The organism is Ruegeria sp. AM7, assembly GCF_056535965.1.
Genome location: NZ_JBQFJE010000003.1, coordinates 2645975 through 2701774, shown reverse-complemented (window position 1 = coordinate 2701774; position 55800 = coordinate 2645975). Strand labels below are relative to the sequence as shown.

57 protein-coding genes (2 of these 57 only partly in view) are annotated in these 55800 nt (G+C 60.3%); 33 read left to right on the top strand and 24 right to left on the bottom strand.

Annotated elements, in window-relative coordinates; all coding sequences use genetic code 11:
• The 4 genes from ACR3EG_RS17480 to ACR3EG_RS17465 all read left to right on the top strand — a co-directional run.
• Window positions 1-350, top strand: the 3' portion of a protein-coding gene (locus ACR3EG_RS17480) for an exodeoxyribonuclease III (protein WP_480497700.1). It extends 439 nt beyond the left edge of the window; 350 of the gene's 789 nt are visible here — the last part of the coding sequence; its start codon lies beyond the left edge, outside the window; its stop codon occupies window positions 348-350.
• A gap of 76 nt (window positions 351-426) precedes the next feature.
• Window positions 427-1344 carry a thioredoxin gene (gene trxA / locus ACR3EG_RS17475; protein WP_480497702.1) on the top strand — a complete coding sequence of 306 codons (918 nt, stop codon included), beginning with the start codon at window positions 427-429 and terminating at the stop codon, window positions 1342-1344.
• A 27-nt stretch (window positions 1345-1371) separates the two neighbouring features.
• Window positions 1372-2013: an LON peptidase substrate-binding domain-containing protein gene (locus ACR3EG_RS17470; protein WP_170355382.1), complete on the top strand. Its 642-nt coding sequence runs from the start codon at window positions 1372-1374 to the stop codon at window positions 2011-2013.
• On the top strand, window positions 2010-2189 hold the full coding sequence (locus ACR3EG_RS17465; RefSeq protein WP_170355381.1) for a Trm112 family protein: 180 nt from the start codon (window positions 2010-2012) through the stop codon (window positions 2187-2189). Before ACR3EG_RS17470 ends, ACR3EG_RS17465 begins: the two co-directional genes overlap by 4 nt.
• On the opposite strand, the gene ACR3EG_RS17460 is transcribed toward ACR3EG_RS17465, so the two are convergent.
• Window positions 2186-3412, bottom strand: a complete 1227-nt coding sequence (locus tag ACR3EG_RS17460; protein WP_480497705.1) for an FAD-dependent monooxygenase — start codon at window positions 3410-3412, stop codon at window positions 2186-2188. The two genes, ACR3EG_RS17465 and ACR3EG_RS17460, sit on opposite strands and share 4 nt — an antisense overlap.
• Before the next feature lie 88 nt (window positions 3413-3500).
• Between ACR3EG_RS17460 and ACR3EG_RS17455 the strand changes: the two genes are divergently transcribed.
• From ACR3EG_RS17455 to ACR3EG_RS17440, 4 genes are all read left to right on the top strand, one after another.
• Window positions 3501-4829, top strand: coding sequence for an amidase (locus tag ACR3EG_RS17455; RefSeq protein WP_480497707.1), 1329 nt, complete (start codon window positions 3501-3503; stop codon window positions 4827-4829).
• A 108-nt stretch (window positions 4830-4937) separates the two neighbouring features.
• On the top strand, window positions 4938-6119 hold the full coding sequence (locus ACR3EG_RS17450) for an aminotransferase class I/II-fold pyridoxal phosphate-dependent enzyme (RefSeq protein WP_480497709.1): 1182 nt from the start codon (window positions 4938-4940) through the stop codon (window positions 6117-6119).
• Window positions 6120-6133: 14 nt separating this feature from the next.
• Window positions 6134-9031 (top strand): DNA translocase FtsK, encoded by a 2898-nt coding sequence (locus ACR3EG_RS17445; protein ID WP_480497711.1) that lies wholly within the window; start codon window positions 6134-6136, stop codon window positions 9029-9031.
• 39 nt (window positions 9032-9070) lie between these two features.
• Window positions 9071-9667, top strand: a complete 597-nt coding sequence (locus ACR3EG_RS17440) for an outer membrane lipoprotein carrier protein LolA (protein ID WP_170355377.1) — start codon at window positions 9071-9073, stop codon at window positions 9665-9667.
• Between the two features lie 12 nt (window positions 9668-9679).
• Here the strand turns inward: ACR3EG_RS17440 and ACR3EG_RS17435 are convergent, their stop codons facing one another.
• Entirely contained in the window at window positions 9680-10261 is a 582-nt protein-coding gene (locus ACR3EG_RS17435; protein ID WP_353394036.1) for a transglycosylase SLT domain-containing protein, read from the bottom strand.
• Window positions 10262-10321: 60 nt separating this feature from the next.
• Window positions 10322-11203, bottom strand: coding sequence for an AEC family transporter (locus ACR3EG_RS17430; RefSeq protein WP_480497713.1), 882 nt, complete (start codon window positions 11201-11203; stop codon window positions 10322-10324).
• Between the two features lie 80 nt (window positions 11204-11283).
• On the opposite strand from ACR3EG_RS17430, the gene hspQ reads away from it, so the two are divergent.
• On the top strand, window positions 11284-11610 hold the full coding sequence (hspQ, locus tag ACR3EG_RS17425; RefSeq protein WP_170355374.1) for a heat shock protein HspQ: 327 nt from the start codon (window positions 11284-11286) through the stop codon (window positions 11608-11610).
• 22 nt (window positions 11611-11632) lie between these two features.
• Here the strand turns inward: hspQ and ACR3EG_RS17420 are convergent, their stop codons facing one another.
• The 3 genes from ACR3EG_RS17420 to ACR3EG_RS17410 all read right to left on the bottom strand — a co-directional run bounded on the left by ACR3EG_RS17420 (window position 11633) and on the right by ACR3EG_RS17410 (window position 14223).
• A complete protein-coding gene (locus ACR3EG_RS17420; RefSeq protein WP_480497715.1) occupies window positions 11633-13210 on the bottom strand; it encodes a gamma-glutamyltransferase family protein in 1578 nt (525 codons plus the stop codon).
• A gap of 209 nt (window positions 13211-13419) precedes the next feature.
• Window positions 13420-13842, bottom strand: a complete 423-nt coding sequence (locus ACR3EG_RS17415; RefSeq protein WP_247742605.1) for an ATP-binding protein — start codon at window positions 13840-13842, stop codon at window positions 13420-13422.
• A 42-nt stretch (window positions 13843-13884) separates the two neighbouring features.
• Window positions 13885-14223, bottom strand: a complete 339-nt coding sequence (locus ACR3EG_RS17410; protein WP_170527408.1) for an STAS domain-containing protein — start codon at window positions 14221-14223, stop codon at window positions 13885-13887.
• A 102-nt stretch (window positions 14224-14325) separates the two neighbouring features.
• On the opposite strand from ACR3EG_RS17410, the gene ACR3EG_RS17405 reads away from it, so the two are divergent.
• Both ACR3EG_RS17405 and ACR3EG_RS17400 read left to right on the top strand, forming a co-directional pair.
• On the top strand, window positions 14326-15498 hold the full coding sequence (locus ACR3EG_RS17405) for a thiolase family protein (protein WP_480497717.1): 1173 nt from the start codon (window positions 14326-14328) through the stop codon (window positions 15496-15498).
• A gap of 59 nt (window positions 15499-15557) precedes the next feature.
• Window positions 15558-16010 carry a GAF domain-containing protein gene (locus tag ACR3EG_RS17400; protein ID WP_170754546.1) on the top strand — a complete coding sequence of 151 codons (453 nt, stop codon included), beginning with the start codon at window positions 15558-15560 and terminating at the stop codon, window positions 16008-16010.
• A gap of 6 nt (window positions 16011-16016) precedes the next feature.
• Here ACR3EG_RS17400 and ACR3EG_RS17395 read toward each other — a convergent pair whose 3' ends face one another.
• The gene (locus ACR3EG_RS17395; RefSeq protein ID WP_247742604.1) at window positions 16017-16358 is read right to left on the bottom strand and encodes a DUF1294 domain-containing protein; all 342 of its coding nucleotides are present in this window, start codon (window positions 16356-16358) and stop codon (window positions 16017-16019) included.
• Between the two features lie 57 nt (window positions 16359-16415).
• On the opposite strand from ACR3EG_RS17395, the gene ACR3EG_RS17390 reads away from it, so the two are divergent.
• From ACR3EG_RS17390 to rarD, 9 genes are all read left to right on the top strand, one after another.
• Window positions 16416-16985 carry a helix-turn-helix domain-containing protein gene (locus ACR3EG_RS17390; protein ID WP_480497720.1) on the top strand — a complete coding sequence of 190 codons (570 nt, stop codon included), beginning with the start codon at window positions 16416-16418 and terminating at the stop codon, window positions 16983-16985.
• Window positions 16986-17609 (top strand): LysE family translocator, encoded by a 624-nt coding sequence (locus ACR3EG_RS17385; RefSeq protein ID WP_480497721.1) that lies wholly within the window; start codon window positions 16986-16988, stop codon window positions 17607-17609.
• Between the two features lie 4 nt (window positions 17610-17613).
• On the top strand, window positions 17614-17994 hold the full coding sequence (locus tag ACR3EG_RS17380; RefSeq protein ID WP_480497723.1) for a GFA family protein: 381 nt from the start codon (window positions 17614-17616) through the stop codon (window positions 17992-17994).
• A 15-nt stretch (window positions 17995-18009) separates the two neighbouring features.
• Window positions 18010-20457 carry a GcvT family protein gene (locus ACR3EG_RS17375; RefSeq protein WP_480497725.1) on the top strand — a complete coding sequence of 816 codons (2448 nt, stop codon included), beginning with the start codon at window positions 18010-18012 and terminating at the stop codon, window positions 20455-20457.
• A gap of 3 nt (window positions 20458-20460) precedes the next feature.
• Complete coding sequence (locus ACR3EG_RS17370) at window positions 20461-21513, top strand: alcohol dehydrogenase family protein (RefSeq protein WP_480497727.1); 1053 nt, start codon at window positions 20461-20463, stop codon at window positions 21511-21513.
• A gap of 14 nt (window positions 21514-21527) precedes the next feature.
• Window positions 21528-22421, top strand: coding sequence for a homocysteine S-methyltransferase family protein (locus ACR3EG_RS17365; protein WP_480497729.1), 894 nt, complete (start codon window positions 21528-21530; stop codon window positions 22419-22421).
• A gap of 4 nt (window positions 22422-22425) precedes the next feature.
• A complete protein-coding gene (locus ACR3EG_RS17360) occupies window positions 22426-23370 on the top strand; it encodes a GlxA family transcriptional regulator (protein ID WP_480497731.1) in 945 nt (314 codons plus the stop codon).
• Window positions 23371-23459: 89 nt separating this feature from the next.
• Entirely contained in the window at window positions 23460-25913 is a 2454-nt protein-coding gene (locus tag ACR3EG_RS17355; protein WP_480497733.1) for a GcvT family protein, read from the top strand.
• 254 nt (window positions 25914-26167) lie between these two features.
• Window positions 26168-27073 (top strand): EamA family transporter RarD, encoded by a 906-nt coding sequence (gene rarD / locus ACR3EG_RS17350; protein ID WP_480497735.1) that lies wholly within the window; start codon window positions 26168-26170, stop codon window positions 27071-27073.
• Here the strand turns inward: rarD and ACR3EG_RS17345 are convergent.
• Window positions 27064-27768, bottom strand: a complete 705-nt coding sequence (locus ACR3EG_RS17345; RefSeq protein WP_480497737.1) for an SGNH/GDSL hydrolase family protein — start codon at window positions 27766-27768, stop codon at window positions 27064-27066. The two genes, rarD and ACR3EG_RS17345, sit on opposite strands and share 10 nt — an antisense overlap.
• A 1-nt stretch (window position 27769) precedes the next feature.
• On the bottom strand, window positions 27770-28180 hold the full coding sequence (locus ACR3EG_RS17340; RefSeq protein WP_480497739.1) for a nuclear transport factor 2 family protein: 411 nt from the start codon (window positions 28178-28180) through the stop codon (window positions 27770-27772).
• A 95-nt stretch (window positions 28181-28275) separates the two neighbouring features.
• On the opposite strand from ACR3EG_RS17340, the gene ACR3EG_RS17335 reads away from it, so the two are divergent.
• From ACR3EG_RS17335 to ACR3EG_RS17315, 5 genes are all read left to right on the top strand, one after another.
• Window positions 28276-28923: an RluA family pseudouridine synthase gene (locus ACR3EG_RS17335; protein ID WP_170355357.1), complete on the top strand. Its 648-nt coding sequence runs from the start codon at window positions 28276-28278 to the stop codon at window positions 28921-28923.
• Window positions 28924-29208: 285 nt separating this feature from the next.
• Window positions 29209-29901: a helix-turn-helix transcriptional regulator gene (locus tag ACR3EG_RS17330; protein ID WP_480497741.1), complete on the top strand. Its 693-nt coding sequence runs from the start codon at window positions 29209-29211 to the stop codon at window positions 29899-29901.
• A gap of 117 nt (window positions 29902-30018) precedes the next feature.
• Window positions 30019-30681 (top strand): YiaD family glycine zipper/OmpA-like lipoprotein, encoded by a 663-nt coding sequence (locus ACR3EG_RS17325; RefSeq protein WP_170355355.1) that lies wholly within the window; start codon window positions 30019-30021, stop codon window positions 30679-30681.
• Window positions 30682-30803: 122 nt separating this feature from the next.
• Window positions 30804-31346 carry an NADPH-dependent FMN reductase gene (locus ACR3EG_RS17320; protein ID WP_209196763.1) on the top strand — a complete coding sequence of 181 codons (543 nt, stop codon included), beginning with the start codon at window positions 30804-30806 and terminating at the stop codon, window positions 31344-31346.
• Between the two features lie 48 nt (window positions 31347-31394).
• Complete coding sequence (locus ACR3EG_RS17315; RefSeq protein ID WP_480497743.1) at window positions 31395-32192, top strand: HTD2 family dehydratase; 798 nt, start codon at window positions 31395-31397, stop codon at window positions 32190-32192.
• Here the strand turns inward: ACR3EG_RS17315 and ACR3EG_RS17310 are convergent.
• Window positions 32184-33218 (bottom strand): NAD(P)/FAD-dependent oxidoreductase, encoded by a 1035-nt coding sequence (locus tag ACR3EG_RS17310; RefSeq protein WP_480497745.1) that lies wholly within the window; start codon window positions 33216-33218, stop codon window positions 32184-32186. The two genes, ACR3EG_RS17315 and ACR3EG_RS17310, sit on opposite strands and share 9 nt — an antisense overlap.
• A 55-nt stretch (window positions 33219-33273) precedes the next feature.
• On the opposite strand from ACR3EG_RS17310, the gene mnmC2 reads away from it, so the two are divergent.
• Window positions 33274-33939, top strand: coding sequence for a tRNA (5-methylaminomethyl-2-thiouridine)(34)-methyltransferase MnmC2 (gene mnmC2 / locus ACR3EG_RS17305; RefSeq protein ID WP_480497747.1), 666 nt, complete (start codon window positions 33274-33276; stop codon window positions 33937-33939).
• The gene (locus ACR3EG_RS17300; protein ID WP_480497749.1) at window positions 33936-34805 is read left to right on the top strand and encodes a DMT family transporter; all 870 of its coding nucleotides are present in this window, start codon (window positions 33936-33938) and stop codon (window positions 34803-34805) included. Before mnmC2 ends, ACR3EG_RS17300 begins: the two co-directional genes overlap by 4 nt.
• On the opposite strand, the gene ACR3EG_RS17295 is transcribed toward ACR3EG_RS17300, so the two are convergent.
• Complete coding sequence (locus ACR3EG_RS17295; protein WP_480497751.1) at window positions 34779-36743, bottom strand: lytic transglycosylase domain-containing protein; 1965 nt, start codon at window positions 36741-36743, stop codon at window positions 34779-34781. The genes ACR3EG_RS17300 and ACR3EG_RS17295 overlap by 27 nt on opposite strands.
• Before the next feature lie 134 nt (window positions 36744-36877).
• On the opposite strand from ACR3EG_RS17295, the gene dapA reads away from it, so the two are divergent.
• On the top strand, window positions 36878-37750 hold the full coding sequence (gene dapA / locus ACR3EG_RS17290; RefSeq protein ID WP_480497752.1) for a 4-hydroxy-tetrahydrodipicolinate synthase: 873 nt from the start codon (window positions 36878-36880) through the stop codon (window positions 37748-37750).
• Between the two features lie 96 nt (window positions 37751-37846).
• On the opposite strand, the gene ACR3EG_RS17285 is transcribed toward dapA, so the two are convergent.
• The 6 genes from ACR3EG_RS17285 to pdxR all read right to left on the bottom strand — a co-directional run bounded on the left by ACR3EG_RS17285 (window position 37847) and on the right by pdxR (window position 46852).
• Window positions 37847-38719: a dimethyl sulfoxide reductase anchor subunit family protein gene (locus tag ACR3EG_RS17285; RefSeq protein WP_480497754.1), complete on the bottom strand. Its 873-nt coding sequence runs from the start codon at window positions 38717-38719 to the stop codon at window positions 37847-37849.
• Window positions 38719-39468 carry a 4Fe-4S dicluster domain-containing protein gene (locus tag ACR3EG_RS17280; protein ID WP_480497756.1) on the bottom strand — a complete coding sequence of 250 codons (750 nt, stop codon included), beginning with the start codon at window positions 39466-39468 and terminating at the stop codon, window positions 38719-38721. Before ACR3EG_RS17280 ends, ACR3EG_RS17285 begins: the two co-directional genes overlap by 1 nt.
• A 97-nt stretch (window positions 39469-39565) precedes the next feature.
• On the bottom strand, window positions 39566-42412 hold the full coding sequence (locus ACR3EG_RS17275) for a molybdopterin oxidoreductase family protein (protein WP_480497758.1): 2847 nt from the start codon (window positions 42410-42412) through the stop codon (window positions 39566-39568).
• Window positions 42413-42468: 56 nt separating this feature from the next.
• A complete protein-coding gene (pta, locus tag ACR3EG_RS17270; RefSeq protein WP_480497760.1) occupies window positions 42469-43482 on the bottom strand; it encodes a phosphate acetyltransferase in 1014 nt (337 codons plus the stop codon).
• A gap of 5 nt (window positions 43483-43487) precedes the next feature.
• Complete coding sequence (gene xsc / locus ACR3EG_RS17265) at window positions 43488-45266, bottom strand: sulfoacetaldehyde acetyltransferase (RefSeq protein ID WP_480497762.1); 1779 nt, start codon at window positions 45264-45266, stop codon at window positions 43488-43490.
• 125 nt (window positions 45267-45391) lie between these two features.
• Window positions 45392-46852: a MocR-like pyridoxine biosynthesis transcription factor PdxR gene (gene pdxR, locus ACR3EG_RS17260; protein ID WP_480497764.1), complete on the bottom strand. Its 1461-nt coding sequence runs from the start codon at window positions 46850-46852 to the stop codon at window positions 45392-45394.
• A gap of 116 nt (window positions 46853-46968) precedes the next feature.
• Here pdxR and ACR3EG_RS17255 point away from each other — a divergent pair, with 116 nt between their 5' ends.
• Entirely contained in the window at window positions 46969-47277 is a 309-nt protein-coding gene (locus tag ACR3EG_RS17255; protein ID WP_480497766.1) for an ArsR/SmtB family transcription factor, read from the top strand.
• Window positions 47270-48301 carry a permease gene (locus tag ACR3EG_RS17250; protein WP_480497768.1) on the top strand — a complete coding sequence of 344 codons (1032 nt, stop codon included), beginning with the start codon at window positions 47270-47272 and terminating at the stop codon, window positions 48299-48301. The genes ACR3EG_RS17255 and ACR3EG_RS17250 overlap by 8 nt, the downstream gene beginning before the upstream one ends.
• A gap of 38 nt (window positions 48302-48339) precedes the next feature.
• Here ACR3EG_RS17250 and ACR3EG_RS17245 read toward each other — a convergent pair whose 3' ends face one another.
• Both ACR3EG_RS17245 and ACR3EG_RS17240 read right to left on the bottom strand, forming a co-directional pair.
• The gene (locus tag ACR3EG_RS17245) at window positions 48340-48732 is read right to left on the bottom strand and encodes a hypothetical protein (RefSeq protein ID WP_480501830.1); all 393 of its coding nucleotides are present in this window, start codon (window positions 48730-48732) and stop codon (window positions 48340-48342) included.
• A 53-nt stretch (window positions 48733-48785) separates the two neighbouring features.
• Complete coding sequence (locus ACR3EG_RS17240) at window positions 48786-49547, bottom strand: DUF1013 domain-containing protein (protein ID WP_480497772.1); 762 nt, start codon at window positions 49545-49547, stop codon at window positions 48786-48788.
• 130 nt (window positions 49548-49677) lie between these two features.
• Here ACR3EG_RS17240 and ACR3EG_RS17235 point away from each other — a divergent pair, with 130 nt between their 5' ends.
• Window positions 49678-50319 (top strand): ribonuclease T2 family protein, encoded by a 642-nt coding sequence (locus tag ACR3EG_RS17235; protein ID WP_480497774.1) that lies wholly within the window; start codon window positions 49678-49680, stop codon window positions 50317-50319.
• Here the strand turns inward: ACR3EG_RS17235 and ACR3EG_RS17230 are convergent.
• On the bottom strand, window positions 50316-50804 hold the full coding sequence (locus tag ACR3EG_RS17230; protein WP_480497776.1) for a hypothetical protein: 489 nt from the start codon (window positions 50802-50804) through the stop codon (window positions 50316-50318). The two genes, ACR3EG_RS17235 and ACR3EG_RS17230, sit on opposite strands and share 4 nt — an antisense overlap.
• A 212-nt stretch (window positions 50805-51016) precedes the next feature.
• Here ACR3EG_RS17230 and ACR3EG_RS17225 point away from each other — a divergent pair, with 212 nt between their 5' ends.
• Window positions 51017-51862, top strand: a complete 846-nt coding sequence (locus ACR3EG_RS17225) for an FkbM family methyltransferase (protein WP_209196745.1) — start codon at window positions 51017-51019, stop codon at window positions 51860-51862.
• Window positions 51863-51897: 35 nt separating this feature from the next.
• Here the strand turns inward: ACR3EG_RS17225 and recR are convergent, their stop codons facing one another.
• From recR to ACR3EG_RS17210, 3 genes are all read right to left on the bottom strand, one after another.
• Complete coding sequence (gene recR, locus ACR3EG_RS17220; protein ID WP_480497778.1) at window positions 51898-52491, bottom strand: recombination mediator RecR; 594 nt, start codon at window positions 52489-52491, stop codon at window positions 51898-51900.
• Between the two features lie 64 nt (window positions 52492-52555).
• Window positions 52556-52900, bottom strand: a complete 345-nt coding sequence (locus ACR3EG_RS17215; RefSeq protein ID WP_170355334.1) for a YbaB/EbfC family nucleoid-associated protein — start codon at window positions 52898-52900, stop codon at window positions 52556-52558.
• A gap of 215 nt (window positions 52901-53115) precedes the next feature.
• On the bottom strand, window positions 53116-54867 hold the full coding sequence (locus ACR3EG_RS17210; RefSeq protein ID WP_480498556.1) for a DNA polymerase III subunit gamma/tau: 1752 nt from the start codon (window positions 54865-54867) through the stop codon (window positions 53116-53118).
• Window positions 54868-55000: 133 nt separating this feature from the next.
• On the opposite strand from ACR3EG_RS17210, the gene ACR3EG_RS17205 reads away from it, so the two are divergent.
• Window positions 55001-55489 (top strand): protein-tyrosine phosphatase family protein, encoded by a 489-nt coding sequence (locus ACR3EG_RS17205; protein WP_480498554.1) that lies wholly within the window; start codon window positions 55001-55003, stop codon window positions 55487-55489.
• Between the two features lies 1 nt (window position 55490).
• Here the strand turns inward: ACR3EG_RS17205 and ACR3EG_RS17200 are convergent, their stop codons facing one another.
• Window positions 55491-55800 carry the 3' portion of a hypothetical protein gene (locus ACR3EG_RS17200; RefSeq protein ID WP_480498551.1) on the bottom strand. Its footprint extends 98 nt past the window's final position, so the window shows 310 of its 408 coding nt (coding positions 99-408); the start codon falls outside the window, past its right edge — the gene reads right to left on this strand; its stop codon occupies window positions 55491-55493.

Below are 55800 nucleotides of genomic sequence, written 5' to 3'. Positions count from 1 at the left end.
TGGTCGGCGACCTGAACATCGCCCCGCGCGAAGATGACGTGTGGTCGCATAAACAACTGCTCAAAGTCGTCTCGCATACACCGATCGAAGTTGAGGCGCTGGCCGAGACACAGGATGCAGGTGGTTGGGTTGATGTCACCCGTCAGGATATCCCCGAAGGGCAGCTTTATAGCTGGTGGTCCTACCGCGCGCGCGATTGGGATGCGGCGGATAAGGGGCGACGTTTGGATCACGTCTGGGCGACACCCGATATCTCGAGCGCGGGGCATTCCAGCCGGGTCCTGCGCGACGCCCGCGGGTGGGAGAAACCCAGTGATCACGCCCCGGTTTTTGCCACTTTCGACCTGTAACAGCACAAATCTGCCCTTGGTTTCCGCGACGCGCGGCTGCATATAAGGCGCAAGTTTGAACCGGAGACGTATCGCCATGGACCTTCTGAACACTGCCACCGGCCCTGCCGCCACTGATCTGATCAAGGACGGGTCCGAGGCCACGTTTATGGCCGACGTCGTCGAAGCCTCGCAAGACGTGCCGGTCATTGTCGACTTTTGGGCCCCGTGGTGCGGCCCCTGCAAAACCTTGGGCCCGATGCTGGAAGAGGCCGTCACCGCCGCCAAGGGCGCGGTCAAGATGGTCAAGATCAATGTCGACGAGGCGCAGATGATCGCTGGTCAATTGCGCATTCAGTCGATCCCGACCGTCTATGCGTTTCACAAGGGCCAGCCTGTTGATGGTTTTCAGGGCGCGCTGCCGGGATCCGAGATCAAAGCGTTCATCGACCGCGTGATCGAAGCGGCGGGTGGCGAAAGCCCCGGTGGACAGTTGGACGAAGCCGTCGCCGCAGCCGAGGAAATGCTGGCCGAAGGCGCGGCCACGGATGCGGCCCAGACTTTTGCGGCCATTCTGGGCGAAGACCCCAACCACGCCGGTGCCTATGGCGGGCTGGTGCGCGCCCATATTGCTGCGGATGATCTGGAGCAGGCCGAAGCGATCCTGAACGGTGCTCCGGCCGAGATTTCCAGCGCGCCCGAATTGGAAGCTGCCCATGCGCAGTTGGAACTGGCCAAACAGGCCGCCGATGCTGGCCCCGTGGCCGAGCTGAAGGCGGCGGTTGAGGCCGACCCCGACAACCATCAGGCCCGGTTCGATCTGGCGCAGGCGCTGCATGCGAACGGCGATGTGGAAGAGGCCGTCGCGCAATTGCTGGACCTGTTCCGTCGTGATCGCGAATGGAATGAAGGCGCGGCCAAGGCGCAGCTCTTCACGATCTTTGATGCACTCAAGCCCAATGATCCGATTGTTCTGAACGGGCGGCGTAAGCTCAGCTCGATGATATTTGCCTAATTTCCGATCAGAGCTACACTCGGATACATGATGCATCCCGCCGATCTGCCGGAAACGGTTTCCGTATTCCCTCTGCCCGGGGCGCTGCTGCTGCCCCGCGCGCGCCTGCCGCTGCATATCTTCGAACCGCGCTATCTGCAGATGCTGGATGATGCGTTGAAAACACCGGAACGATTGATCGGGATGGTGCAACCCAACCCGTCTGCCAGCGACGACGCGCGTCTTCACCAGATCGGTTGCGCAGGCCGTGTGACGCAGTTTTCCGAGACCGAGGATGGGCGCTATCTGATCACGCTGTCCGGGGTCTCGCGGTTCCGCATCCGATCCGAGTTGGACGCTTTCACCCCCTATCGCCGCTGTGCCGTGTCGTGGGAGGGGTTCGACCGCGATCTGGGTAAAACCGAACAGGATGACGGGTTCAATCGTCCGCGTTTCCTGAACCTGTTGGAAAAGTTCTTTTCGTCGCAAAACCTATCGACGGATTGGGACACGTTGAAAGATGCGGATGATGAGCTGCTGGTGAATTCGCTGTCGATGCTGCTGGATTTCGACCCCGAAGAAAAACAGGCCCTGCTTGAGGCACCCTGTCTGCGCACCCGCCGCGAGACCTTGGTAACACTGATCGAATTCGCCATGCGCGGCGGATCGAACGAGGACCACTTACAATGACTGAACACGCGTTTGACCGCCACATGCTTGAGGCGCTGATCTGCCCGCAGACCCACACGACCCTGCATTATGACGCGGACAAGCAGGAACTGGTGTCGAAAGCCGCCGGCCTGGCCTTTCCGATCCGCAATGGCATTCCGGTGATGCTGGTCGATGAGGCGCGCGAGCTGGATTAAATCGCGCGGCCTTGCAGCAGTTTGGGCAGGTCTCCGGTCAACCCTGCGGCCTCGCGCACAAAGCCGCGCCGTAGGCCCGGCAGCGATCCAACAATCCCCATCCCGATATCGCGGCCCATCCGCAGCAGCGGATTATCATTGGAAAACAGCTTGTTGAACACATCCGTCGCCATTGCCAGAGAGGCCGTGTCGAACCTCCGCCATTCCTGAAAGCGCTCCAGCACCAGCACCGATCCGATATCCTCACCGCGTCGTCCGGCGAGCGTCAGAACTTCGGCCAATGCGCCCACATCGCGCAGACCAGCGTTCAGCCCTTGGCCTGCAATCGGGTGCATCCCGTGGGCGGCATCCCCGACCAGAGCCATGCGGTCACCGATGAAGGAGTTAGCGATGGTCAGGTTCAGCGGATAGGTGAACCGGTCTCCGGCGATGCGAATGTCGCCCAGAAAATCGCCGAACCGGGGGCGCAGGACTTGCAGATAGTCGGCCTCGGGCAGGGCATTGATGCGCTTGGCAGTGTCAGACCGTTCGCTCCAGACGATCGAGCTGCGATTGCCGGTCAACGGCAGGATCGCCAGCGGGCCGGGTGGCATGAAGAACTGATGCGCGATACCGTGATGGGGCAGGTCATGTTCAATCGCACAGACCAGCGCGGTTTGGCCGTAATCCCACCCCGTCCGTTTGATGCCCGCGCGCGCGGCGGTACCGCTGCGGCGGCCATCGCAGCCTACCAGCAGCCCACCCGAAACGGTCGCGCCATCATCCAGTGTCAGGGTCACACCGGTCGCGTCAGCCTCTTGCGCGACAACTGTGCGTCCGTTGATCTGCGTGATCCGGGTCTCCTCGGCCATGGCGTCCAGAAAGGCGCGGCGCAGGTGGCGGTCTTCGACCATAAAGCCCATCGGGCCCTCTTCGATCTCGGCATGGTCGAAATGCATGAAGAACGGAGAGGGACCCGCGCCCGCATGTCCATCCGTGACCTTAATCTCCAGCATGGGCTGGGCGTGATCGGCGACCTTGCCCCACATGCCCACAGCATCCAGCAGGCGTTGCGAGGCCAGCGCCAGTGCGTAGGCACGGCCGTCAAACGCCGCGTTCTTGCGGACTTTCTGGGCCAAACTGTCGATGATGGTGACGGAATGCCCCGTCTGTGCCAGCGCCAAAGCCAAAGCCGGGCCATTCAGGCCGCCGCCTACGATCAGGATATCGGTCTTGTGTTCCATGCCCCGCAATATGCGCCCCCTTTCGGGATTGTCCATGTGCGGTCCTGTCGCTACCGTCCCGTCAGCGGAATTTTCCAAGGGGGCAGGGATGCAGGACTGGTTGACCATGACGGCGTGTGATCTGGGGCGGGGGATCGGCATGGGCCAGATTGACCCGGTCGAGCTGACCGAGACCTATCTGACTGCCATCGACGCCCATCCCTACCGCGACCGCATCTATGCGCGCGTCACCCATGACCGCGCCCGGGCCGAGGCCAAGGCCGCGCAGGATCGCGCCGCGCTGGGCCTGCGCCGGTCACTGCTGGACGGGGTGCCGATCAGCTGGAAAGACCTGTTCGATACCGCGGGCACCGGGACCGAGGCCGGATCGGCCCTGCTGAAAGGCCGGGTGCCGCAGGCGGACGCGGTTGTCGTGCGCAACGCCACGGCCATGGGCACGGTCTGTCTGGGCAAAACCCATATGAGCGAGCTGGCCTTCTCGGGCCTGGGCCTGAACCCGATCACCGACACGCCGCCCTGCATTGATGATGTGGATGCGGTGCCGGGCGGGTCATCCTCGGGCGCGGCGGCCTCGGTCGCTTGGGGCTTGGCGGCTTGTGGGATTGGGTCCGACACCGGAGGCTCGGTTCGTATTCCGTCCGCATGGAACAATCTGGTGGGTCTGAAAACAACTGCAGGGCGGGTCAGCCTTGAAGGCACGGTGCCACTGTGCCTGCGCTTCGACACCGTGGGCCCGCTGGCCCGGTCGGTTGAGGACGCGGCGCATATGCTGGCCTTGTTGGAAGGCGGCACACCCGCCGATCTGCGTGGGGCCAGCCTGAAAGGCCGCCGCTTTGCTGATCTGCAAAACATCGCCAAGGATAAGCTGCGCGACACTCCTCGCGCCGCTTATGACAGCGCGCTGGAGCGTTTGCGCGATGCCGGGGCCGAGATCGTACCGCTGGAAGTGCACGAACTGGCGGATGCGATGGCGCTGTCCGGTGTGCTTTACACGACCGAGGCCTATGGCCTGTGGCGCGATGTGATCGAAGCCAACCCGGATGCGATGTATCCAGAAATCCTCGAGCGGTTCCGCACGGGCAAGAACGTCTCGGGTGCGGATTACATCGCGGCGTGGTCCAAGCTGAAGGCCTCTCGCGCTGCCTGGGATGCGGCCACATCCGGGTTTGATGCTGTTCTGGCCCCGACTGCTCCTATTCTACCGCCTAATCTGGATCGGTTGCTGACCGATCACGACTATTACGTCACTGAAAACCTGCTTGCTTTGCGCAACACGCGGATCGGCAACCTGATGGGTCTGGCCGCGCTGACCCTACCGACAGGAACACCGGGCTGCGGGTTGATGATGATGGGCTATCCTGGGTCCGAGGAAGCTCTGTTACGGATCGGATCAGCGGCCGAGGCGGCATTGGCCTGAATGCCACAATCCCCTGATTCGCCATCACTTTGGCTGGACGAAACGGGGTGTGATCTGTAACCTGCCTGAAAACGGGGCGATAATGATCCCGAACTTGAGGCAGTAGATATGAATTTCCCCGAGCGGTTTTCGAACCTACCGGAATACGCATTCCCGCGTCTGCGCACCCTGTTGGACCACCACCAGCCGGGCGGCGATGTGATTCACATGACCATCGGCGCGCCGATGCACGATTTCCCGGCTTGGGTGACGGATGTGATCGCTGAGAATGCCGCAGGATTTCAAGGGTATCCGCCCAACGAAGGCTCACCCGAGTTGCGCGGCGCGATCACCGACTGGATCGCGCGCCGCTATGGCGTGACGATGGACCCGGACACCAATGTGATGGCCCTGAACGGCACGCGCGAGGGGCTGTATAACGCCGCCATGGCGCTGTGCCCCGAGGAAAAGAATGGCCAGAAGCCGGTCGTCCTGTGCCCGAACCCGTTCTATCAGGTCTATATGGTGGCCTCGATCTCGGTCGCGGCGGACCCTGTTTTTGTATCGGCCACGGCCGCCACTGGACACCTGCCCGACTATGCAGGCCTGCCCGAGGATGTGCTGAACCGCACCGTCGCGGCCTATATCTGTTCACCCGCCAACCCTCAGGGCGCTGTGGCCTCGCGCGACTATTGGGCCGAACTGATCGGGTTGGCCGAGAAATACGATTTCCGCATCTTCGCCGATGAATGTTATTCCGAAATCTACCGCAACGAGGCACCGGTCGGCGCTCTGACCGTCGCGCAAGAGATGGGCGCAGACCCTGAACGTGTGGTGCTGTTCAACTCGCTCTCGAAGCGGTCGAACCTGGCCGGGCTGCGCTCGGGCCTGATTGCGGCTGGGCCAGATACGATCAAACGGGTCAAACAGCTGCGCAACTATGCCGGATCGCCACTGCCTTTGCCGTTGCAGGCCGCCGCTGCACGTGTTTGGGCGGACGAAGAGCATGTCATCCAGAACCGCGCGCTATATCAGGAAAAATACGCCATCGCGGATGAGGTTTTCGCGGGCGTGCAAGGCTACATGTCACCCGAGGCCGGGTTCTTTCTGTGGCTGCCGGTCGAAAATGGCGAAGAAACCGCATTGAAGCTGTGGCGTGAAACCGGGGTTCGGGTTTTGCCAGGCGCATATCTTTCCCAAGGCGATCCGGGGCAAAACCCGGGCGAGCAATTTATCCGGGCCGCTTTGGTGGCCCCAAAAACAGAGTTGCAGCACGGGCTGATCAAGCTGCGTGACTGCATCTATTCGTGAGGTACGAGGGCAAAATGGCATCATTGAACGCGCGCAACCGCGATCCATTGCTGGACAGTACAACGCAAGCCGCCATTGAACGGCGCAGCAAAGAGCTGATCGGGATTGCCTTGATCCTGCTGGGGTTGGCCGCGGCGGCTATGATCTGGTCCTACACGCCGGATGATCCGAACTGGATGGTCTCGACCGATGCGCCGGTGCAGAACTGGATGGGGCGGATTGGGGCCTCGATCGCCGCGCCCTTGTTCATGATCGTGGGCTGGGGCAGCTGGAGCATTGCCTTGGTCCTGATCGGCTGGGGCGTGCGCTTTGCCGGGCATTTTGGCGAGGATCGCGCGATTGCACGGCTGATCTTTGCGCCGATCTGGATTGCCGTCGTCTCGGTCTATGCAGCGACTTTGGTGCCGGATGAGGCTTGGCGCTCAACCCATAGTTTCGGCCTTGGAGGGCTGTTTGGCGACACCGTCATGGGCGCGTTTCTAACCCTGTTGCCGGTCGCATCGCATTTCATGGTCAAGCTGATGTCGCTGGCCATGGCGCTCGGGATGCTGGCGCTGGGCATTTTCGTCCTGGGTTTTACCAAGGAAGATGTGCGCAAAGGCTTCCGCGCCTTCCTGTTGGGCTTGGTGATGTCTTACGACACGCTGATGAACCTGCTGGGCCGCAGTGCGTCGGCAACCGCGCAGGCGGCTCGTGACCGCCGCGCGCAATGGGATGAGCGCAAAGCCGCGCGTGTCGAAGCCGCCGAAGCCGTGTTCGACGATGACTTGGCTTACGCCGATCCGCTGTTCGAAGAGCCTCCGCTGACTGCGGCCGAGCCCGTGAAATCGGGCTTGCTGTCGCGTATCCCCGATCTGATCCGCCGCCCGGACCCTATGCCTGAGCCCGAATTGATTGACCGCGAGCCTCTCGCCGATTTTGAAGAGATGCCGGGCGAAGACCGCATCCGGTCCAAGATTTCCGCCGCTGTGCGCAACCGCAAAGTCGCCGCGGGTGAGATGACGCCCGAGCCCGACCCCAACCTGCCGCTGACCAAGGGGCGGGGACGTGGGCCCGATCCGTTGATCCTGAACTCTGGCGCGGGTGAATTGCCGCCGGAACCGCCGATGACGTCGACTGGTTTGCCACCCGAGCCGATGCTGACGGCAGAACCAACCGAGTGGCAGGAACCTCTGCATCAGGATTTTGCGCCCGAGCCGGACTATGATGAGGCCGTGTTCGAGGATGAGCCGATGGTTGAACCCGAGCCCGCCCCTCAGTCGCGCCCGGCGATGAAAATCCCGGTGGCTGAACCGCGCAAACCGGTTGTCGCGCAACCTGTGCGTCGCGCGCCTCAGCCTTCGCGCCGCGCGCAGGCCGAAGCGCAGCCTGCGCTGTCGTTCGAGGACAAGCATTCCGATTTCGAATTGCCGCCTTTGGGCCTGCTGGCCAACCCCGCCAGCATTCAGCGCCATCACCTCAGCGATGAGGCGTTGGAGGAAAACGCCCGGATGCTGGAAAACGTGCTGGATGACTATGGCGTCAAGGGTGAGATCGTCAGTGTTCGCCCCGGTCCCGTTGTCACCATGTACGAACTAGAGCCCGCACCTGGTCTGAAAGCCAGCCGTGTGATCGGTTTGGCCGACGATATCGCACGCTCGATGTCGGCACTGTCCGCACGTGTTTCGACCTTGCCAGGGCGCTCGGTCATCGGCATCGAACTGCCCAACGAAAATCGCGAGATGGTGGTGCTGCGTGAAATCCTTGCCAGCCGTGATTTCGGCGACGGCAATCACGCGCTGCCGCTGGCGCTGGGTAAGGATATCGGCGGCGACTCTGTTGTGGCGAACTTGGCCAAGATGCCTCACCTGCTGATCGCGGGGACCACAGGGTCCGGTAAATCGGTGGCGATCAACACGATGATTCTGTCGCTGCTCTATAAGCTGACACCAGATGAATGCCGCCTGATCATGATCGACCCCAAGATGCTGGAACTATCGGTTTATGACGGCATCCCGCATCTGCTGTCCCCGGTTGTGACCGACCCAAAAAAGGCGGTTGTCGCCCTGAAATGGGTCGTGGGCGAGATGGAGGACCGCTATCGCAAAATGTCCAAGATGGGCGTGCGCAACATCGCGGGCTATAATGGCCGCGTGAAGGATGCGTTGGCCAAGGGCGAGATGTTCAGCCGCACGGTCCAAACGGGCTTTGACGACGAGACCGGAGAACCCACCTTCGAGACCGAAGAATTCGCACCCGAGGCGATGCCCTATATCGTCGTTATCGTCGACGAGATGGCCGACTTGATGATGGTCGCGGGCAAAGAGATCGAAGCGTGTATTCAACGTCTGGCGCAGATGGCGCGGGCCTCGGGTATTCACCTGATCATGGCGACGCAGCGGCCTTCGGTTGATGTGATCACCGGAACGATCAAGGCAAACTTCCCGACCCGGATCTCGTTCCAGGTGACCTCGAAAGTCGACAGCCGGACCATTTTGGGCGAGATGGGCGCCGAGCAACTGCTGGGGCAGGGCGACATGCTCTATATGGCGGGCGGGGCCAAGATCACCCGTTGCCACGGCCCGTTCGTGTCGGACGAAGAGGTCGAAGAAATCGTCAACCACCTGAAGCAGTTCGGCCCGCCCGATTACATGAGCGGTGTCGTCGACGGCCCGGCCGAAGAAAAGGCCGACAATATCGATGCAGTTCTTGGCCTGAATACCGGTGGCAACACCAATGGCGAGGATGCTTTGTACGATCAGGCGGTGGCGATTGTGATCAAGGATCGCAAATGCTCAACCTCGTATATCCAGCGGAAACTTGCCATCGGCTACAACAAGGCCGCCCGTCTGGTTGAGCAGATGGAGGACGAAGGTGTTGTTTCCGCAGCAAATCATGTCGGAAAGCGCGAAATCCTCGTCCCCGAGCAATAGGATATTTAATAACAAGGGCAAAGCGCCTATCTGTGCCTTATGAAACAGATTGCTTTTGCCCTTGCTTTGACATTGGCCGCACCCGCCGCGTGGGCTGCGGATAAGCTGCCATTGTCGCAGATATCGAACTATCTGAACGAGTTGAAAACCGTTCAGACCACCTTCACTCAGGTCAATGATGACGGGTCGCTCAGCACCGGTAAGCTGTGGATTGAACGGCCGGGCAAGATGCGGTTCGAATACGACCCGCCCAACAGCGCTGTTGTTCTGGCGCGGGCTGGGACGGTTCAGATTTTCGACCCAAAGTCCAATCAACCACCCGAGCAATACCCCTTGCGGCGCACACCGCTGTCATTGGTTCTGGCGCGGAATGTGAACTTGGCTCAGGCGAATATGGTGGTCGGGCACGACTTTGACGGTACGGCTACGGTCGTGACAGCGCAAGATCCCAAAAACCCGGATTCGGGCCGGATCGAACTGATGTTCACCGGGGATCCGGTAGAGCTGCGCAAATGGGTGATCCATGACAACGCAGGCAGCCAGACTACGGTCTTGCTAGGGCCGCTCGAGACGGGCGGGAACCTGGATAACAACCTCTTTTCGCGTCGGACCAGAAGCGGGTCAGGCAATCGCTGACCCACTGACCTTTTAGTAACGGCAGCCTGACAGTTGTGCCTGATACAGTTTGGCGCGCGCATCCACATCGTTGGCGACGTTCAACAGCCACGTTTTGCTGTAATGACTGCCGCGAGCATAGCCGGTATGGCCCTCGTGATACGCCAGATACTGGTTACGCGTGTCGTGCAGTTGGATGCCATTGCGATCTAGACTTTTGGTCATGTACCAGCCGATAAAGTCGGACGCATCTCGGATACGGTCCCGCTTGGCACGGCGTTTGCCGGTCTCGCGCTGGTATTCTTCCCACGTGCCGTCCAAAGCTTGGCTAAAGCCATAGGCGCTGCTTTGGCGGCCCATCGGGATGACACCCAGCACGTATTGGTGTGGAGTGCGCGCATCGTGCCGATAACGGCTTTCCTGATAGATTGTCGCCATCTGTACGTGAACTGGGACACCCCATTTCCGCTCTGTGGTTTTGAATGCCTTGATAAAGTCGGGCCGCTCGCGCGCAATGCTGCACGCGTCATTCAGCTTGCTGGGCGGCTGTTTCGAGCCGCCACTACAGGATGCCAAAAGCAGCACCCCGAAGAGTACGATAAGAATTCTGCTCATGTGCCTCGTGCCTTTTTTCTTTATTCTAGCGCAGATTGAGCGTTTTGGAAATCACAAAGGCTACAGCACAATAGCTAGAATTATGGGCATTGCGCCCACCGACAACACGGTCGAGACCATAACCATACCCGCTACTGCGTCCGCGTCGGCTTCGAAGCGTTCGGCCAGCAAGTAAGAGGTCACGGCCACGGGCGCGCACATTTGTAGCACCAGAACCCCGAATGCGACCGAATCCAAACCGAACGCCAGTGCGATACCCCAGCCAAGCGCGAAACAGACCGCCAGTTTCAACGCTGAAAGCCAGATAGCTTGCCCCAGTTTCCGGGTGGTCAGGCGCGCTATTGCGACGCCGACAGTGATCAGCATCATTGGAATAGCCATTTGCCCCAACAGATCCAGTGTATTGGTCAGGAACAGTGGCGTTTCCCACCCACGCCACAGAAACAGCGCGCCCAGCAAAGTGGCCCATACCATCGGTTCGCGTGCTACTTTGCCAAACGCGCCTTTGCCAGCAACCAGATAAATCCCGTAGGTAAAAGAGAAAAGTGCAGTGACGGCCAGAAAGATCACGGCAAATCCAAGCCCGGCCTGGCCAAAGGCAAAAATGCAAAGCGGTAGCCCCAAATTGCCCGTGTTTCCAAAGATGAGCGGTGCAAGATAGGTTCTACGATCCAGCCCGGAAAACCGCACAAATAAACCGAATGCGACAGCAAGTACCAGATGGCCAACAATGGCCGCCAGTGTGAACCGCGTCAGCTCGCCTGCGGGAATCTCAGTTTGCATAAGGGCAACAAAAATAAGGCTGGGTACTGCAAGCGTGACCGCCAAACGAGTCACGAATTCCAGTCGGTATTCGAATCCGAACCTGACCCACGCATAGCCGATTCCGGCTAAAAGAAAGACCGGAGCAACAATTTCAAACACTGTCAGTAAGAGGTTCACAGACTGTTTCCCTTAATTTCCGATCATTGATTGGCATTTCAGCGCATAAAAGAGTAGTAAGACCTTTGGGGGCTGAAGATATGCTGAAGACAAACGCCAAGTACCGTCTGGGTCAGGTGGTTCGCCACAAGAAACATCCCTTCCGAGGGGTCATTTTTGATGTGGATCCGGAATTCTCGAACACGGAAGAATGGTATCAAGCGATACCGGAAGACAGTCGTCCGCTCAGAGAACAACCGTTCTATCATTTGTTGGCCGAAAACGACCAATCTTTCTATGTTGCTTATGTTTCTGAACAAAATCTGGTTGCTGACCAGTCGGGCGAACCAGTGGAACATCCCGATATTCCCGACATGTTCGGTCCGTTCGAAAACGGTGCGTACCCTTTGCACTTTCACCTGAACTGATAACGGGGCAGCCGGCGCTTGGTCAGTAGCCAAGCGCGCAACCGTCTTTTCTGGGATCGCTTGCGCCTTCAAGCACACCGTCCTCTTTGATGAGGATTGCCTGAGCGCCGCCGAGCGGGGTTTCCGGAATTTCAACTTTGTGACCCATATCGCCTAATTGTTCAGCCACCTTGCGCGGAATTCCGCGCTCGAGTTTCAGTACGCCCCCATCAGCGAATGCGCGTGGCGCGTCGATGCTGGCCTGAAGGTCCAAACCGTGATCGGTGAGGTTCGACAACAGGCGCGCATGGCCGGTTGGCTGGAACGCTCCGCCCATCACGCCGAAGGGCATGGTGATCCGGTTGTCCTGCATGACCATGCCTGGAATGATGGTATGCATCGGGCGTTTGCCGCCGCCCATTTCGTTGGGGTGGCCCTGTTGCAGCGTGAACCCGGCGCCACGGTTTTGCAGCAAAATCCCATATTTCTCGGATGCGATGCCCGAGCCAAAACTGTGGAAGATCGAATAGATCAGTGACACTGCCATTCGGTCGCGATCGACGACGGTGATATAGATCGTATCTTTGTGAATTGCCTCAGTGACCGGTGCAGCAGCGGGCATCGCGCGATTGGGGTCGATTAACGCGGCTAAGCTGTCGGCAATACCCTGATCAGTGAACTTCTGAGCCTGTGCCATATGATCGGGGTCAGCAATGAACCGGTTGCGGGCGTCATAGGCCAATTTTGAGGCTTCAGCCTCAATATGAATACGCTCGACCCCGAACGGGTCCATACCGGACAGATCAAAGTTCTTCAGAATATTAAGCAGAAGAATCGCCGTGGCCCCCTGACCGTTGGGCGGATGTTCGAACAGTTCGGTGTCATGGTACCGGCCGCTCACCGGTTTCGTCTTGGAAAAGGCGGTCGACGCGAAGTCCGCTTCTGTATGTACACCGCCGCGGCTTGTCAGGGCATCGATCATGTCCTGCGCGATGTCACCAGTGTAAAATGCATTCCTGCCGTATTTGGCAATCTGCCGCAGCACTTGGGCCTGACCGGGCGCGCGAAAAACCTGCCCGATTTTGGGTGCGACCCCGTTGAACAGATAGTGGTCTCGTGCGGCGCCTTGCAGGTTGGATGCGCCCGATATCCAGTCAAATGCCACCCGCGGCGCGACCGGAACCCCGATTTCGGCATAGTGAACCGCGGGTCGTAGAATGGTTTCAAGCCCGAGTTTTCCCTCGGTTTCAGCCAAATGGCAAAATGCATCCACCGCACCGGGGATTGTCACAGCTTCGGGCGTGTTCAAGGGGACAGTCTCCAAACCCTTGGCGCGCAGGTCTTGCGCTTTGGCCGCAGCAGGCGCGCGACCTGATCCGTTCAAAGCCCGAACTGTGTTTTCGCCCGCGCGATTGAAAAGTACAAAGCAATCGCCGCCGATACCGGTCATTTGCGGCTCGCAAATTCCCAACAAGACCGCTCCTGCGATCGCGGCGTCCATCGCATTGCCGCCCTGCTGCAGCGTTTGCAACGCAACTTGGGCCGCCAAAGGATGTGACGTAGCACACATGCCTTCGGTTGCCAGAACCTGCGACCGGCCCGGTGTATGGAAATCGCGCATGGTGATGCTCCCGTGACTGAACGCGCCGAACGTATCGCGCGGGTTGGTATTGTCCAGTCAAATCAAGGGGAAGTTCCTCGGCACCGTTCACTGGGTGGGGGCTGTGACACTTGGCGCCGAGGGAAGCTATCTGAGCTACGAGTTAATTTTTGCTCTTTGTTTGCGGCGCGACAATGGTCTGATCTGGGCGTTATTGTGACATTTTCGGTCTAGCCCAAGCGTGGAAAGTCAAAGCGCAGGGACAGACGATTGCAGCCGTCCGCGTGTTCATAACGGATTTCGCTGGTCAATTCATGGATCAGAAACCAGCCAAACCCACCTTCGGGCAGATCATCCAGCGAGGAGCCAAGCGGGGCAGGGACCCCGTCAGGTACGCGAAACCCCGGCAGTGGGTTGCCTGTGTCCGAGATCAGGATCTCAAGCCAGTTTTCGTGCAATCGGCATCTGACCTTGACCTTTGCCGGTGTAATTCCCGCATATGCGTGTTCAACGACATTATTGATCGCCTCGGCCAGCGCTATCTTGACGTCGGCGGCTTTGTGTTGCGGCAGGCCCTGAGCTTCTAGGCAGGTGCTAATTCTGGCGATGCCAGTGCTGGCTTCAGCCTCGGTCGCGGCAAAGTTCAAATCCATGCAATTTTCGTCACACATGGCCATTGCGCCCATTCAGATCCGTCAGTCCGCCGCAGCCGTCAGCGCATCGTCCAATGTCGGGTACAGCTTGAACACCGTATCCATGCGCGTCAGCCGAAACACCTTTTCGACAAACGGGTGCAGCCCGGCCAGATCCAGACGTCTTTCGCTGCCGAGTTGCTTCATCGAGGCCACGATGGCCCCAAGCCCGCTGGAATCAATGAATTCGACATCCGTCAAATCCAGAACGACCCGTGGCGCCCCGCCTTGTGCCGTGCTTCGCATGTCTTCTTTGAACTGGATGGCCATCGCGGCATCAATCCGGTCGGAATGGACCGTAATGACCTGCGTTGTGTCAGTCGTTTTGCTGGTCAGGCTCATACGCGACTATCCTTCAAACTGAAAATAAATGGTAGAAATACGCTAGACGGCAAATCTTACCATTCGGTATCCAAAGGTAGGGAAGTTGAGAGGAGCATCCGTATGAAACAGGTCGTGATAGCAGGGGCTGCACGCACTCCGATGGGTGGATTTCAGGGGATGTTCGACGGGGTTGCCGCTGCCGAACTGGGCGGGGCCGCAATCCGTGCGGCGCTTGATGGCGCACAGGCCGACACAGTGGACGAGGTTCTGATGGGCTGCGTTTTACCGGCCGGTCAGGGTCAGGCGCCCGCGCGGCAGGCGGGCTTTGCTGCCGGGCTTGGCGAGGACGTTCCCGCCACCACACTGAACAAGATGTGCGGGTCGGGCATGAAGGCTGCGATGATTGCGTACGACCAAATCGCCTTGGGTCATTCCGACACGATGATTGCCGGCGGGATGGAGAGTATGACGAACGCACCTTATCTGCTGCCCAAGATGCGTGGCGGTGCTCGGATTGGTCATGGGCAGGTCGTAGACCACATGTTTCTGGATGGGCTCGAGGATGCCTATAACAAAGGCCGTTTGATGGGAACCTTCGCCGAGGATTGTGCCGAGGCGTATCAGTTCACGCGTGAAGAGCAGGATGAATACGCCTTGCGTTCGTTGTCCAACGCGCTGTCCGCGCAGGAAACCGGTGCTTTTGACGCCGAGATCACACCTGTCGTGACCCGCTCTCGTAAGGGAGAGATCACTCATTCGGCTGATGAACAACCGCAATCGGCGCGTCCGGAAAAAATTCCGACGCTAAAACCAGCATTTCGCAAAGACGGGACGGTAACGGCGGCAAATTCCTCCTCTATCTCGGACGGTGCTGCGGCTCTCGTTCTCGCGTCAACCGATGCCGCCGAGGCCCGCGGGCTTACCATACGCGCGCGCATTCTTGGCCATGCCAGCTTTGCTCAGGCACCGGGTTTGTTCACCACTGCTCCGGTTCCTGCGGCGCAGTCCTTGTTGACTAAAATCGGGTGGTCCAAGGACGATGTGGATCTGTGGGAAGTCAACGAAGCCTTTGCGGTCGTCCCCATGGCCTTCATGCGCGAGATGGGCCTGCCCCGTGACATCGTCAATGTCAACGGAGGGGCCTGTGCGCTAGGGCACCCAATCGGCGCTTCGGGCGCACGGATCATGGTCACGCTTTTGAATGCGTTGGAAAAGCGGAACCTCAAACGGGGTGTGGCGGCCATCTGCATTGGTGGCGGTGAAGGGACGGCGATCGCAATCGAACGAGTTTGACGCTTTGGCGTTTTCGGCATAGGTCGCTGCACAAAGCAAATTGATCCGGACCAGTGACCATGACCGTCGACTATGCGCAGCTTGCTAAAGCCATTGCCGCTCTGACCGAGGGTGAAACGGATGAGGTCGCCCTGATGGCGACCGTCACCTGCGAGGTGCATCACAGCGATGATCGCTTTAACTGGACCGGGTTTTATCGGGTGACCGAGCCCGACCTGCTTAAGATTGGTCCCTACCAAGGTGGCCACGGTTGTCTTGTCATCCCCTTTAGCCGTGGCGTTTGTGGCGCAGCGGCCCGGACCCAAGAGGTGCAGCTTGTGGCTGACGTGGACGCATTTCCCGGCCATATCGCTTGTGCGTCCTCAACCCGGTCGGAACTGGTGTTGCCTGTCTTTGACGCGCAGGGAGAGGTGATCGCGGTGTTTGATATCGACAGCGATCTGCCCGATGCGTTTACTCAGGCAGATGCCGATGGGCTTGCCTCTATCCTGCGGGATGTGTTTGCGCGCTGAGGTTGGTTAGCCCAGCAGCGGGGGCAGAAAGGTGAAGGCAGCATAGCAAGCAGCGGCCTGACCGATCAGGATTGCAAATAACCATCTCGAAAATCCCCGTTTGCGGGTCTTGTGGCGGAATATCCACCGCCCGACTATGGCTCCGGGGCTGCCACCCAGCGCAGCCAGCCATAGCAGACGACGTTCCGGCACACGGCGCTTGCGCCGCCGAGCGCGAAGTTTGTCCCAGCCAAAGGCCAGCAGGGTCAGGGTATTGATCGCCCAAAGATACATCACTGCAATCCACATGCGTGACCGATACCGAACGTGGCCGCGTGACCCAAGTGAAAAAACGCTTGGTTTTTTCATCGATTCGCGCCATCGTGAAAAACAGGGATGAAATTTCACGACAACACGGAGCGGTAATTGAACTCGCAGGCCCCCCAAAGCGCGACCCTTGGTGCTGATATCCGCGCCCTGCGCAAAGCGCGCGGGCTGACGCTGAGTGAGATTGCGGCAAAGCTGAACCGCTCGGTCGGGTGGCTTAGCCAGGTCGAGCGGGATATGTCCGATCCGTCCATCTCGGACCTGCGACAGATGGCTGATTGTCTGGGCGTGCCCATGTCGATGCTGTTTGCCCATTCTGCCGCCCCGGCGGATGAACAGGGATATGTGGTCCGCGCCGGATCACGCCGCCCGATGGGATCGGGCGAAGAAGGACTGATCGAGGAATTGCTATCGCCCGATCTGACCGATGATTTTGAGATGGTGCATTCCACCTTCGAGCCCCGCTCGCAGATGCAGACCCCCGCCGACCGCCCGACGCAAGAGATGGGCTATATGATCTCGGGGCGGCTGGACCTGACGATTGGCGGGCGGCAGTTTTCGGTCGGGCCGGGGGACAGTTTCCGCATCAAACACGAATCCTATCACTGGGCGAACCCCTATGATGAGCCCGCCGTGGCCATCTGGGTTATCGCCCCGCCGGTGTATTGAATGAGCTTCGAGGCCTGGACCCTATTCGCCCTGTTCTGGGTGGTGTTCGTCACCACACCGGGACCGAATGCGGTCAATTGTATCTCAAACGGGATGAGCCTGCCCTTTGCCAAGGCGATGTTGGGCGTGCTGGCGATCCTGACACAGGCCAGCGCCTTTCTGGTCCTGTCGGCGCTGGGCGTCACGGCGCTGATCGCGGCCTCACCCAACGGGTTTTTCATCGCCAAACTGATCGGCGCGGGGTTCTTGATCTGGATGGGAATTCGCGGGTGGATCAACGCCAGCAAACCCGCGCCTGCGTCCGAGCGACCCGCGCGCCACGTCTATCTGCACGCGCTGGCCGTTGCCACGATCAACCCCAAAAGCGTGGCCGGATATCTGGCGGCGTTTTCGCAATTCGTGCAGCCCGAGGTTCCGGTCTGGCAGCAGATGGGAGTGATCATGCCCACCGCGCTGGTCATCACAACGCTCAGCTACACGGGGTTCACCCTGCTGGGTGCGCTGATGGGCAGGGCTGCGCTGGGTGCTGTGTTCAACATCTGGGTCCGCCGCGTGATGGCGACCTGTTTCATCATCTACGGCGTGTTGCTGGGTACCAGCGCAGCGCCTACAGCAAGGGGGTAAAGACATGCACACCGGTTCCTGCCTCTGCGGCAAGGTCGCCTTCACCATTGACGGAGAACTTGCTGCGCCCAACGCCTGCCATTGCGGCCAATGCCGCAGGCAATCGGGTCATCTGTGGGCCTCCTGCGAGACGCATGAAGACAACCTCAGCTTTACCTCCAGCGAGACGCTGGGCTGGTATCGCGCCTCGGACATTGCCAAGCGCGGCTTTTGCAGCGCCTGCGGCTCGTTCCTGTTTTGGCAGCACAACGATGAGGACACGATTGCGGTTTCCGTGGGTTCGCTGGACGAACCCACCGGTTTGAAACTCGCCCAGCACATCTTCGTCGCCGACAAGGGTGACTACTACGAAATTCAGGACGATCTGCCCCAGCGGGCATACTAACAGGGAAGCAAAACCATGAGTGATTTTCCAACTAAGGCCCGTGTGGTCATCATCGGCGGCGGTGTCGTCGGCTGTTCATCGCTTTATCATCTGGCCAAGAAGGGCTGGACCGACTGCGTTCTGCTGGAAAAGAATGAACTGACCGCAGGCTCGACATGGCACGCGGCGGGCAATGTGCCGACCTTTTCGACCTCGTGGGCGATCATGAACATGCAGCGCTATTCGACCGAGCTCTATTCGCGGCTGGCGGATGAGGTCGATTACCCGATGAACTACCACGTCTCGGGCTCGATCCGTCTGGCGCATAGCAAGGAACGGATGCAGGAATTCGAGCGCGCCATGTCGATGGGTCGCTATCAGGGCATCCCGATGGAGATGTGGACGGCTGAAGAGGCCAAGGAACGCTACCCCTTCCTTGAAACCCATGATCTTGAGGGCGTCCTGTATGACCCCACCGATGGCGACATCGACCCGGCGCAGCTGACGCAGGCGCTGGCTAAAGGCGCGCGGGACTTGGGACAAAAGATCATCCGTTTCTGCCCGGCGACCGGCGTGACTCAGCATGACGACGGCACATGGACCGTTCACACCGACAAGGGCGATATCGACTGTGACTACGTGGTCAACGCCGCCGGGTACTATGCGCAGCGCGTGGGCGAATGGTTCAAACCCTTTGGTGGGCGCACGGTGCCGGCCATGGTCATGAGCCACCAGTATCTGCTGACCGACGAAATCCCCGAGGTTGAGGCATGGTCAAAGGAAAACGGCGGCAAGCTGCCGCTGCTGCGCGACGTGGATATCTCGTACTATCTGCGGCAAGAAAAGAACGGCTTTAACCTTGGGCCTTACGAGCCCAACTGCAAGGGCCATTGGATGACCGAAGACGACCCGATGCCCGAGGATTTCAGCTTTCAGCTGTGGAACGACGATCTGGACCGGATCGAAGACATCGTCACCGATGCGATGGAGCGTGTGCCGCTGATGGCAACCTCGGGCGTGGGTCGGGTGATCAACGGACCGATCCCTTACGCGCCTGATGGGCTGCCCCTGATCGGGCCGATGCCCGGTGTGACGAACGCGTTCGAGGCGCACACCTTCACCTTCGGTATCGCGCAGGGCGGCGGCGCAGGCAAGGTGCTGGCCGAATGGATCGTCGATGGCGCGACCGAATGGGATATGTGGGCCGTCGATCCGCGCCGCTACACCGACTACACCGATCAGGATTACTGCAACCAAAAGGGCATGGAGGTCTATGGCAACGAATACGCCATGCACTTCCCGCACCATGAATGGCCCGCGGCGCGGGACAAGAAGCTGTCTCCGGTTCATGACAAGATCAAGGAATTGGGCGGCGTGATGGGCGCCTATAATGGCTGGGAGCGTGCGAACTGGTTCGCCAAACCGGGCGACGATACCTCGCTGGACGCGACGCATACATGGGGCCGGTCCGGCCCGTGGGAGCAGCGGATCAAAGAAGAATGCGAGGCCGTGCGCGACCATTGCGGCGTGCTGGACCTGCCGGGTTTCTCGCGCTTCATGGTCAAGGGCGAAGGTGCTGCCGAGGCGCTGCGTGGGCTGGTGACGGGTGGTCTGCCCAAGGTGGGCCGGATCAATCTGGTCTATATCGCCGACGACCGGGGCCGCATCCTGACCGAGATGTCCTGCCTGCGTCTGGGCGAAGATGAGTTCGTCATGATCACCGCCGCCACCGCGCAATGGCATGACCGGGACATTCTGGTGAAGGCGATGCCCTCAGGTGTCAGTGTCGAGGACGTGACAACCACACGCGACACGCTGATCGTCACCGGCCCAAAATCGCGTGAGATCCTGTCGGGTCTGACCGATGCCGACCTGTCGCTGGGCTGGCTGACCCATCAGGCCGCCACTGTGGCCGGGAAACCTGCCCATCTGATCCGCGTGTCATTCGCGGGCGAACTGGGGTGGGAGGTTCACGCCCTGAACGGTGATATGCCGGCGATCTATGACGCGATCCTTGCCGCAGGGGCCACACCGTTCGGAATGTATGCGCTGAACTCGCTGCGGATCGAGAAAGGCTACCGCGCGTGGAAGGGCGATCTGTCCACCGATTACTCGCTGCTGGAAGGCGGGCTGGGGCGCTTCGTCAAACTAGACAAGCCGCAGGATTTCCCCGGCAAGGCCGCGATCCTGAACGAAAAGCAGCAGGGGGTGAAGAAGTCCTTCGTGACCCTGACGGTCGAGGCCGTTGACTGCGACGCGCCCTACATGTCCTGCATCTGGCAAGGCGATCAGATCGTGGGTGAGACAACGTCCGGTGCATGGGGCTACCGCGTCGGCAAATCCATCGCGCTGGGCATGATCAAGTCGGAACTGGCCAATCCCGGCACCGCGCTGGAGGTTGAAATCTACGGCCAGAAATACCCCGCCGTGGTGCAAGAGGATCAACCGCTCTGGGATCCGGCCAACGACCGGCTGCGAGCCTGATCCATGGCTGTTCCACGCGTTATGCAGGGCGTCTATCTGACCCGTCACGGTGGGCCAGAGGCGCTGGAATGGCGCGCGGATATCCCTGTGCCGCAACCCGGACCCGGTCAGGTGCTGGTTCGGGTGGCGGCAGCCGGGGTGAACAACACCGATATCAACACGCGCGTTGGCTGGTATTCCTCGGATGTGACCGGCGCGACGGATGCGGTGGATCAGCAGGTCGAGGCAGGCGGTTGGGGCGGAGCCTTGCAGTTCCCACGCATTCAGGGCGGTGATCTGTGCGGCATCGTTGAACAGGCCGCGCCGGGCACCGGGTTCCAACCCGGTCAGCGTGTTACCTGTCCGATCAACCTACCGCGTCCACGCCCCGGCAACCCGACCGGGTTCATCGCGCTGGGCTCCGAGATTGATGGGGCCTTCGCGCAATATTGTGTGGTCGAGGCGTCGGACCTGTACGACGTGTCAGCCTCACCCCTGTCAGATGCCGAGATCGCTGCGATCCCCTGCGCTTTTGGCACGGCGGAAAACCTGCTGACCCGCGCAGGCGTGACTGCAGGCCACAAGGTTCTGATCACCGGCGCTTCGGGCGGGGTCGGTCTGGCTGCTGTGCAACTTGCCCGACTGCGCGGGGCAACCGTGTGGGGCGTCACCAGCCCAGCCAAAGCCGATGTGGTCAAAGATCAAGGCGCAACGGATACGTTCGACCGTAACGCGCCCTTGCCGAAAGACATGTTCGATGTGGTGATTGACGTGGTCGGCGGCCCCGCGTGGCCCAACCTGATCTTGTCGCTGAAACCCGGCGGGCAGTATGCGGTATCCGGTGCCATCGCTGGCCCCATCGTTCAGGCCGATCTGCGCGATATCTATTTGCGCGACATCACCATCCACGGCTGCACCCATCAGGCCATTGAGGTTTTCGGACGATTGGTCGAACTTATGAACGCAGGCCGGATCAAACCTTTGATTTCAAAAACCTATCCGCTAAGAGATATCGCCAAAGCGCAAGAGGACTTTCAGTCCAAAGCATTTGCGGGAAAACTTGTTCTCATTCCCTGAGGAAAGGTAAGGCTATGGCGGATATCACCCTGTTGGACGGCTCGATCGGGCAGGAACTGGTCAAGCGCGGCGGCGAAAAGCCCACGCCCTTGTGGTCAACGCGCGTGATGATGGATCAGCCTGAATTGGTCGGGCAAGTCCATGCGGATTACTTCCGCCGTGGCGCGACCGTTGCGACTACGAACACCTATGCCGTGCACCGCTCGCGCCTTGTGCGCGAAGGGATCGAGGATCAACTGCCCGCCCTGATCGACTCGGCGCTGACACAGGCAGAACGCGCGCGGCCGCCCTCGAGCGGGCGGATCGCAGGGGCACTGGGGCCGATTCTGGCCTCATACCGGCCCGACCTGAAGCCCGATGTGGAAGACGCGGCCTTGAAATATACCGAGCTGGTCGGTCTGATGAACGACCGGGTGGACCTATTCCTGCTGGAAACCGTCTCGTCCCTGCAAGAGGCCGAAGGCGCGTTGCGCGGGACGGAAAGCGCAACCAAACCCGTCTGGCTGGCGCTCTCGGTGATGGATAATGACGGCACCCGCCTGCGTTCGGGCGAGCATCTGGCGCAGGTCGCGCCTCTGGTCGATCGCTTCGTGCCGCAAGCGGTGTTGATCAACTGCACCCGCCCGGAATCGGTGATGCCCGCACTGATGATCCTTGAAACGATGGGCCGCCCTTACGGGGCCTATGCCAATGGCTTCACCGGCATCACACAAGGGTTTTTGGAAGACGCCCCCACTGTTGATGCGCTGGAAGAACGTCGTGACCTGACACCTGAAGCCTATGCCGATTTTGCTATGTCCTGGGTCGAACACGGGGCCACCATCGTCGGCGGCTGCTGCGAGGTCGGCCCCGATCATATCGAGGCGCTGGCCCACGCGCTGCACGCCGCCCGACACCGGATCGTCTAGGGCGATGGCGGGTCAGCAGCATTTCGATATCCTCGTCGCCCCCGGCTATGTGCTGCTGGAACTGGCGTCGCTGGTCGAGGTGCTGCGGCTGGCCAATCGCGTTTGTCCGCATCCGCCCTTTACCTATGCGTATAAATCCCTGAAGGGTGGACCGATCCATTCCAGCAGCGATGCGATGATCCAGACCGAGGCTGTCAGCGCCCAACCCAAAGCGGACTACCTGTTTGTCATCGGCAATACCGATCCCGATCACCCCGATCTGTCCTTGGGTCGCGTGGTTTCGGATTACACATATCGCGGCGCACAGGTGTTTCTGCTGGCCGAAGCCGCCAGCCGTTACATCGACGAACACGGTACCGAGGATATGGCGACCCATTGGGAAAATGCCTCATTCCTGCGCGAACGCGGAGCCCGGTTCGAGGCCAAGCTCTCCATCGCCACACAGCAAGGCGCCGTTGTCACCTGTGCGGGGATGGAGGCGACGACGGATGTGGCCTTGTCGGTGATTGGCCGTCATATCTCGGGACCCGCCAAGATGACCGTTGCCGATATTATGCTGCACGAAAACATCCGCGATTTCTCCTCGATGCAGCCGTTTTCCGGCACACGTCTTACCGCCACCGGGGATGCCAAGCTGGACCAGTGCATCAAGCTGATGCAGGCCAATATCGAAGACCCTCTGCCGATCCATCAGATCGTCGAGGAACTGCACCTGTCGAACCGTTCGCTGGAGCGGAAGTTCAAGACCTTCTTCGGCACCACCCCCAACGGGTTTTATCGCGAAATGCGGCTGGCCAAGGCCAATAACCTGCTGCTGAACACCACCATGAGCGTGCGTGAGATTGGCCTGGCCTGCGGGTTCCCGAACGGGTTTTCCTCGGTCTACAAGAGCTTTTTCGGCGTCACGCCCTTTGTTCTGCGCCGCGAAAAGCGCGCGGCACATCGGTGAAAACTACCGATTTTGTGACGCTTTTGGCGCATTTATTGTCGATCTTCCGTGGCATTTTGGCCCAAACCTGACAGCGCGGAGATTTCAGGATGGTTGATCTTCCCCAAAAGGCCCGAGTGGTCATCATCGGCGGCGGCGTTATCGGATGCTCGGTCGCATATCACCTGACCAAGAAGGGCTGGAGTGATGTCGTTCTGCTGGAGCGCAAGCAGCTGACCAGCGGGACCACATGGCACGCCGCTGGTCTGATCGCCCAGCTGCGGGCGACGGCGAACATGACCAAACTGGCGAAATACTCGCAGGAACTCTACGGCTCGCTCGAAGAAGAAACCGGCGTGGCCACCGGGTTCAAACGCTGCGGCTCGATCACCGTCGCGCTGACCGAAGAGCGTAAGGAAGAGATCTACCGTCAGGCCGCCATGGCCCGCGCCTTTGGGGTCGAGGTCGAAGAAATCTCGAACGAGCGCGTCAAAGAGATGTACCCGCATCTGAATGTCGAAGACGTCAAGGGCGCGGTCTATCTGCCGCTGGACGGGCAGGGTGACCCGGCCAATATCGCACTGGCGCTGGCCAAGGGCGCGCGGCAACGCGGCGGGATCGTCAAGGAACGGGTGAAAGTCACCGATATCGTCAAACAGGGGCGCACGGTCACGGGCGTCGACTGGGTCGCCGATGACGGCAGCGCCTCGGGTCATATCGAGTGCGATATGGTGGTGAACTGCGCGGGCATGTGGGGGCATGAGGTCGGTCGAATGGCGGGCGTGAACGTGCCGCTTCACGCGTGTGAGCATTTCTATATCGTGACCGAAGGCATTGACGGCCTGACCCAGCTGCCGGTTCTGCGCGTGCCGGATGAGTGCGCCTATTACAAGGAAGACGCGGGCAAAATCCTGCTGGGCGCGTTTGAACCCAACGCGAAGCCATGGGCCATGGAGGGCATCCCCGACAGTTTCGAGTTCGACCAACTACCCGAGGATTTCGACCATTTCGAGCCGATCCTTGAGGCGGCAGTAAACCGGATGCCAATGCTGGCCGAGGCGGGGATTCACACCTTCTTTAACGGCCCGGAATCCTTCACGCCCGACGATGCCTATCATCTGGGCCTCGCGCCCGAGATGGACAATGTCTGGGTCGCGGCCGGGTTCAACTCGATCGGTATCCAATCTGCTGGAGGCGCGGGTATGGCACTGGCCGAGTGGATGGATAGCGGCGAGAAACCGTTTGATCTGGGTGATGTGGATATCAGCCGGATGCAGCCGTTTCAGGGCAACAAGCAATATTTGTTCGAACGGTCCAAGGAAACACTGGGCCTGCTTTACGCCGATCACTACCCCTATCGCCAGAAGGCCACCGCGCGCGGTGTGCGGCGCACCCCGTTCCATCATCACTTGCTGGAAAACGGTGCCGTCATGGGGGAACTGGCCGGGTGGGAGCGCGCCAACTGGTTCGCCAACGCAGGTCAGGAACGCGAGTACCACTACAGCTGGAAACGCCAGAACTGGTTTGAAAACTCCGCCGCCGAACACCGTGCGGTGCGCGAGAATGTGGGCATTTATGACATGTCCTCCTTCGGCAAAATCCGCGTCGAAGGGCCGGATGCCGAGGCGTTCATGAACTACATTGGAGGTGGCGATTATTCAGTGCCCAATGGCAAGATCGTCTACACCCAGTTCCTGAACCGCACCGGCGGGATCGAGGCAGACGTGACCGTCACCCGCCTGACCGAGACCGCCTATCTGGTGGTCACCCCCGCAGCCACGCGCTTGGCCGATCAAACCTGGATGCAACGCCACGCGGGTGGGTTCAACGTGGTCATCACCGATGTCACCGCAGGTGAGGGCGTTCTGGCCGTCATGGGCCCCAACGCACGCGCGTTGCTACAAAAAGTCTCGCCCGCTGATTTCTCGAACGCGGCCAACCCGTTTGGCACAGCGCAAGAGATCGAGATGGGCATGGGCCTCGCCCGGGCACACCGCGTCACCTATGTGGGCGAGCTGGGGTGGGAGATCTACGTCTCCTCGGACATGGCGGGCCACGTGTTCGAAACCTTGTACGAGGCCGGGCAAGATATGGGTCTGAAACTCTGCGGGATGCATATGATGGACTCGTGCCGGATCGAGAAGGGCTTTCGCCATTTCGGCCACGACATCACTTGCGAGGACCATGTGGTCGATGCCGGGCTGGGCTTTGCCGTGAAAACCGACAAGGGCTGCGATTTTATCGGGCGCGAAGCCGTGATCGCCCGCAAGGAAACGGGTCCGCAAAGCCGGTTGGTTCAATTCAAACTAACCGACTCTGAACCGCTGCTGTTCCACAACGAACCTATCCTGCGCGATGGCGAATATGTGGGCTACCTGAGTTCAGGCAATTATGGCCACACGCTGGGCGCGGCCATCGGCCTGGGGTATGTGCCGTGCGCGGGTGAAAAGGCTGCAGATGTGCTGGCCTCCAGCTATGAGATCGACGTCTGCGGCGTGAAGGTCAAAGCCGAAGCCTCGCTGAAACCGATGTACGACCCCAAATCGGAACGCGTAAAAGTCTGAAGCGCGGGAAAAGGGGGCGCTGCCCCCGCCGCGGCAAGCCGCGACTCCCCCGAGGTATTTGAGGCCAGATGAAGTGCAGGATCCGTGCTTCATCTGGCCAAAAATACCTCGGAGCGCGAGGCAGAGCCTCGCATGTTGGATTGGTTCCAAACATGTGACGTATCAGAATTCCTGATGGCCGGCTTCACAGTTTTCGTGGTTTTCATAGAACAGAAGTTTGCCGTAGAGAGTTCGATATCAGTCGGAGACCCGCCGTGGCAAACACACCCATCCCACCGAATGCCGCAGACACGCCCAAGGGGTTGGTACTGGCTGTCACAGCCTATGTTTTGTGGGGATTCTTGCCGCTCTATATGAAAGCTATGGCGCATGTCGGGCCGATCGAGATTGTCTCGCACCGGATCATCTGGTCGGTGCCGGTGGCGGGGTTGCTGCTGGTGGCCTTGGGGCGGACGCGGGATTTGAAGGCGGCGCTGGTGAACCCGAAGATGCTGGGCATGGCGTGTTTGACGGCTGCGCTGATCTCGGTGAATTGGGCTCTTTATGTGTGGGCTATTGCCAATGACCGGGCGTTAGATGCGGCGCTGGGGTACTACATCAACCCGCTGTTCAGCATCGCCTTGGGCGCGGTGTTGTTGCGAGAGCCTTTGACCAAGACACAATTGGCGGCGGTAGCGATTGCGGCGCTGGGGGTGCTGGTGCTGGTCGTAGAAGCGGGCAGCTTGCCATGGCCTGCGTTGGGTCTGATGGTCAGCTGGGGGTTTTATGCGTTTTTCAAACGGTCTTTGCCCATCGGGCCCAATCAGGGTTTTTTGCTTGAGGTGCTGATCCTGCTGATTCCAGCCCTGATGTATGTCACCTTGCTTGGCGTGAAGGGCACAGGGCATTTTGGCATGGGGCTTACGGACACCCTGCTGCTGGCCTGTGCTGGGATCGTGACAGCTGTGCCCTTGTTGGTCTATGCAAACGGGGCCAAACTGGTGCGGTTGTCGACAATGGGCATCCTGCAATACATCGCGCCAACCATGATCTTCATCACCGCCATAGCTGTGTTCGGCGAGCAGATTGACCGGGGCCGCATGATCGCTTTCCCGCTGATCTGGACGGCTTTGGTCGTGTATTCGATCCCGATGATCCGGCAGATACGGGCTCAGGCCTGACGCAATAGGCGCGCGGCTTCTGCCGCCCATATGGCATAGGTTTTCGGGCTTGGATGATACCCGTCAGGTGCCGCAAGTGCCGGGTCGTCCGGCAGATCGAGAGTCAGATGTCGTGCCTGAGCGCAACTTTCCACGACTTCTCGCAACCCAAGATCCAACCGGGCGGCTTGTTGCCCCAGGACCCAGGCCAGTGGTTGGGGCAACGCGGGGAAGCGGTTCATGTGTGGTACGGCGGTTACAACAACGCGCCGGGCGCCCAGCTGACCCGTCAGCAACGCAAGCAGCCGCGACTGCCGTTCCATGAAAACCCTTTGGGAAACAGCCCGCGTGACGTCGTTGACGCCCAGAGCGGTCACCGCCATGTCGAATTGCCCGTTCAAAGCCTGCAGGCGTTCGATCGTGTCCAGCGTCGTGTGCCCGGTTGTCGCCTCTAACCGCCACTCTACAGCGTAGTGGCGAGACAGCTCTCGGACCAGACACCCCGATAACGCTTGTGATTGAGTGCCTGCGCCGACACCAGCAGCTGAACTGTCCCCGGCAATCAGAAGACGCAACCGGGGACCGCGCCCTTCTCGCCCTTCACGTGGACCTGAGGGTTCGGGCAGAAACCGCGCGTTCCGGCGTACGGAAAGCCCCTGTGCCGCCAGCACTGGCAACAGGGGAACCCGTAAAAGTTGATCAGCGGCGAGAGGCATATCAGCTTAGAGCGTCTTTGAACTTGAGGAACCGCGCGTCGGTCAGAACGCGCGACATCATCGCTTCGCGCAGGGCACCAACGCTTTTGTAGGGGCGCATGACGACCTCGAAATCCTGGATCAGCCCGTCATCGTTTAGCGTGATCAGGTCAACGCCAACCGCATCCAAATCACCGATCTTGCACTGAAACTCCAGCGCCCAATCTTTGCCGTCCCCCATGATCCGGCGATAATGGAAATCAGAAAACACCTGCCCCACATGCCCTAGCACGGCCGCCACGGGTTCGCGCCCGGTCCATGTGCTGAAATAGGTGGGGGGCGAAAAACGCACGTCCTCGGCCAGCAACTCAAGGATCAGGGTTTCATCGCCCTTTGCGACGACCTCTTGCATACGCTCGATTGTTGGGTGCATTTGTTCTCCTCCGCTTTGGAACAGACTTGCCGAACCGCTCCGGGCAGGCAAGGACGACGTTGCGGGAGGGGGCGCGGTAAGATAGGCAGACGCGCATGAACGACGCCTATAATCCCCCTCTGACCCCACTGGATGTGCTGCACGAAGATGCGCAATTGATTGTGGTCAATAAACCCTCGGGTCTGTTGTCAGTGCCAGGACGCGGAGAGCATCTGGCCGACTGCTTGCTGACCCGTGTGCAAGCGGTGTTCCCTCAGGCGCTGCTGGTGCATCGGCTGGATCGGGATACATCGGGCGTGATGGTGTTTGCGCAGACGTCGCATGCGCAGCGTCATCTGAGTATGCAGTTCGAAAAGCGCCAGACCCGCAAGACTTATATCGCCCGCGTTTGGGGGAAGGTTGAGGACAAGACCGGCACTGTCGATCTGCCATTGATTGTCGACTGGCCCAACCGCCCCCGTCAGATGGTGTGCCACGAGACCGGAAAACCCGCCGTAACCGACTGGCGTGTGGTGAAACACGAGGGTGAGACGACACGTATCCGTCTGTTTCCGAAAACCGGTCGCTCGCATCAGTTGCGCGTGCACATGCAATCGCTGGGTCATGCCATTCTGGGCGATCCCTTTTACGCGGAAGGGCCAGCGCGGGACTATCCGCGACTGATGCTGCATTCCGAAGAGCTAAGGTTGAAAAGCCCCGATGGCGGCGCGTCGATGAAGTTCCGCGCCGTGGCGGATTTCTAAGCCGTCCCGGTCCAGAGCAGTTTCAAATTTCCAAGCGAAAACCGCCTAATTCGTCGCCGCGGGGCGCAGGGTTGTCGAGTGGACATGAGTTCGCGTTCGATTTCAAACGCCCGCAGGTTGTGGTCCTGCGACCAACACCCAAGTTGCAGTGTCATCATGACGTGATTGTCGCGGCTTGGCATGGCGGATCTCCTGTGTTGGTGATCCAATCTGGCGCATCACTACTGACACCACCTTGTCAGGGGGGTGTGCTAAGGTGTCAGCAGAAAAACTCCGGAGACCGCCATGCGTCGCTCGACCCGTTTGTTTGAAATCATCCAGATCCTGCGCGCCACCGACGCGCCGGTCACAGCCGAGACACTTGCCGAAAAGCTCGAAGTGTCGGTGCGTACGGTGTATCGTGACATCGCGGCACTTCAGGCGCAACGCACTCCGATTGAGGGCGAAGCAGGGGTCGGCTACATGATGCGGCGCGGGTATGACCTGCCGCCCCTGAATTTCGACGCCGAAGAAGTTGAGGCGCTGTGGGTTGGCCTGTCAATGTTGGCCCGCACCGGGGACAGTACGTTGCAACAGGCTGCCGACCGGGTGTGCCGCAAGATCGAGGCACTGCGTGCGCCTGCGGACTGGTTGCAGGTGGCGCCGTGGGGCGCACCGATCGACGATCCCGACAAGGGCTGTATCCCCGTTGTGAACTACCGAGAGGCCATCCGCGCCGAGCGCAAGATTCGCATCACCTACATCAATGCCCAAGAGGAAAAAACCGAACGTGTCGTGCGGCCTGTCGCTCTGATTTATCACATAGAATGCACCATGCTGGTCGCCTGGTGCGAGCTTCGTAGCGGGTTTCGCCACTTCCGCACGGACCGAATCTGGGCCTGCGAACTGATAGATGACCATTTTTGCGGTCAGGGAGAGCCGTTGCGCGCCATCTGGCAGGAACAAAACCAATGGGAGACTGGACCAAAAGCCCATTAGACGGCGGGTAACTGCCCATATCACCGCATTGTTGCTTGAGCCCGCCTGCACTAGGCACGATATACTGCCTCAAACAACATGGACCTAAAAAAGAGGTCCAGAGCAGAAGGTGAATTCATGACGATTTCCAAGTTTTTTGTAACCGCCGGGCTGTGCTCGGCCATGTTTCTGGGGGCTTGTACGGACCCCGGTACCCTGAACCTTCCGGCCGATCCGAACCAGAACGCCAAGCAAGGTGCAATTCTGGGCAGTATTGTTGGCGCGGGCGTTGGGGCGATTGCCAACGACTCGGACCCGCTTCTGGGTGCCGTGGCCGGTGCCGCAATCGGCGCAGCAGGCGGTGGAATCATTGGCAATCAGTTGGACCAGCAAGCGGCCGAGCTGCGGCAGCAACTGGCCAATGACGGCATTACTATTGTGAACGCAGGCAACCGCCTGATCGTGACCGTGCCCAACGACATTACTTTCAACACCGACAGCGCGACCGTGCGTCCGGCGTTACGGGCCGATCTGGTGAAGGTGGGTCAGAACTTGACGCGCTATCCCAATTCGAACGTGCAGGTTATCGGCCACACCGACAGCGATGGCGAGGCCTCGTATAATCAGGGCCTGTCCGAACGTCGCGCGCGCTCGGTCGCGGATATTCTGCAAGCGAATGGCGTGAATGGCGCGCGGATCTCGACCATTGGTCTGGGCGAAAGTCGTCCTGCTGCATCGAACCTGACCGCTGCGGGCAAGGCGCAGAACCGTCGGGTCGATATCGAGATCATCCCCAACTGATCACATTGACCGAACAGGGCGCCTTTTGGCGCCCTTTTGCGCACATTGACTGCGCGTCAGGTGGGCTTTGGTCCACGACAAAGCCGCGCTACGTATTGGGGAACACGCAACGGAGTTTCCCAATGTCCGAACCGATCCTTCTGAGCCTTTCCGGCTCACTTCGCGAAAGCGCGACCAACCGTAAACTGCTGCGCGAGGCCGCCCGGCTGTTCGAACCCGCCACCCATATCGAGGCAGACCTGAATCTGCCGCTTTACGACGGCGATCTGGAAGAAGGCGAGGGTATTCCCGCCGCCGTTCAGGTGCTGGCGGATCAGATCGCGCAGGCCGATGCAGTGATCATCTCGACCCCGGAATACAACAAGGGGCCGTCTGGCGTACTGAAAAACGCGCTGGATTGGGTCAGCCGAACCAAGGGTCGTCCCTGGGCTGACAAGCCTGTCGCTGTTATGTCTGCGGCTGCCGGACGGGCCGGTGGGGAGCGCGCGCAAATGGTTTTGCGCGGCTATATGGTTCCGTTCCAGCCGCGCATCCTGCAGGGTCCGGAAATCCATTTGGCTGACAGTTCGAACGAATTCGACGAACACGGCAAGTTGGTCAGCGAACGCTATGAAAGCGCCCTGCGGACCCTGATGCAGAAATTGCGGGCGGAAGCGGGTCTTTGAAAGCCCTGATGGCTTGTTCTGCACAGGCGCGCTGCTTAGGGTTTTCTTATGACCGAGGACATCCTGACTGACACCCTGGACCCGGCGCGTGCCGCCGCATTGCAGGCAACGCTGGGTCAAAAGCCAAGTGTGGCAGCCGGGTCCGAGTTGCCACCATTTTTTCATCACGTGTATTTCTGGTCTCCACAGACCCCAGATCAGCTGGGTCGCGACGGGTACCCAAAAGTCGGTGGACTGATCCCCGACATGGGCCTGCCGCGCCGCATGTGGGCTGGAGGACGGTTGGAATTTCATACGCCGCTGGCAGCAGGAACGCCGGCCGAGAAGCGGACGGTTTGCGAAAGCTCCGAGGTTAAGGCTGGACGCAGTGGCCCGCTTGGGTTTGTCACTCTGCGTCACGAATTCCACCAGAACGGCGCGCTTTGCCTGACGGAATGGCAGGATTTGGTTTACCGCGAAGACCCCTCGACGAATGTTGCCCGGCCTGTCGCACCTCAAGCACGTGTGGATGAAACGCACCGGCGGGAGGTCGATTTCGATTCGACAGTGCTGTTTCGCTATTCGGCGCTGACGTTCAACGGGCACCGCATACACTATGATCCGGATTATGCCCGCGAAGTCGAAGGCTATGACGGGCTGGTTGTTCACGGCCCCCTGCTGGCGCAGCTGTTGATGTTGTTCGCGCAGGATCAGATCGGCCCGTTGGCGCAGTTTTCTTTCCGGGCCTCTTCGCCTTTGATGCATTTTGAGCAGGCGGTTTTGTGTCGGAACGGCGCGGATATGTGGGTGCGTGGCCCGGACGGACGCCAATGTATGAGCGCGCAGGCCGTGCCCCGTTCAGAGTGAGGCTTCTGGCCGGAAATCATCGGGGATGGTATCGCGTTCTTCCAACACCAGATCGGCCATCACCTCAGCCACTTTCGGGGCCATGCCAAAGCCGATCTTGAAACCTCCATTGGCAATGAACTGCCCCTGATGCAAAGGATGTGCCCCCAACATCGGTGCACGACTTTTGCTGCGAGGGCGGACGCCAGCCCATCGCTCGATCACTTCGGCCCCATGCAGCACCGGCACCGCCCGCATGGCGCGTTCCAACACATCGTCCAGCGCAGCGTCCGTACTGGTTGGGTCGTCATACTCTCGTTCCGAAGTCGAACCGATCGCCAGCGTTCCGTCCGCATGAGGAACGAAATGAATGGCGTCTGCAAAAAGTTGTGGAACGTTACCCGCATCAAATCGCAGCAGGGCGGCCTGTCCTTTGACGCCGTTGCCGACTGTCTTTCCGAAAGCGCCGCTCAGTGCTTGCAGCCCGGCCAACCCGGTGGCGTTGATAACCTGACCTTTGTCAGGCGCTTCCGCCTGAACGTGTACGTCCATCACCTCTAACGCCGCGACCAGTGCGGCACAGGCCCGTCTGGGGTGCATCCGCGCGCTGAGCGTGTCGTGAATGACGAAATCGGTGGGGCTGGGCGGGCACCACGCACCGATCTCCGAGGTTTTGACCACGCGCCATTCGGCATGGCCTTGCCACAAGTCTTGTGCCGTCCCGGCTCGCGCGTAGGCAAGGTCCAAGCTGCGTTGATCGGCAATGGGTTGCAGGCGACCTGACCGGGCATAGCCGGGCGACACGCCTCCTGTCGCCTCGACCTGTTTCCAGAACGGTTCGGCCATGATCAGGCTGTCGAATTGAAAGGCTTTCTTGGCGTTCCAGTTCTCGGGCACATGCGGGGCCAGTGCACCCACTAGCCCGCCGCTAGAGCCCGCACCGGGGCCGAACGGGTCGACCACCTGCACCTTGGCGCCGCGCCGGGCGCAGGTCCAAGCGATGGACAGGCCAAAGATACCTGCACCCCGCACTGTCACATCGACCATTGCCAAACCTCATTTCCTTGTTCAGTGTCGCGCCGCTTAGCTACAGGATTCCCCGATGGCAGACCAGCGTGCCGAATTGACATGGCGGGACGGGCAGATCCCCGTCTCGGACCGTTTCGATGACCCCTATTTCTCGCTCCAGAATGGGCTGGAGGAAACACGGCATGTTTTTCTGGCGGGCAATGATCTGCCTGCACGGTTTGCGCCGGGATTTCGCATTGCTGAGCTGGGGTTCGGCACCGGTCTGAACATGCTGACGGTCTGGTCTGCGTGGGAAAAATCGGGCCAGACATCCCCGCTGACCTTCACCAGTTTCGAGGCCTACCCAATGGTCCGCGATGACATGTCCCGTGCCTTGGCTGCCTTTCCCGAATTGACCCCATGGGCCGAACGGTTTCTGGCTAAATGGCGGGGAGGCATTTGCGATTTGGGTACTCTGCACCTTGAGGTCATCGAAGGCGATGCCCGGCAAGCCCTGCCTGCGTGGCAGGGCCTTGCGGATGCGTGGTTTCTGGACGGGTTTTCCCCCGCCAAGAACCCCGAACTTTGGGGTGCTGACCTGATGCAACAGGTATTTGACCATACCGCCCAAGACGGAACGGCAGCGACCTATACTGCCGCAGGGTTTGTGCGTCGCGGGCTAGAGGATGCGGGCTTTGCTGTCACCCGCGCGCCGGGTTTCGGCCGCAAACGCCATATGACCCGCGCTGTCAGATCATGAGCCAGCAAAACAATACCCGCGCGGGCATCGCGCTGATGATTGCGGCCACAGTGGTATTTGCCTTGCAGGACGGAATCTCGCGCCATTTGGCAGGGACATATAACACCTACATGGTCGTCATGATCCGCTATTGGTTCTTCGCGGCGTTTGTCATCGCACTGGCCCTGCGCACACCCGGAGGGATCGCGGCCACTGCAAGAACCAGTCAGTTGGGGCTGCAAATCCTGCGCGGTGTTCTGTTGGCCGGAGAGGTCTGCGTCGCAGTTTATGCCTTTACCATCCTTGGGCTGATCGAAAGCCAGGCGGTTTTCATCTGTTATCCCCTGCTGATTGCGGCACTCAGCGGGCCGGTACTGGGCGAAAAGGTTGGATGGCGGCGCTGGTCAGCAATTGGAGTGGGGTGCGTCGGGGTTCTGATCATCCTGCAGCCGGGCATGGGCGTGTTCAATCCGTGGGCGGTGATCCCACTGATCTCGGCCCTGATGTTCGCCGTCTATGGCTTGTTGACCCGATACGCAGCACGACGTGACAGCACCGCGACCAGCTTCTTTTGGACCGGTATTGCCGGGGCCGTTGCCATGACTGTGATTGGCCTGTGGTTTTGGGAGCCAATGGTTGGCGGCGACTGGCTTTGGATGGGTCTTTTGTGTCTCAGCGGTGTTCTGGGTCACTGGCTTCTGATCAAGTGCTATGAGATGGCCGAGGCCAGTGCCGTGCAGCCCTTTGCCTATTTCCACCTGATGTGGAGCGCAATCCTTGGCATCTCGGTCTTCGGAGAATCGCTGCGGCCCGCAGTTGTAGTCGGGGCCGCGCTGGTGATTGCGGCGGGGCTGTTCACCCTATGGCGCGAACGCCGCCAGAGTTGACCCGGTGAGTTCTTGCGAGAACGGGACCGGCAAGGCGGGCCGCCCAAGCCGTGCGCGGTAAACCGGCAGGCTTTCGGCGACGCGCATCACATAGTTCCGGGTCTCGCTGAACGGAATAGTCTCAATCCAGTCGACCATGTCGATCTCACCTGCACGCGGGTCGCCGTACCGATCCATCCACGAGATCGGCCTGCGTGGTCCAGCGTTATAGCCTGCGGCCATCATCACCACGTTGCCGTTGAAATCCTCGGCCAGACTGGACAGGTAGTTCGCACCCAGCTTGGCATTGTACTGCCAGTCCGATGTCAGGCTCGAGGTTTTGTGCCCGCTGAGAATCCCCATGTTCTTGGCGACCAACTGAGCGGTTGCGGGCATCACCTGCATCAATCCACGTGCGCCTGCACCGCTGATGACGACCGGATCAAACTCGCTTTCTCGGCGGGCGATGGCCAGCGTCATTTCCTTCGCCATTGGCAGGCCAAGATCGGCAACCGGATGCACCGGATAGTACGCAGCGGGCAGCACGACACCGGTTTTGGCTGCCCGTTTTGCAATCATAACTGCCAGATGTGGCTGTTTCAGCTCGATCGCCAGATCACCCAATTGGTTGGCCTGCGTGTCGTCCAGATCTTCGACCAAGTGGGTCAGGAAGCGTTCTGATAGGTTGTCCTCGCCCGCACGCAGCAGCAGTAGACCGGCTTCCAGCACGCTGGAATCGGCAAATCCTGCCTGTTTCCAATGCGGGGCTCGGCGTGGGCTGGCCAATTCACTGTCAAAGGGTCGACCGATCCGTTCCGCCGCTAGCAAGCCATAGAATGAGGTCTGGTAGTCAGCCCCCATCGCATAAGCTTCATACGCCTTGTCCGCATCCCCCTGGGCCGCGTAGGCCCGCCCCAGCCAATAGCCGCCGCGCCCCTTCGAAATAGGGGACGCAACTGCATCCGAGAAGTTCTGGAAATGGCGTACCGCCGTGCCAGGATCGTTCAGTTTACGCAGCGCCAGAAATCCGGCCAGCCATTCCAGATCGGCATAGCCATAGCCCATCTCAGGCGTCATATGGTGGTTCGCTGCAATCTTGTAGGCTTTCGAGGCGCTACCATTGCGCATCTCAAGCCGCGCCAGACGGCGACGGCCTTCGGCCCATTTGTCGGGTTCCCCCAACGCATCCGGCCCGGTGGAACGCGCCAGCATCAGGTCAATTGCACTGTCGTCCAGCTCTTTCTTGTCGCGCCAGACAAAGCGGTCAAAGGCCAGCCCTGGCGCATCCACCAGTGATTTCGGAACCGCAGCGACCTTGCCATCGACACCCGGTTGCCGCTTTTGCAATGCAATTCGCGCCTCGGCTAGTTTACGCTGATCGGTACTGACCAAAGGCAACATCTGGCCAGCGCTAACCAGATGGCCGTCCCACAGCATCCGGTCCAGCCGCGCCGCGTGATGAGGTTTCAGTAACGATCCAAAGTTCTCAAGATAGTTCTTTTGCAGTCCAGACCCCATCGGCATGGTCCGCCAGGCGGCCACGATATCAGCCTCGGCATCTCCCGACCGCCCCTTGGCCTTCAGCGCCACAGCATAATTCAACGCACCCTCGGCGGTCTGAGGTGGAACGTCTGTATAGAATTTCACGACACGATCCGGATCAGCTCCGGTAAAGGCTGGCTCGCTCTTGCGTCGCAGCCATGCGAGGCCGGGCCAATCGGGGCGTCGGTCCAGAAAAACCAACACATCGCCTGAAGTCCCGAAGCCTTCGCGCAACCAGTGCCATACGACAATGTCGCGCGATACCGACCCTCGGGCACCAGATTCGCGCAGGGCGGCGTTCCAATCGCCTTTGCGCATCTCGTAAAGACCCGCGCGCAGGTCGCCCACCGCGTCGGCCCTTGCCTGCCCGAATGAAACCAGAATCACAGCCGTCAAAAGCGCCAGAACGCGTGTCATGCCTTGCATTTCCCAACCAACCAAGGATAGAGCCATTCAGGATAAAGCTTGCATCGTCGGGATCAACACACATCGCAAAGATTGTGATGACCCGCGAGGCAAAAAAACACTAACCGCACACCAAGGAGCGTGTCATGTTCAAAGGCTCAATGCCAGCCCTCGTCACTCCGTTCACTAACGGCGCGTTGGACTTGGATACGCTCAAACGTTTGGTCGAGTGGCACATTCACGAAGGCTCGACCGGATTGGTCCCTGTGGGCACGACGGGCGAAAGCCCCACACTCAGCCACGAAGAACACGAAACCGTCGTGGCCGAGGTCGTCAAGGCAACCGCCGGTCGCGTGCCAGTGATTGCGGGGGCTGGATCGAACAATACTGTCGAAGCAATCCGCTTTGTGCAGTTCGCACAGAGGGTTGGCGCGGATGCGGCGCTTGTTGTGACACCCTACTACAACAAGCCGACGCAAAAAGGGCTGATCGAACACTTCCGTGCTCTGCATGAATGCGCGGATATCCCGATCATCATCTACAACATTCCGGGTCGTTCGATTATCGACATGTCACCCGAAACCATGGGTGAGCTGGCTAAACTGCCACGCATCGTCGGCGTCAAAGATGCCACAGGCGATATCGCTCGGGTAAGCCAGCAACGTGCCTCCTGCGGCCCGGAATTCTGCCAGCTATCGGGCGAGGACGCCACTGCGCTGGGTTTCAACGCCCATGGCGGCGTCGGCTGTATCTCGGTCACTGCAAACGTGGCACCCAAGCTCTGCGCCGAATTTCAGCAGGCCACGCTGGATGGCGATTATACCAAGGCGCTTGCGTATCAGGACCGCCTGATGCCCCTGCACGAAGCCATCTTCATCGAGCCCGGCCTTGTGGGCGCCAAATACGCGCTTAGCAAACTGGGCCTGTGCAGCCCCGAAGTGCGCTCGCCTCTGACCGAACTGGAAGACAGCACCAAAGCCGCGATCGAAGCAGCCATGAAACACGCAGGCCTGTTGTAAAACCACGCTTCCACCCGGATCCGTTCTTCATCTGGCTACAAATACCTCGGGGGAGGAATTGGCCTTAAAGGCCAAGGAGGGGGCTGGCCCCCTCCATCAGCGTTTGCCGTAATACAGCCCCACGACATGTTCCGCCTGCGCGAAGAACAGCCAACGTGACGTGGCAACACCTGCGATATGGGACAAGACCGCGACGGCGGCAAAGGCATGGCTGAACGGCAGCAGTAAGAACAACACCGGTGCCATGAATGCCAGCACAAAAGAAATGATACGAAGTTTCTCAGCATGTTTGCGGCCAACCACATGCACGAACTCGCGCAGCAGATAGTTCGTACCGGTGTGTGGCGGTTCAAACGCCTTGACGCCACCACGTGATCCTAAACCTGTGGCCGTTCCGATATCGGTGCCGGAGCGGGCCAGTGCTGCATCCCCACGCCACCAATACAGCGCTTGAATTGTCGCGGCGATCACCAGAAGTATGATGGAAACTGTGGTTTGTCCGGCCAGCAACGCGCCGCCCGCCAAGCTGAAGCTCAGAAACATCGCCGGTGTCAGCGCCATGTTCCAGCGCGGGATTGTCTTGAGCTGGGTGTAAATCATCGAGGTCGTGAAAACCGTGGCCAATGAGAAAGCCGCGCCCAATAGACCTAAGGCACTCCAGCGTTGACCTGCGAAAACGACCCCAAGCGCATATAGCCCCATCACGATCAAAGCGATCACGGCACACCAGCCTTCACGGCTGAGCCAGCTTGACCGCCACTGTGTAAACGCCTTCCACGCGCGTTCGGGGTGGCCAAGGTGAAAAGTCGAGGCCATCAAACCGCCAACCGACAACGCATAGGCGATCAAAAAGAAAACAAACGCCACCCAGCCCGAGACGTCAGGTATTCCCAGACCCAAAAAGAACAGAAGTCCGAAGCCCAGGCCTGACAGGGTGGTAAAGATGATTACAGAAGGGGCCGGGTGCATCAGAGCTTCTCCAGTGCTTTATCGAGCCAGCCAAGGAACCCTTTCGGCTCTTCGGCTACAGGGGCCAGAAGGGGGGCGAGGATGTCGATCTGCTCCTCGATCTGATCCTTTGGGCGCGGGGGAAGGTATTTGTTGACAGGTTTGGTGCCCATCTCAGGCATCAGATCCATGCCTTCACGTTCGGCTACCAGTTTGCTGACATCGCTCTCGGGGTCGCCAAGGTCTCCGAAATGGCGCGCGCCCGCCGGGCAGGTACGCACGCAAGACGGCACGCGGTCCACCTCGGGGAGGTTTTCATTATAGATACGGTCGACGCAGAGTGTGCATTTCTTCATCACGCCTTCGGCCGCATCCAGTTCCCGCGCGCCATAGGGGCAGGACCATGCGCACAACCCGCAACCGATGCAGTCGCTTTCATTGACCAGAACGATCCCGTCCTCGACCCGTTTATAGCTGGCCCCGGTGGGGCAGACGGTGACGCAGGGGGCGTCCTCGCAATGCAGGCAGGACTTGGGGAAGTGGATGAGTTGGGCATGACCGTCGGCGGGTTGCACCTCGTAGGAATGTACCCGGTTGAGGAATGTGCCTGAGGGGTCGGCCCCATAGGCGTCCTGATCCGACAATGGTGCGCCGTAGTTTTCAGTGTTCCAGCCTTTGCATGAGATCACGCAGGCATGGCAACCGACGCAGGTGTCGAGGTCGATAACCAGACCCATTTTGCGGTCCGTGGATTGGGGAAGCTGGGTCATGATTGCCTTGCCTCTGCGTTGGTGGGGAAGACAGGAGCGAGGGGCCAGCCCCTCGCGCTCCCCGAGGTATTTTGGGCCAGATGAAGAGCGGATAGGGTCATTTGCCCACCTTCCATGCCAGGTCCTTGGGGCCAGTGCCGACGGGGGACTGGATAGGATCGAATTCCGGCTGACTTTGGGCGTCCGAGGGCGGGGCGGCTTTTTCGAGTTTGACCTTGAGGTCGAACCACGCGGCCTGTCCGGTGATCGGGTCCGAATTGGCCCAGCGCATGCCGTCGCCTTTGGGGGGCAGCAATTCGTGGATCAGATGGTTGAGCAGAAAACCCTTTGTGGCTTCGGGCGCGTCCTCTTGCAGGGCCCAGGCGCCTTTGCGTTTGCCGATGGCGTTCCATGTCCAGACGGTGTTGTCGTTCAATGCGGCCATCTCCATCACCGGAACGGTGATTTCGCCATGCGGCGAGGTGACTTTGGCCCAGTCGCCGTCTTGCAGCCCGTGCTCGCGCATCAGTTTGGTAGGGACGTAGAGGGGGTTGCGCCCGTGCAGTTGCCGCAGCCATGCGTTCTGGGTGCCCCAGCTGTGATACATCGCCATGGGGCGCTGGGTCAGGGCGTTGACGGTGAAGCCTTCGTTGCCCTGCTGGTCGGTTTCGTACCAGATGGGCAGCGGGTCCATCGTGTCTTTGAGGCGCTTGCGCAGGTGCTCGGGGGGCTGGCGGTCCCCATGCCCTTCAGCGGCCAGCTGGAATTTTCGCATCGGCTCGGAATAGAGCTGGAACAGATAGGGTTGGGGGCTGTCATAGAGGCCCATGCCGACCGCCCAGTCCTGATAGGCCGTGTTCCACGGTTTGTAATAATCTGCGCCTTCAGGGATGTGGGCCACGTAGAAGCCGCCATTGTCTATATAGCGGTTCAGCTGGTCTGGATTGACCGCGCCGCGTCCTTCCTTGTCGCCGTCTTCTCCCCGGAACCCGGCCAGCGGGCCGATGCCGGGTTTGCGTTCGTGGTTGACGATGTAGTCGGCGTAGTCTTTCCATTTGGGCGTGCCGTCTTCGTTGGTGAAGCCCGGCAGGCTCATGCGGTTAGCCAATTCGATCAGCACCGATTGGAACCCGCGCACGTCGCGATCGGGTTCGATCACTGGCCAGCGGATGGCATCGGCGGCAGCGTCGGCCTCGCAGATCGGGCGATCCAGCAGCGAGATACAGTCGTGCCGTTCCAGATAGGTTGTGTCGGGTAGGATCAGGTCGGCATAGGCGACCATTTCCGAGGAATAGGCATCCGAGTAGATGATCTTGGGGATGACGTATTTGCCGTCTTCGGTCTTGGCCGACAGCATCTCCATCACGCCCTTGGTGTTCATGGAGGAGTTCCACGACATGTTCGCCATATACATGAACAGCGTGTCGATCTTGTAAGGATCACCGGCGGCGGCGTTCGAGATCACCATATGCATCAGCCCATGGGCCGACATCGGGTTTTCCCAGGTGAACGCTTTGTCGATTCGCTGTGCGTTGCCGTTTTCGTCCAGCAGCAGGTCCTCGGGGCCGCGTGGAAAGCCCAGATGCGGGCCTTCCAGCGGGCGACCGGGGCGGCGGTCGCCGTGCGGGGTTGGGTGCGCCTCGACCGGTTTGGGGTAGGGCGGTTTGAAGCGGAAGCCTCCGGGCACCTCGACCGTGCCAAGCAGGATTTGCAGGACATGCAGCGCGCGGCAGGTCTGGAACCCGTTGGCATGGGCCGAAATCCCGCGCATGGCGTGGAAGCTGACCGGGCGACCTGTCATTTTGGAGTGTGTCTCGCCCCGGAAGTCGGTCCATTCGTGGTCCAGCTCGATGGCCTCGTCAAAGGCGACGCGGGCAATCTCGGCGGCAATGGCACGGATGCGTTTTGCGGGGATGCCGCAGCGGTCGGCGACGTTTTCCGGCGCGTGCTCGTCCGACAGGTATTTCTCGGCCATCAGGTGAAAGACCGGGCGGTGGGTAACACCGTCTTTGTCGTAAGTCGCCGACAGATCCGGACGGACACCGGGTTTGTCAAAGGCAGTTGGTTCGCCAGTCACGCGGTCGATGACCAGAGGCTTGCCGTCGGCGTCGCGCAGGAACAGGCCCTTATCCGGACCGTCGGCGGCGTTCACCAGAACCGGTGCATTGGTGTAGCGGCTGAGATAGTCGAGGTCGATTTTGCCCGCCTTCATCAGCACATGGATCAGCGACAGGATGAACAGACCATCAGTGCCGGGCGTGATCCCGACCCAATCGTCGGCCACCGCGTTATAGCCCGAGCGGATAGGGTTCACCCCGATCACCCGCGCGCCGCGTGCCTTGATCTTGCCGATGCCCATCTTGATCGGGTTGCTGTCATGATCCTCGGCCACGCCGAACAGCATGAACAGCTTGGTATGGTCCCAATCGGGCTGGCCGAATTCCCAGAACGCGCCGCCCATGGTGTAGATGCCGCCCGCCGCCATATTGACCGAGCAGAACCCGCCATGAGCCGCATAGTTGGGCGTACCGAAATGCTGTGCCCAGAAGCTGGTGAAGCTTTGGCTTTGATCGCGCCCCGTGAAAAAGGCCAGTTTCTGCGGCGCGGTTTCGTGTAGCTCGTTCAGCCAGCCGACAGCGGTGCTGATCGCCTCGTCCCACTCGATCTCGCGGAATTCGCCCGATCCGCGCGGGCCAACTCGGCGCAGCGGTTTGCGCAGGCGTGAGGGCGCGTTGACCTGCATGATCCCGGCGCTGCCTTTTGCGCACAACACGCCCTTGTTCACGGGGTGGTCGCGGTTGCCTTCGATATAGGCAACCTTGCCGTCCTTCATGTGGACGTTGATGCCGCAGCGGCAGGCGCACATGTAGCAGGTGGTCTTGCGGACCTCGTCGGAAACCTTGGGCGAGGTGTCGATCACTGGCTGGTTCAAATGCGCCCCCTTTTCAGCTTGCGACCCGATCATTCCCACGTTTTGCGAAAAATCGGAATAATTTTTTCGTTTTCACGCCTTGGGATAACTTATGTCCCGGCATCATTGTGTTGCGCCTGAACGGCGGTGACGGCGATCATGTGCAGGATGTCTTCGGACGAACAGCCGCGCGACAGGTCGTTTGCGGGTTTTGCCAGCCCTTGCAGTACTGGGCCGATGGCCTCGACCCCGCCGATGCGCTGAGCGATTTTATAGCCCAGATTGCCAGCATTCAGGCTGGGGAAGACAAAGACATTTGCCTCACCCTTGAGTGGCGAATCTGTGGCCTTGGTGGCGGCGACTTCGGGAACGAAGGCGGCGTCGAATTGCAGCTCTCCGTCGATCAGCAGGGTTGGGTCCTTGGCGCGTGCGATCTGTGTGGCCTCGACGACTTTGGACACTTTGGGGTGGTCTGCGCTGCCCGAGGTGGAGAAGGACAGCATCGCTACGCGCGCTGTGTCGCCGGTCAGGGTGGTGTAGGACTCAGCCGAGGCGCGGGCAATTTCCGCCATCTCTTGCGCGTCAGGGTCCACGACCAATCCGCAATCGGCGAAGATGCGGGCGCCTTTGACCTCGTGATGGTCCTGACAGAACAGCATCAGGAAGAAGCTGGACACCATCGCCGCCTCGGGCGCGGTGCCGATGATCTGCAACGCGGCACGCACAGTGTCCGACGTAGTCTCGACCGCGCCACCGACTGTGCCGTCGGCGATGTCCTGTTGCACCAGCATGGCGGCATAGATCAGCCGGTTGGTGACCTGCTGGCGCGCCTCATCCAACGTCAGGCCTTTATGCTTGCGCCGCTCATGCAGGGCCTGCGCAAGGCCGGGCGTCAGGTCAGAGGTGGCCGGGTCGTGAATGTCGATCCATTCCGGGTCATATCCCTCGTGTGCGCCAAGAAGGGCCGACACCTCGGCCCTGTCTCCGATCAGGATGATCCGCGCGACATTCTCTTTCACGGCCTTGACGGCCCCTTCGACAACGCGGGGATCGTCGCCCTCGGACAGGGCGATGATCTTGTCCGACGCGCTTGCCGTCCCGAGAATGGCGCGCAGAGGCTTCACGCCGATTACGCCCCGGCCTGCGGGGTCATGTCATCGGCGGTGACGCCTGCAACGGCCACTGGTTTCTTCATCGCGTCGCGGCGGAAGGGCTCACCCAGTTCTTGGTTGATCATGGCTTCGATCAGGGTGGTGATGCCGTTCTTCTGGTCCTCGATCGCTTGGTTCAGGGCGGCTGTCAGCTCGTCCATGGTACGCGCCACCACGCCTTTCAGGCCGCACGCCTGCGCGATACCGGCGTAAGAGACCTTGGTGTCCAGCTCGGTGCCCACAAAGTTATCGTCGAACCACAGGGTCGAGTTCCGTTTTTCGGCCCCCCACTGATAGTTGCGGAAGACGATCTGCGTAATCGCGGGCCATTCTTCGCGTCCGATGGCTGTCAGTTCGTTGACCGCGATGCCAAAGGCACCGTCACCGGCAAAGCCCACAACCGGCACATCCGGGCAGCCGATCTTGGCGCCCATGATCGAGGGCAGGCCATAGCCGCATGGGCCGAACAGGCCGGGGGCCAGATATTTACGGCCATCCTCGAAGGACGGATAGGCGTTGCCGATGGCGCAGTTGTTGCCGATATCGGACGAGATGATCGCCTCTTTCGGCAGGGCGGACTGGATCGCGCGCCACGCCATGCGGGGGCTCATCCAGTCGGGCTTGGCCGCGCGAGCGCGCTGGTTCCATGTGGTGCCTGGGTCATCATCCTCGTGGTCCATGCTGGACAGCTGCTGCGCCCAGGCGGATTTCTTTTGTGCAATTTTGGCCTTGCGCTCATCGCGACCGGCGTCTCCGGCCGTGTCGCTGAGATTTGCCAGAATGCCATTGGCCACCTTGGCCGCATCGCCGATGATGCCAACCGAGACCTTTTTGGTCAGGCCGATCCGATCCGGGTTGATGTCGACCTGAATGATCTTGGCATCCGCAGGCCAGTATTCCATGCCGTAGCCGGGCAGTGTCGAGAACGGGTTCAGACGGGTGCCAAGGCACAGCACCACATCGGCCTCGCTGATCAGCTCCATCCCCGCTTTTGAGCCGTTATAGCCCAGCGGACCAGCAAACAGAGGGTGCGAGCCGGGGAAGGCGTCATTGTGCTGGTAGCCGACGCAGACCGGCGCATCCAGACGCTCGGCCAGTGCCTTGGACGCCTCGATCCCGCCGTCGGCCAAAACTACGCCCGCGCCATTCAGGATCACCGGGTTCTTTGCGTTCGACAGCAATTCCGCCGCCTGCGCCACGGCGCTTTCGCCGCCCGAGGGACGCTCGAATTCCACAATCGCGGGCAGGTCTACCTCGATGACCTGGGTCCACATGTCTCGCGGGATGTTCAGCTGCGCGGGGGCGCTGGCGCGTTTGGCCTGCATGATCACGCGGTTCAGAACCTCGCACACGCGGGTCGGATCGCGGACCTCTTCCTGATAGGCGACCATGTCTTCGAACAGTTTCATCTGCTCGACTTCCTGGAAACCACCCTGACCGATGGTCTTGTTCGCGGCCTGCGGCGTGACCAGCAGCAGCGGAGTGTGGTTCCAGTAGGCGGTTTTGACAGCGGTGACAAAGTTGGTGATGCCGGGGCCGTTTTGCGCGATCATCATCGACATTTTGCCGGTGGCGCGGGTATAGCCATCGGCCATCATGCCGGCGCTACCTTCGTGGGCACAATCCCAGAACATGATCCCTGCCTTGGGAAACAGGTCCGAGATCGGCATCATGGCTGAGCCGATAATCCCGAACGCATGTTCGATCCCGTGCATTTGCAGAACCTTAACAAAGGCCTCTTCTGTGGTCATTTTCATCTGAATGATCTCCGCGCATGTGTGGAATGGCCGGATCTTTTGCCCTGCCTTTAGATACGGTTTTGACGGATGGCGCGGGGCGGCGTTAGGGCCAGAAAGCGCAGCGGAATAGGTCCAGTATTGCGCTAACAGTCGCGGATTGCTTCGGCGATGCGTTTTATACCCGGATTGATGCGATCTGGCGCGATCGAGGAATATCCCAGACGGTAGAAATTCTGCGGCCGATCGGGGCCGGAAAAGAAGGGCGCGCCGGGTTCGATATGAACGCTCTGGCCCTGTAGTTCCTGTGCTAGACGGGCCGTGTCCACGTGATCCGGTGCCGACATCCAGATGGATGAGCCGCCCAGCACGCCGCGCCCGGCCACCGTCAGGCCGTGCTGTTCAACAGCCTGATCCAGCGCCGCGCGGCGTTGGGCCAGCGCTTTGGACATCCGCCGGATCTGCGCGTCATAGTGGCCGAGCGACAGGAAATAGGCCGCCGTGCGCTGGATATGCCCCGGCGGGTGGCGCAGAACCAGCGAGCGCAAGGCGCGGGCCTCGCGGATGAACGGCGCGGACCCGACCATGTAGCCAAGGCGCAGGCCGGGGAACAGCGATTTAGAGAAACTGCCCACATAGATCACCCGTCCATCCCGGTCCATCGATTTGAGCGCGGGCGAGGGCGCACCCAGAAAGGCCATTTCGAACTCGTAGTCATCCTCAACCACCATCGCGTCCAGCTCGCGGGCGCGGGCCAGCAGGGTGGTGCGCCGGTCCACGGGCATGGTCGCGGTGGTCGGGCTTTGGTGGCTGGGGGTGGTAAAGATCACATCGGTCTGATCGGGCAGCGCCTCGGGTGGCAAACCATCGCGATCCACCGCGACCGGGGCCACTTTGCAATCGGAATGGTTCAGCAGGTCGCGCAGGGCGTAATAACAAGGGTCTTCGATCACTGCCGTCCGGTTGCGGTTTAATAAGATGCGCGAGGCCAGCCACAGCGCATTCTGCGCGCCGAGAGTGATCAGAATCTCTTCGGGCCGGGCGGCGATGCCACGGCGGGGCAGGGTATGGCGGGCGATGAATTCGACCAGCAGCGGGTCGTCCTGATCCACATAATCCCCGGTCAGGGAATCGAAATCCTTGTGCCCCAGCGCCCGCACAGCGCACAGCCGCCAGTTGGCGTGATCGAACAGCGAACGGTCGGCCTGACCGTAGATGAACGGATAGCGGTAGTCGCGCCAGTCAGCGGGCTTGGTCAGGGTGTCCCCGTCCGAGAATCGGCGGGCCAGTGCCGTGGTCCAGTCAACCGTCTCGTCGCCGCGCGGGGTGGGCGTGTATTTCGGGGGCACTGGCGCGTTTTCCGACACGTAATACCCCGACCGGCCCTTGGCGGTCAGATAGTCATTGGCCAGCAGTTCCGTATAGGCCAGTGTCACCGTGATCCGGCTGACGCCCAGATGGGCCGCCAGTTTGCGAGATGAGGGCAGCTTCTCGCCCACATGAAAACGGCCCGACAGGATGCCTTCGGCAATCATTTGCTGGATCTGCGCCTGCAACGTGCCCTGACCGTTGAGTTCCAGAAAGAAGGTGTCGACTGAGATGCCCATTCAAGTCTTATAGGGTGGACTTATGCGGTGAGCAATCTGGACTTACGCGTTTTGTCGTTGACGGGCGTGCGGCATTAACCTAAATAACTAGAAATCTAGTTTAATGGAGTTTCGATATGTGGGAAACTGCAGCAGCAGGATTTTCGGCTATGGGGTCCGAGGCCCGGTTGAAGGTTCTCAAAACGCTGGTCCGCGCCGGTGAGGCCGGTCTGACGGTTGGAGAGATTCAGGAACGCACCGGAATTGCGCCGTCTACTCTTGCCCATCACCTGCGCTTTCTGGCCGCCGGAGGGGTCGTGCAGCAGGAAAAGATCGGCCGCAGCACCATCAACCGCGCCAGCTATCACGAGCTGCGCGCATTGGCGCAGTTCATTCTGTCCGAGTGCTGCGCCGACGAAGTCGGAAAGGCTGCAAACGATGGCTGAGTTAACGCAAAACCCGAAGGTCCAAGCCAAAGCTGCGCTGGAGTTGATCAAAACGCCTTGGGCGGTCATCGTGGCTATTCTGATCGCTGTTACCGTTCTGGACCCCGGTAACTGGGGTGAGGTGGTAATCTTCGCAGGTAAGGCGCTGGCGCATACCGGGCAGTATATTCTGTTCGCAGTTCTGCTCCTATCCTACCTCAAGGCCACCGGTGCCGAGGTCATGGTCGCCCGCGCCTTTGAGGGACGCGAGACACGGATGATTTTCCTCGCCGCTTTGTTCGGTGGCCTTGCCCCGTTCTGTTCCTGCGAGGTGATCCCCTTCATCGCCGGTCTGCTGGCGCTGGGCGCGCCTTTGTCGGCGGTGATGGCGTTTTGGTTGAGCTCACCGCTGATCGACCCGCCGACCCTGCTGATCACGGCGGGTGCGCTGGGTTGGCCGTTTGCCATAGGCAAGGCCGTCGCCGCCGTTGCTTTGGGCCTGTTCGGAGGCTTTGTGGTGCGCGCGCTGATGCGTGGCGGAGCGTTCGCCGAGCCTCTGCGCGTTTACAAACCCGCCGGGTGCTGCGGCTGTGGTCCGAAACAGGACGACAAGCCGGTCTGGAAATTCTGGCAGGAACCGGAACGCCGCACGCGGTTCCGGGCTGAGTTTGTCCAGAACGGGATGTTCCTGCTGAAATGGCTGGCTTTGGCCTATGTGCTTGAGGCGCTTCTGGTCAGCTATGTGCCTGCCGACCTGATCGCGCGTGTGGTTGGGGGTGAAGGCGTCGTGCCGATTGTCATCGCGGCGCTGGTCGGAATGCCTGCCTATCTGAACTCTTACGTCGCACCGCCGTTGCTGGCGGGTCTGACCGAGCAGGGCATGAGCGCAGGCGCTGCCATGTCGTTCATGATCGCAGGCGCGGTTAGCTCGATCCCGGCGATGGCTGCTGTATGGTCGCTGGTCAAGCCACGGGTCTTTGCGACCTATCTTGGATTGGGGATTACTGGCGCGATCATCTCAGGGATCGTCTTCCAGATGATCTAAAGGAAAAACCGCCCGGAGATGCCTCCGGGCGGTTTTGCTTATTGGTTAGCCTCGCAGAGGCTCGGCATTTTGAAGCGGTACCTTGCTTCCCCGCTATTGACGTAAACGCGTTTTTCGACGCAGGCCGTATCGCCGACGGTGCGCGCCACGTGTTCCTTGGATTCGTCGATCGAGATGGTGGACCCGTCGGGCAGACGAACCGACGCGATAACGCCGTGTTTCAAGTCCCCGTTCATTGGGGTCGCCGTCAGAACCGCAACCGTCAGGTACGAATCGTGTTCATGCGCGCCATCATCGTTGAGTACCAGCAGCGCTGCCGCGATCGAGATTGTGCCGACGATCGCCACCATTAGCAGGCCCCATGTTTTCAGAAACGCATAGATCGACACCGCACGGTGCGGGCCGAAGACAGAAGACAAGACATTCAGCATAGGTATCTCGGGCAAAAAAGCCCCGGCCGTTTCGGGCCGGGGCTGATTGGGTATCAGAAGCGCGGATCTTCGTCTTCTTCCTCGTCGCCGCCACCTTTGGGCAGGTTGAAGAAGCTGTCGGCGTCGATGATCGGCTCATCGTCTTTTTCCTCGACCGGATCATCGGACAGCGAAAAGGTTTCGAGCCCCTCGATGGCCGTCGGGATTTTCGGTGCGGCGTCCATTTCCAGCGACTGCTCGGTCGAAACCAGCTTGCGGCGTTCATCATCGCTCATGACGCCACCCTCAGCCGCTTTCTTCGCGGCGGCTTTCTGGACAATCGCATCCAGCTCAGACTGTTTGCACAGGCCCAGCGCAACCGGGTCGATTGGTTGCATATTGGTGATGTTCCAGTGCGTGCGCTCGCGGATCGACTGGATGGTGGGCTTGGTGGTGCCGACCAGTTTGGCGATCTGACCGTCGCTGAGTTCGGGGTGGAACTTCACCAGCCAAAGAATCGAGTTCGGACGGTCCTGACGCTTGGACAACGGGGTATAGCGCGGGCCACGGCGCTTTTCCTCACCCGCGGCTGCGGCGTTGAACTTGAGTTTCAGCTTGTGCAGCGGGTTGTTCTGCGCCGAGTCGATCTCATCCTGGGTGAGCTGGTTGTTGGCGATGGGGTCAAAGCCTTTGACACCGGCGGCCACGTCGCCATCGGCGATGCCCTGCACCTCAAGCTCGTGCATTCCTACGAAATCCGCGATCTGCTTGAAGCTGATCGTGGTGTTGTCCACCAGCCAAACGGCGGTTGCTTTGGCCATAAGCGGTTTTGCCATCAGCCCGTCTCCTGTAAATACATCTGTCCCGTCGCCGGAATTCGGCGGCCCCGTGATCTTGGGGCAGGTTTCCGTTGTCGGGGAACTTCGGGCCTATATAGTCGCGCTAATGCAAGAAGGGAAGAGGCGAATGCGTCACGGGATTCTAGCGCTGGTCATGTGGGCGTTCAGCGGGTTGGTCGCACTGGCCGACGGCGAGAAAGCGGGTGTGTTCGACTATTACGTCCTGTCGCTGAGCTGGTCGCCTAACTGGTGTGCACGCGAAGGCGATGCGCGCGGCTCTGATCAATGCGATGCGCGGCATGATCATGGCTGGATCCTGCATGGGCTTTGGCCGCAATACCATCAGGGCTGGCCGTCTTATTGCCCGAACTCCAACGCCCCGCCGTCGCGCACGATGACGCGCGAGATGGCGGATATTCAGGGGTCATCAGGTCTGGCCTGGCATCAGTGGAAGAAACACGGCACCTGTTCGGGGCTGAGCGCGCCGGACTACTACGCCTTGTCCCGGCGCGCGTATGAGGGCGTCACCCGCCCGTCTGTGTTCCGCAAGCTGGACGGGTCGGTCAAACTGCCTGCGTCGGTGGTCGAAGAGGCGTTTCTCAAGGCCAACCCCGCGCTGAAGCGCGACATGATCACCGTCACCTGCAAACAGGGCTATATCGAAGAGGTCCGGCTTTGCCTGTCGCGCGACCTGAAACCGGTGCCATGCGGCCGAGATGTGATCCGCGACTGCACGGCCAAGGATGCTCTGTTCGATCCGATTCGTTAAAGCTCGCGGTTCTGGCACTCCCGCGCATAGTCCAGCGCTTTGGCGGTGCCTTTCAGATCAATGGCCATCACGGTTTCACCTTGCGGGTTGTAGATGGTCAAGGTCTTGTTCTGTGCAATCGCATCAACGAATTTGGGGTCAGTGAAAAACACCGTTGCACCGGGCACATCGCGTTCGTTGAATCCGATTGCGGTGGCGTCAAAGCTTTTGCCATCCAGTTCAAAACGGATCGGATAGCTCTCGCCCTGTTCGATCTCGCCCCAGGCCTTGTTGTAGACGGCGAAATAACCGCGTTTGTCCAACGCGTCATATCCGATACGCACGACCGAGAGATCCTGATAAATCGTCTGGATCAGGCACCCATTCCCAAGCGCAGGGTCCATCATGATGTTCCAACCCTCGACGAAACCCTTGTCGATGAGGTCTTGTGCAAACGCTGTTGTTGTTGTGACTGCCGTTAACAAAAGAGCAAGAAGACGAGGCATTGGTTAAGCTCCTGAAATATGTCGAATAACGGTCGCTCGCATTCGGAATCGAGTTGATACCAAAGCCCGGTGCATCTAAAGCGCCAAATGTGCCGAACGTTTATATCAAATCTTGAGAAGCAGGCGCAATTGTTCCATTTTGTGCGCGATCGGGTAATGCCGGTGGTGGCCGTTGTTCGAGATTAGATGTTTTCACTATTCAGGATCACATGATGAACCGTCAACAGATACGTTTTCTTCGACGTACCTGCACCTCGGTGCAAATGCGGCTGTCCGAGGAAAGCCCCCTTCGTGGAACGTTTGAGCGGGGGGACGAGATCTCGCTTCTAACCGATGGCTCGATCTTTCCTCATGTCGCGCAGCAGCACGAGTGGAATTTCAACGAAACACGCTTTATTGGTCAGGTTTGCGATGCAGCCTCTTACCATCTTATTGATGTCGGGGCGAATGTTGGGCTCTATACGCGGCAGGTGCTGCTCAATTACCAGAACGTGCATTCCGCTTCCTGTTTTGAACCCAGCCCGGACAATGTCGAGCATCTTGAGCGAAATATCGGCGGGATGCCAACTGCGACCGTCCATAACTTCGGTCTGGGAACGACAGATGGTGAGTTGACCTTTTTTACTGACGATGTGAACGGAGGGAATTTTTCGTTCAATGAGAATGCAGTAGCGGGCAGAAACCATCACGTGATCAAAGCCCCGATCCGCAAGATATCGGAGCAGTTGCTTGACGATTGCATGGGGGATGAGGCCCGAAAGCGACGGTTGATTTGGAAATCTGATACCCAAGGTTTGGATGAGGTGCTGATGAGCGAACTTCCACTCGGATTCTGGCAGCGCGTTGATTTGGCGGTGTTCGAAGGGTGGCGGATACCAAAGCCTGAATTCGACGCCCAGGCCTTTGCCGCGGTCCTGAAGGCGTTTGACTTTGTTTATATCATGGGTAGCAGGAACAAAAGACTGCAGCGGACAGACGCGGAACAATGCATGCATTATCTATCCGGTACAGACCGCAGATGGGCCGATGTTTTCCTGTCGAGGCGCGAGCTGTCCTGAGCGCTTAACCTGCTATTTAGGTCTGGTATGGGGCGCTAGATCTCCTTGCGCGCCCGCAGCGCTGCCGTGATCGTTCCGTCATCCAGATAATCCAATTCGCCACCAATCGGCACACCCTGAGCGAGCGAGGTCAGGCGCACCTGACCCTCTAGCTGGTCGGCGATGTAATGGGCTGTGGTCTGGCCATCAACGGTGGCGTTCAGGGCGAGGATGACTTCGTTGATCCCTTCTGCAGTGACTCGATCTTTGAGGCGCGGGATGCGCAGTTCGTCCGGTCCGACGCCGTCCAGTGCCGAGAGTGTCCCGCCCAGCACGTGATAGCGGCCTTTGAACACGCCTGCGCGTTCCATTGCCCAGAGGTCGGCCACGTCCTCGACCACGCACAGCTCTCCGGTGGCGCGGGCCTCGGCGTCGCAGATGTCACAGATGTCTGTGGTGCCCACATTGCCGCAGTTCAGGCACTCGCGGGCGGAGATGGCGACCTGCTGCATGGCGTCCGACAGGGGTGTCAGCAACAGCGCGCGTTTGCGGATCAGGTGCAGCACCGCGCGACGGGCCGAGCGGGGGCCGAGCCCCGGCAGTTTCGCCATCAGGTCGATCAGATTGTCGATATCGCTGTTCGAACTCAACGCGCGCGCCCCTGCACAGGGGCCGGGCTGGGATGCCCGGCCTTTGGATCGTCAGGCGTGTCTATCAGAACGGCAGCTTGATGTCTGCGGGCAAACCCATGCTTTCGGTCAGCTTGGCCATCTCGGCCTGCGCGCGTTCGGCGGCTTTGGTCTGCGCGTCTTTGATAGCGGCGAGGATCAGGTCTTCGACGACCTCTTTGTCGTCGCCGTTGAAGATCGAGGGGTCGATGTCCAGACCTTTGAGTTCGCCCTTGGCGGTGGCGGTGGCTTTGACCAGACCAGCACCGGATTCGCCGACAACCATCAGATTGTTCAGTTCTTCCTGCATGTCGGTCATCTTGGTCTGCAGATCCTGCGCGGATTTCATCATCTTGGCCATATCGCCCAGACCGCCGAGTCCTTTAAGCATTACGTTTTCTCCTGCTAATCGGTTTGTCGCCTAGATACGGACAGCGCCCGTGCGGCACAAGGGGGCAGTGCCCTCCCGCCCGTCGTCGCGGTCTTTTGCAAGACCTCTCCTCCCGTTGGGCCCGGCAGAGCGCGGGCAACGCCCGCGCTCTGCCGGGCCCAAGTCCGCTCAGGGGTATCGGCGTCAGCCGATGGCCCGTGGCGGGCGCGGGAGGGTTAGTCCTCTTCGAACGGGTCCCATTCGTCTTCGACCTCAGGCAGGGCTTCGGTTTCGACCTTGGCGGCGCGTTCCTCGGGCGTTTCGATGCGTTTGATCCGGGCTTTGGGGAACTGTGCCAGAACCGCTTGCACCAGCGGGTGCTGTTCGGCCTCGGCCTTTAGCGCCAGATCGGCGGCATCGCGGATTTCGGCGATGGTTGCCGCCTCGCCGTTGGCGACGATCGTCACCGCCCAGCGGTTGCCAGTCCAGCGTTGCAGTGCGGTGCCCATGCGGGCGGCCAGATCGGTTGGAGCTGAGTGTGTTGGCGTGAACTCGATCCGACCGGGTTGGTAAGACACCATCCGGACGCCGTTTTCGACCTCGACCAGCAGTTTCACATCCCGGTTGGTGCGGATCAGTTCGACTACATGTTCGAAGGTCGGGTAACGGGCCAGTGCCGTCTGTACATCCTGCGCCAGTGCGGCTGTCGGCGCGCCTGCTCCGCCTCGGACTGGTGGGGCATAGGCAGAGGCCACCGGGGCCTGCGCGGCGTGTGTTGGCGCGGGCATTCCACCGCTGGGTCCGGCGTTGGGCGGTGGGGGAGGCGCATCCTGTAGCCGTTTGATCAACTCTTCGGGGCTGGGCAGGTCGGCAACATGGGTCAGGCGGATCACGGCCATCTCGGCGGCCATCATGGCGTTAGGCGCGGCTGAGACCTCTTCCAGCGCCTTCAGCAACATCTGCCACATGCGGGTCAGAACGCGCATCGGCAGGGCCTCGGCCATTTGCTGACCTCGGGCGCGTTCGTCAGGGGAAACGGTCGGGTCTTCGGCGGCATCCGGGGTGATTTTAACCACCGAGACCCAATGGGTGATCTCGGCCAGATCGCGCAGCACGGCCAGCGGGTCGGCCCCTTCGGCATATTGCGCGCCAAGTTCGGTCAGCGCTCCGGCAGCGTCGCCGCGCAGGATCATGTCCATCAGGTCCAGCACCCGGCCCCGGTCGGCCAGACCCAGCATGGCGCGCACCTGATCGGCGCTGGTTTCGCCGGCGCCGTGTGAAATCGCCTGATCCAGCAGAGAGGTCGCATCCCGCGCCGAACCTTCGGCCGCGCGGGTGATCAGCGCGATCGCGTCTTCGGCGATCTGAGCGCCCTCGGCATCGGCGATCTTGCGCAGCAGGCCGATCATGTCCTCGGGCTCGATCCGGCGCAGGTCAAAGCGCTGACAGCGGGACAGGACCGTTACGGGTACTTTGCGAATCTCGGTGGTGGCAAAGATAAACTTCACATGCTCGGGCGGTTCCTCAAGCGTCTTGAGCAGCGCGTTGAAGGCGCTGGTCGAGAGCATGTGAACTTCGTCGATGATGTAGATCTTGTAGCGGGCCGAGGCCGCGCGGTAGCGGACGCTGTCGATGATCTCGCGAATATCGTTCACACCGGTCCGGCTGGCGGCGTCCATCTCCATCACGTCGACATGGCGACCTTCCATGATCGCCACACAATGTTCGCACTGGCCGCAGGGTTCGGTCGTGGGTTTGCCCTCGCCATCAGGGCCGATGCAGTTCATGCCCTTGGCGATGATCCGGGCCGTGGTGGTTTTGCCGGTGCCGCGAATGCCGGTCATGATAAAGGCCTGCGCTATCCGATCCGCCTCGAACGCGTTTTTCAACGTGCGCACCATAGCGTCCTGACCGACCAGATCGGCAAAGGTTTCCGGGCGGTATTTACGGGCAAGAACCTGATAGGCGGGGCTGGGCGTGTCGGTCATATCTGCTCTGTCGGATTCGGGTTCCGATGCAGCGTAGAGACCCCCGCCGCCCGCGTCCACCGCCGCCTTGGGGGAAATTCGGTTTGCAGGTCAGTTTGCACGGCATAGAAGCTATGTGAAAAGGAGGGCGGGGATGGAGCCATTTGCAATTCACGCGGTCGCGGTCGGGGCTGGTTATGTCGCGCTGGCGCCGCTGCCGGGGCGCGCGGGGGAATATGCGCGGGATTTGGATGTTATCCGCCGCTGGCGGCCCGATCTTGTGATCTCAATGACCACAAGCTCCGAGATGGCGAAGGCCGGGGCGGGAACACTGGGGGATGACCTGCGGGCCGAGGGCATAAGCTGGACGCACCTGCCGATTGTGGATTTTGGCGCGCCGTCGCCGGACACCGAGGCCGCGTGGCCCCGGATCAGCCAGTCTGCCGCGCATATTCTAGCGCGTGGAGGGCGGGTGCTGGTGCATTGCCGGGGCGGGTGCGGGCGGTCGGGGATGATCGCCCTGCGGCTGATGGTAGAACAAGGTATGGCACCCGACGCGGCGTTGCGTCGCTTGCGCTTCGTGCGGCCCTGTGCGGTTGAAACCGATGGGCAGATGCGCTGGGCCAGCCGCGCGCCGGGCTGAGCTACAGCGCCAGATGCTGCTGGGGCTGTGCTGGTTGCGCCGGGGCCAGCTCTGACACTTCAAGCATGGCACAGGGCGGCGCAGGCAACAGGCCGGTCGGACGGGCCGCAGCATCGGGGCCGAACAGCATATCCGCATAACCGTCCAACGCGTCCAGCGAGGCGTCCGTGCTGGTGCCGCAGAAGATGCGAATTTGATCTTTCTGGGCGCGGAATCGGGCGATGCAGCCCTGTGGGCAATGGCCCAGCTCTCCGCTGCCGTCCAACGCGAACTCGTCCGACGTGGCTGGTACTGCGGTTTCCATCGCTTGC

Coding starts and splice junctions, on each gene's coding strand:
- trxA (WP_480497702.1), top strand. CDS start 427: ATGGACCTTCTGAACACTGCCACCGGCCCTGCCGCCACTGATCTGATC.
- ACR3EG_RS17470 (WP_170355382.1), top strand. CDS start 1,372: ATGATGCATCCCGCCGATCTGCCGGAAACGGTTTCCGTATTCCCTCTG.
- ACR3EG_RS17465 (WP_170355381.1), top strand. CDS start 2,010: ATGACTGAACACGCGTTTGACCGCCACATGCTTGAGGCGCTGATCTGC.
- ACR3EG_RS17460 (WP_480497705.1), bottom strand. CDS start 3,412: ATGGAACACAAGACCGATATCCTGATCGTAGGCGGCGGCCTGAATGGC.
- ACR3EG_RS17455 (WP_480497707.1), top strand. CDS start 3,501: ATGCAGGACTGGTTGACCATGACGGCGTGTGATCTGGGGCGGGGGATC.
- ACR3EG_RS17450 (WP_480497709.1), top strand. CDS start 4,938: ATGAATTTCCCCGAGCGGTTTTCGAACCTACCGGAATACGCATTCCCG.
- ACR3EG_RS17445 (WP_480497711.1), top strand. CDS start 6,134: ATGGCATCATTGAACGCGCGCAACCGCGATCCATTGCTGGACAGTACA.
- ACR3EG_RS17440 (WP_170355377.1), top strand. CDS start 9,071: ATGAAACAGATTGCTTTTGCCCTTGCTTTGACATTGGCCGCACCCGCC.
- ACR3EG_RS17435 (WP_353394036.1), bottom strand. CDS start 10,261: ATGAGCAGAATTCTTATCGTACTCTTCGGGGTGCTGCTTTTGGCATCC.
- hspQ (WP_170355374.1), top strand. CDS start 11,284: ATGCTGAAGACAAACGCCAAGTACCGTCTGGGTCAGGTGGTTCGCCAC.
- ACR3EG_RS17420 (WP_480497715.1), bottom strand. CDS start 13,210: ATGCGCGATTTCCATACACCGGGCCGGTCGCAGGTTCTGGCAACCGAA.
- ACR3EG_RS17415 (WP_247742605.1), bottom strand. CDS start 13,842: ATGGATTTGAACTTTGCCGCGACCGAGGCTGAAGCCAGCACTGGCATC.
- ACR3EG_RS17410 (WP_170527408.1), bottom strand. CDS start 14,223: ATGAGCCTGACCAGCAAAACGACTGACACAACGCAGGTCATTACGGTC.
- ACR3EG_RS17405 (WP_480497717.1), top strand. CDS start 14,326: ATGAAACAGGTCGTGATAGCAGGGGCTGCACGCACTCCGATGGGTGGA.
- ACR3EG_RS17400 (WP_170754546.1), top strand. CDS start 15,558: ATGACCGTCGACTATGCGCAGCTTGCTAAAGCCATTGCCGCTCTGACC.
- ACR3EG_RS17395 (WP_247742604.1), bottom strand. CDS start 16,358: ATGAAAAAACCAAGCGTTTTTTCACTTGGGTCACGCGGCCACGTTCGG.
- ACR3EG_RS17385 (WP_480497721.1), top strand. CDS start 16,986: ATGAGCTTCGAGGCCTGGACCCTATTCGCCCTGTTCTGGGTGGTGTTC.
- ACR3EG_RS17380 (WP_480497723.1), top strand. CDS start 17,614: ATGCACACCGGTTCCTGCCTCTGCGGCAAGGTCGCCTTCACCATTGAC.
- ACR3EG_RS17375 (WP_480497725.1), top strand. CDS start 18,010: ATGAGTGATTTTCCAACTAAGGCCCGTGTGGTCATCATCGGCGGCGGT.
- ACR3EG_RS17370 (WP_480497727.1), top strand. CDS start 20,461: ATGGCTGTTCCACGCGTTATGCAGGGCGTCTATCTGACCCGTCACGGT.
- ACR3EG_RS17365 (WP_480497729.1), top strand. CDS start 21,528: ATGGCGGATATCACCCTGTTGGACGGCTCGATCGGGCAGGAACTGGTC.
- ACR3EG_RS17360 (WP_480497731.1), top strand. CDS start 22,426: ATGGCGGGTCAGCAGCATTTCGATATCCTCGTCGCCCCCGGCTATGTG.
- ACR3EG_RS17355 (WP_480497733.1), top strand. CDS start 23,460: ATGGTTGATCTTCCCCAAAAGGCCCGAGTGGTCATCATCGGCGGCGGC.
- ACR3EG_RS17345 (WP_480497737.1), bottom strand. CDS start 27,768: ATGCCTCTCGCCGCTGATCAACTTTTACGGGTTCCCCTGTTGCCAGTG.
- ACR3EG_RS17340 (WP_480497739.1), bottom strand. CDS start 28,180: ATGCACCCAACAATCGAGCGTATGCAAGAGGTCGTCGCAAAGGGCGAT.
- ACR3EG_RS17335 (WP_170355357.1), top strand. CDS start 28,276: ATGAACGACGCCTATAATCCCCCTCTGACCCCACTGGATGTGCTGCAC.
- ACR3EG_RS17330 (WP_480497741.1), top strand. CDS start 29,209: ATGCGTCGCTCGACCCGTTTGTTTGAAATCATCCAGATCCTGCGCGCC.
- ACR3EG_RS17325 (WP_170355355.1), top strand. CDS start 30,019: ATGACGATTTCCAAGTTTTTTGTAACCGCCGGGCTGTGCTCGGCCATG.
- ACR3EG_RS17320 (WP_209196763.1), top strand. CDS start 30,804: ATGTCCGAACCGATCCTTCTGAGCCTTTCCGGCTCACTTCGCGAAAGC.
- ACR3EG_RS17315 (WP_480497743.1), top strand. CDS start 31,395: ATGACCGAGGACATCCTGACTGACACCCTGGACCCGGCGCGTGCCGCC.
- ACR3EG_RS17310 (WP_480497745.1), bottom strand. CDS start 33,218: ATGGTCGATGTGACAGTGCGGGGTGCAGGTATCTTTGGCCTGTCCATC.
- mnmC2 (WP_480497747.1), top strand. CDS start 33,274: ATGGCAGACCAGCGTGCCGAATTGACATGGCGGGACGGGCAGATCCCC.
- ACR3EG_RS17300 (WP_480497749.1), top strand. CDS start 33,936: ATGAGCCAGCAAAACAATACCCGCGCGGGCATCGCGCTGATGATTGCG.
- ACR3EG_RS17295 (WP_480497751.1), bottom strand. CDS start 36,743: ATGACACGCGTTCTGGCGCTTTTGACGGCTGTGATTCTGGTTTCATTC.
- dapA (WP_480497752.1), top strand. CDS start 36,878: ATGTTCAAAGGCTCAATGCCAGCCCTCGTCACTCCGTTCACTAACGGC.
- ACR3EG_RS17285 (WP_480497754.1), bottom strand. CDS start 38,719: ATGCACCCGGCCCCTTCTGTAATCATCTTTACCACCCTGTCAGGCCTG.
- ACR3EG_RS17280 (WP_480497756.1), bottom strand. CDS start 39,468: ATGACCCAGCTTCCCCAATCCACGGACCGCAAAATGGGTCTGGTTATC.
- ACR3EG_RS17275 (WP_480497758.1), bottom strand. CDS start 42,412: ATGATCGGGTCGCAAGCTGAAAAGGGGGCGCATTTGAACCAGCCAGTG.
- xsc (WP_480497762.1), bottom strand. CDS start 45,266: ATGAAAATGACCACAGAAGAGGCCTTTGTTAAGGTTCTGCAAATGCAC.
- pdxR (WP_480497764.1), bottom strand. CDS start 46,852: ATGGGCATCTCAGTCGACACCTTCTTTCTGGAACTCAACGGTCAGGGC.
- ACR3EG_RS17255 (WP_480497766.1), top strand. CDS start 46,969: ATGTGGGAAACTGCAGCAGCAGGATTTTCGGCTATGGGGTCCGAGGCC.
- ACR3EG_RS17250 (WP_480497768.1), top strand. CDS start 47,270: ATGGCTGAGTTAACGCAAAACCCGAAGGTCCAAGCCAAAGCTGCGCTG.
- ACR3EG_RS17245 (WP_480501830.1), bottom strand. CDS start 48,732: ATGCTGAATGTCTTGTCTTCTGTCTTCGGCCCGCACCGTGCGGTGTCG.
- ACR3EG_RS17240 (WP_480497772.1), bottom strand. CDS start 49,547: ATGGCAAAACCGCTTATGGCCAAAGCAACCGCCGTTTGGCTGGTGGAC.
- ACR3EG_RS17235 (WP_480497774.1), top strand. CDS start 49,678: ATGCGTCACGGGATTCTAGCGCTGGTCATGTGGGCGTTCAGCGGGTTG.
- ACR3EG_RS17230 (WP_480497776.1), bottom strand. CDS start 50,804: ATGCCTCGTCTTCTTGCTCTTTTGTTAACGGCAGTCACAACAACAACA.
- ACR3EG_RS17225 (WP_209196745.1), top strand. CDS start 51,017: ATGAACCGTCAACAGATACGTTTTCTTCGACGTACCTGCACCTCGGTG.
- ACR3EG_RS17215 (WP_170355334.1), bottom strand. CDS start 52,900: ATGCTTAAAGGACTCGGCGGTCTGGGCGATATGGCCAAGATGATGAAA.
- ACR3EG_RS17210 (WP_480498556.1), bottom strand. CDS start 54,867: ATGACCGACACGCCCAGCCCCGCCTATCAGGTTCTTGCCCGTAAATAC.
- ACR3EG_RS17205 (WP_480498554.1), top strand. CDS start 55,001: ATGGAGCCATTTGCAATTCACGCGGTCGCGGTCGGGGCTGGTTATGTC.